Below are 57,671 nucleotides of genomic sequence, written 5' to 3' on the forward strand. Positions count from 1 at the left end.
GACAGTTCGGTCCCTATCTGCCATGGGCGTAGGAAAATTGAGAGGGTTTGCTTCTAGTACGAGAGGACCGAAGTGAACGCACCGCTGGTGTTCGGGTTGTGATGCCAATTGCATTGCCCGGTAGCTACGTGCGGAATAGATAAGTGCTGAAAGCATCTAAGTACGAAACTAGCCTCGAGATGAGTTTTCCCTGAAGAGATTCAGTAAGGTCCGTTTGAGACTAAGACGTAGATAGGTCAGGTGTGTAAGTGTAGTGATACATTGAGCTAACTGATACTAATGAACCGAGAGTCTTAACCTTACAACTCGGAGTTGTTTTGGGGTTACGCGAGAGTTTTTAATATTCTAGGTTGACTGAGGTTGATTAAAGAATGATAAAGCAGTTTGTTCTGGATTGAGATATTGATGGTGAAGAGGTATAATATTTTATTATAGCATCATTGATGTAGAAGAAGAGAAGACAGGATATGTCTGGCGGTAATAGCGCGGTGGTCCCACCTGACCCCATGCCGAACTCAGAAGTGAAACGCCGTAGTGCCGATGGTAGTGTGGGTATTACCCATGTGAGAGTAGGGTGCCGCCAGACTTTTAAATATTTAAATACATACCAAATTCGGTGGAGCGGTAGTTCAGTTGGTTAGAATACCTGCCTGTCACGCAGGGGGTCGCGGGTTCGAGCCCCGTCCGTTCCGCCACCTTATTTAGGGGCGTAGTTCAATTGGTAGAGCACCGGTCTCCAAAACCGGGTGTTGGGAGTTCGAGACTCTCCGCCCCTGCCAAAAAAATGATAATTTGTTCTAATTTTAGTCATTTAGTCTTTTTCATCCATATAAATAAAAGAATTTTGTTTACAGATTAGCTTAGTTAATTATAATTCCCGCCAAAATACTTTTACAATCTAGAGGATAGAATATGGCTGAGAGTTTTGTAAGTCAACAACGTTTTTTTGATACTAAGAATTATCCAAGAGGTTTTTCCCGTCATGGGGATTTTACTATCAAGGAAGCTTTGATTTTAGAAAAGCATGGTTGTGCTTTTAAAGATCTTGATGCAGAAACCAGAAAACCTTCTACAGCAGAAGAAAAATCATTTGTAGCCGTTTGCAAAGGTAAAAAAGAACCAACTACTGATTTTGAAAAAACGTGGCTGAAATATCTTTCTCGTATAAATAAACCAAAACGATTTCATACATTATCCGGCGGAAAACCACAAGTTGATGTGACTGATGATTTTGTAGATAATGATGACTAATTTTTTTAACTGTAGTAGTTCAAAATTAATCTGATATGCAATAATTATTCATCGGATTTCATTTTAGCCAAATGAGCTTCCGATGAATATAATAAATTATCCAATTGCTTCTCCTGACAAGCTTTTTTGCCGCCATCCAAGTTTGTCACGGTGTTTTTTACATAACAGTACTTACCTGAAAGTGTACTTTCCTTATTATAAAATTTAAGCAATTGCTCAGTTTTCTCTAAATTGATATCAAGCCTATAAGCATGAACTGCTTTTCGACCATTTATTAGTATATTTTATCAATCCTTTTGATATGCTTCAAAGAATAAGTGTCTTGTGCATCTAAGTAACTAAGATGTTGGCTTTCTATCTTACGGTAAGCTTTACGGGATGATTTGATTTTTACGATTAATTTCTTGAAGTGCCAGCTGTCTGCCTTACTTATAAAGTTTTTTTAAATGATAATAACTATCACCGCTATAGCCCATTACCTTACAGGTTTGTTAAATGTTACCCAACTGTTTAACAAGTTCTCAAAGTCCTCATTTAGGTTTAATGATTTTTGCTGTTTGATTCATTTCTGACTCTCCTTTTTGTGTTATAAAATAACCCAAACGTCAGATTAAATAAAAACTATTACAATTTAACCAATGTTTTTATGTAATTGAATTAATAATCGATCCATAGAACGATAACTTAATGCTTCTGAAATGTGTATTCTTTCTATGTTTTCTGATAAGTGTAAATCAGCGATTGTGCGCGATACTTTTAATATCCGATGCCATGCTCTAGCAGAGAGTCCTAATTTAATCAATGCCTGTTCTAAATATTCATTATTTTCATTTGATAATTGACAGTAATTTTGAATTTCATTTGTACTTAACTGACTATTTAATTTCTTACTTCTCTTAAACTGAATATTTCTTGCTTGTAAAACTCGCTTTTTTACCGTTTCTGTCGATTCTGATGAAGTAGTTTTTTGGCTTAGTGTACCTTTTGGTAATAAAGGAACTTCAATAGAAATATCAAATCTATCAAGAAATGGTCCTGAAAGCCGATTTAAATAACGTATAGTTTGTTGTGGAGTCGTCCTATTATGTGTTCCTTGGTAATGTCCTGTTGGACTTGGGTTCATTGCGGCTATTAACTGAAACTTAGCAGGAAACTTTATTTTTGCATTTGCCCTTGAAATGATGATTTCACCAGATTCAATGGGTTCTCTCAAAGCATCTAATACCTTTCGATTAAATTCAGGTAATTCATCTAAAAATAATACTCCATTATGTGCTAGTGAAATTTCTCCTGGTTTGGGAATCGTGCCTCCTCCAACTAGTGCTGCGATTGATGCGCTATGGTGAGGTGATCTAAAGGGTCTCTTACGCCAGTTCTTAATTGATCCATTTGAACTAACAAGGCTAGTTATTGCTGCACTTTCAAGTGCTTCATCATCAGATAATTGGGGTAATAAAGATGTTAAACGAGTCGCTAACATCGTCTTACCCGTTCCAGGCGGTCCAATTAATAATAAATTGTGGCCTCCTGCTGCCGCAATTTCTAAAGCTCTTTTGGCGTGTTCCTGCCCAATTATATCTTGTAGATTAGCTAAGTTATTATCAATATCTTGATATTCACGATATTGAACTGTTGGTAAATCAATTTCTTTATATAAATATTGACATAACTCTAGTAGATTTTTAGTGATTAATGTATTGTTTTGGTGAATCAAAGAAATTTCAGATTGGTTTTCTACTGAAATAATTAAGGTGCGATTTTTCTTTTTAGAAGAAATAGCTGCTGGGATTGCTCCTTTGACAGCTCTAATATTTCCTGAGAGCGCTAACTCACCCAAAAACTCATAATGTAATAAATTATCTGTCGGAATTTGTTCGGTAGCGGCAAGAATAGCGATAGCTATTGGTAAATCAAAGCGGCTTCCTTCTTTTGGTAGATCTGCTGGAGATAAGTTAACCGTTATTTTTTTAGCTGGAAAGTTAAAACCACTATTAATAATAGCACTTCTAACTCGATCTTTAGCTTCTTTAACAGTTGCTTCAGGTAGACCTACTAAAACAAAGCCTGGCAATCCATTGCTAATATGAACTTCAACGTTTATTAAGGGGGCTTGTATTCCAATAGATGCTCGAGTATAAATAATTGCAAGTGACATAGTTTTTAATTATCAACATGTTGAATTGTATCATTATGATATTTGAGAATATTGATCCAACCATTAAAGCTTTTTTATTAATGGATATGCCACACAATAAATGAGCCGATTTTGCAATAATTTCAATTTTTTTTATTTAGAGTTAGTTTTGAAATAAATAATGATATAAAAAATAAACAAGTATTACTTAATACTATTGATGGGCCTGTTGGCGTGTCGTAAATAAATGACAACATCAGCCCAGAACTGACTGATAACATACCAATTATTATTGCAATTAACGCCATTGCTTCGGGAGTCTTTGAATAATATTTGGCTGTTGCGGCTGGAATGATCAGCAAAGAGGTAATAATTAGTGCCCCAACAAATTTCATTGATAGGCCTATTGTTAATGCTAAAAGTAAAGTCAAAAGTAATTTTGTCATTTGTACATTAATACTGTGGCTAAAAGCTAACTCTTCACTCACAGTAATAAATAAAATGTCATTCCATCGCCAAAGCAATAAAGCGCCAATAAATGCTACACAAATAGTAATTTGATAAAGATCTGAATAAGTTACCGATAAAAGATCGCCAAATAAGTATCCCATCAGGTCGATACGAATATTATCCATACAACTAATTACTACTAAACCAAGCGATAAGGCACTATGAGCTAAAATACCAAGTAAAGTATCAATTGGAAGTTGTTTTTGAGCTTCTAACCAAAGTAATCCTAAAGCTAGTAAAAGGGTCACAAAAATGATTGCATAAAATAAATTGATATTGAGTAAAAAGCCTAATGCAATACCAAGTAAAGCTGCATGGGATAGAGTATCGCCAAAATAGGACATTTTACGCCAAACAACAAAAGCACCTAAAGGGCCAGTTATGCTGGTTAAGCATAATCCTGCTAATAAAGATGGTAATAGTAACTCAATCATTATTTTTCTCTCCATAACTAGGCAAAAAATTGTCTTATTTTACTCAATATTGTGTTTGCACCAATCATGTTGGTGATTATGATGATGTTTATAAACGGCGATTTGTGATGCTCCGTGTCGACCAAAGAGAGAAATAAACTCAGGATCATTAGACACAACAGCTGGTGTACCAGAGCAACAAATATGATGATTTAAACAGATTACTTCATCGGTTTTTGCCATGACTAAATGAAGATCATGCGAAACCATTAATATGCCACAATTAAAGTGTTTTTTTGCATTAGCAATTAAATCATATAATAGTACCTGACCATTGACATCCACTCCTTGAGTTGGTTCATCAAGAATCAATAATTGAGGCTTCTTTGCTAAGGCTTGAGCTAGTAAAACACGCTGTAATTCTCCTCCGGATAATTGATGCATCGATGTGTTGATCAAATATTCAGCTTTTACCATGGATAATATGTTAACAATATCCTCGTTATTTAAGTGCTTATTTAAGCGCATAAAACGTTTCACAGTAATAGGAAGAGTTGAATTTAAGTTGATTGATTGCGGCACATAGCCAATTGTTAAATTAGCTGAATGCTTGATTATTCCTGAAGTATGTGGAACTAAACCTAAAATGACTTTTACTAGAGTCGATTTACCTGCACCATTAGGTCCAATTAATGTAATAATTTGATTAAGATGTATTACTAACGAAACGTCATATAATATTTTTTTGTGGTCAATTTCTACCGATACATTATCAAGCGAAATGAGTGGTTTCATCTTGTTAAGAGCTCTTGCCTATAAATATGTTATGTTATATTATAACAATAAATAATTCTATTCCACCATATTTTATAAATATAGGATAATGATGTGAAAAAATATATTGTACGAAAGAGTAGACAATTAGCCTATTTTTTAATGATACTTGGTTCATTAGTGTTTATACAAAGTATCGCTAATTACGCTAATGCGAAAGTTATTTCGTCTGTAAAACCCATTGGGTTTATTACTGAAGCCATTGCTTCAGGAGTGACTGATACTGATATTTTACTTCCTGATGGTGCATCTCCCCACACCTATTATTTAAAACCATCTGATTTGACTAAACTTAAATCAGCAGAACTTGTGATTTGGGTTGGTGAAGATATGGAAGCTTTTATGCCAACAATTTTAAAGAATATTAATTCGAACAAGCAAATTGAATTAATGGCAATACCAGAGATTAAATTGTTGCTTCGAACTAGTCATGATGAGCATAAGGATGAAGATTTACATTTTCATGATGCCGCTGAGCAAGATCACCATGGTGAATATGATGAGCATATTTGGCTTTCATCTAAAATTGCTAAGATTATTGCTCAATCAATCCATGATAGGCTTATTATCCTGTATCCCGATAAAAGTGCATTAATTGACGAAAATCTAGACGAATTCAACATTAAGCTTGCAGAAACAGAACAAAACATTGCAAAAAAACTAATTACCGTACAAAATAGAGGGTATTTTGTGTTTCATGACGCTTATGGGTATTTTGAAGCGCAGTTTGGATTAAAAAAGCTAGGCAGTTTTACTATAAATCCAGCAGTTCAGCCTGGCGCTCAAAAAGTTTATGCTATTCAACAGCAGCTCAAAGAACACCAAGCAGTATGTGTATTTCGTGAGCCACAGTTTAGCCCTGCAGTTATTGAAAAATTAGTGAATGGAACAGATGTTCGAATTGGAGAATTGAATCCATTAGGAACGAGTATAGCTCTTTCAAAAGATGCATATTCACAATTTTTATCAAATTTAACACAGCAACTGTTGGATTGTTTAGATAAAAATTAGTTTTAGTAATAAATAGTAAGGTTAATTTTGGCAAGGAAAAAAAAATCCCCTGTTATTGAAAAAAATAATTTTAAAATTCCCTATTTTTCAATATTGGGAGTTCTTTTTATTGTTATTTTATTTACCGCTTTGTGGTTTCCACTCAATTTGGAACGAACGCTGTATGTTCCATTAACGCCTCAAGTTGAAACTACTGTAAATGATAATGCTCATTCTTCTGTTGTTGGTGATGGAATAGTTGAGATAGTAAATGGGAAATCTGCTACTGTTACTGAATCATCTGATGTTCCTGAAGATGAGATTGTTAAAGATGAATTAGATGACATCGTTGATGATAAAGATAACACTGTACAATATACTATTGTGCGCGGTGATACTCTGCATGATATTTTAATTCGCTATAATGTTAATCGAAATGATATCTATCAATTAACGACAAAATTTAAGCAACTAGCAAATTTAAGGATAGGTCAACAAATTAGTTGGACGACTGATGATAATCATAATTTGCTAACTTTTAGTTGGGCAATATCAAGTAATAATATTCGAATCTATGAAAAATCGGGCGATAATTTTGTAGAAAGTTCCGAAACAATTGAAGTTGTGCCACAAGATATTGTTATAAAAGGTGACATAAAAACTAGTTTTGTTGCTGATGCTCGCAAAAGTGGGTTAACCAGTAATGAAATTGGAATTATTACTCGCGCTTTACAGTGGCGTTTAGATTTTCGTCGATTACAAGTTGGTGATAAATTTTCAGTCATTTTAACACGAGAAATGCATGGTAAAAGTTTATCTAATAGTCAGTTGTTAGGTGTTCGTATTAAAAATGGAACCAAAGATTATTATGCTATTTTAGCTGATGATGGTAAATATTATGATATTAATGGTAGCAGCTTATCGCAAAGTTTTTTTCGTTACCCTTTAGCTAAGCAAGCCAGGGTTTCGTCAGGTTTCAATCCACGCCGTTTACATCCCGTTACCGGTGTTGTCACGCCTCATAATGGTGTTGATTTTGCGGTATCGCGTGGCACGCCTGTATTATCCGTTGGTAATGGTGAAGTAGTCATTGCTAAGTATAGTGGTTCAGCTGGTAACTATATTGCTATTCGGCATGGTCGGCAGTATATGACAACTTATATGCATTTGGATAAAATTTTAGTCAAACCAGGTCAGCAAATTAAGCAAGGCGATAAAATTGGACTATCAGGAAACACAGGTCGTTCCACAGGCCCGCATTTGCACTTTGAATTACATATTAATAATAAACCTGTTAATCCATTAACGGCAAGCTTACCTATTTCGGAAGGACTAACAGGTAAGTCGAAAAAGGCGTTCTTGTCAAAAGTTAAAAGTATTAGCTCACAGCTAAATTTTTAAATTTATATATTTATTTTATATTTAAACATCCCATTACCTGAAATTTTTTTACAAAAAGAAGGGCAAGGTATCCTTAAAAAATTATGTTATCATAAGCTAATTATTATTGAATAATAAATGTTAGGTGCAGTTTGAACACATCAACTAAAACAACAAAAAAGCGATCTGCTAAAAAGTCTAAAAAAAATAAAAAGACTACACTTTGGCGAAGATTTTTAACATTATTATTTAAGTTATTTCTCGTTTTTGCTTCAGTAGCTATTATTTATGGTGTCTATCTCGATCAACAAATCAAAGAGCGGATTGATGGTAATGTGTGGGAGTTGCCGGCTGCAGTTTATGGTCAAATTATTGATCTTGAGCCTGATAGTGAATATAGTTTAAATGATGTGGTTACAATTTTAGTTGGTGCTCAATATCGTCAGCAAGATACTAAAGCGACTCGCCCAGGTGAGTTTATTGTAAGTAATGATGCGGTTGAAGTTTACCGTCGACCTTTTACTTTTCCTGATGGTGAGGAGCAAGCGTTTAGAGTTAGAATCACTTTCTATGAAAATCGTATTGATCGTATCACAAATCTAGAAACAGGACGTGATTTTGGATTGCTTAAAATTGATCCTAAATTAATTACTATGATGCATTCTCCAAATGGCGAGCAACGGTTATTTGTTCCATTAAAGGAGTTTCCTGATTCTTTGTTACAAACATTAGTTGCAACGGAAGATAAACGTTTTTATGATCATCATGGTGTAAGTCTATATTCTATAGGTCGTGCTATTTTTGTTAATTTAACAACAGGCCGTACCGAAGGTGGTAGTACATTAACTCAGCAAACCGTCAAAAATCTTTTTTTAACTAATGAGCGTAGTTTAAACCGTAAAATACGCGAAGCTTATATGGCACTGATTTTGGATGGCCGTTATAGTAAAGCGCGTATTTTAGAACTTTATTTAAACGAAGTTTATTTTGGACAAGCGGGTAGTGAGGAGATTCATGGCTTCCCATTAGCAAGTCTTTACTATTTTGGTCGTCCAGTTAATGAGCTTACATTGGATCAGCAAGCAGTACTAGTTGGTATGGTAAAAGGTGCTTCGTTATATAATCCTTGGACACAACCTCAACAAGTTATCGAACGTCGTAATGTGGTTTTAAAACTTGCTGAGCAGCAAGGTATTATTGATGATGAGTTGTATACTTTATTAAGTCAGCGCCCACTATCTGTTTTACCCAAAGGTGGTGTGATTTCGCCACAACCAGCATTTATGCAAGTTGTGCGTAGTGAGCTTCGGAAACAATTAGGTGATAAAGCAGATCATTTGTCTGGTATGAAGATTTTTACCACCTTTGATCCTGTGGCTCAATCCGCTGCAGAGCAAGCGGTCACTAACGAAATTGAGAAACTGCGTACATTAACCAATAAAGAATTACAAACAGCAATGGTGATTGTGAGTCGTGAGACTGGGGAAATTCGCTCAATTATTGGTAGCGCAGAACCTCGTTATCCGGGTTATAACCGTGCTTGGTTAACTCAGCGAGCAATAGGTTCATTAGCTAAACCGTCAACTTATCTAACCGCACTTGGACAACCCGATCATTACCAACTTAATACTTGGCTTAACGATAATCCTTTATCGATTAAGCTTGATGGTGGGGGGTATTGGGAACCGAAAAATTATGATCGTAAATTCCGCGGTCGTGTTATGTTGGTTGATGCCCTAGCGCTTTCACTCAATGTACCGACTGTTAATTTAGGTATGGCATTGGGGCTTGATGCAACAAAGAATACTTTACAAGCGTTGGGCGTACCAGCAGAGCGTATACCTAATTTACCATCAAGGTTACTTGGTGCTTTAGAATTAACACCGTTAGAAACAGCACAGATGTTTCAAACGATAGCTAATAATGGTCAACGTTCTCCACTTTCTATTTTAAGATATGTATTGACGGATAAAGGTGAGCTTGTTTATCAAAGCTATCCACAACAGCTTCAGGCAGTATCTCAACAATCGGCTTATTTAACGACTTATGCTATGCAACAAGTGGTTAATTCGGGGACATCTCGTTCATTAAAAGCTAAATATGGTTCGTTTAATTTAGCGGCTAAGACAGGAACAAGTAATGATTCTCGTGATAGCTGGTTTACAGGGATTGACGGTAAAAATGTTGCTGTTATTTGGATTGGTTTAGATGATCATTCCCCAATGAAATTGACAGGGGCAACTGGCGCCTTAAAAATTTATAGTGCATATTTACAAAATAACCTACCAAAGAAATTAGTACCGCCACAACCTCAAAATATTTTTATGGTACCTATTGATAGTGATGGACAGTGGCAATGTAATGGAAGTGGCATTCGCTCTTTACCGGTATGGACGATTAATCCTCAGAGCTTATGTACTAGCAATAACCAGTCAGTTCCTGCTCAGCAAGCGCCAACTTGGGTTACAGACCTATTAAATAACTAGGGGGAAAATATGCCTGAATTACCAGAAGTTGAAACAAGTCGCCGAGGCATCTTACCGTATTTAAAGGGACAAACTATAGATAAAATTATTATTCGACAATCTAAATTACGCTGGCCAGTGGATAGGGCTATAAGTAATGCTCATGGACAAGTTATTTTAGATATAAAACGGCGTGCAAAATATTTATTATTACAGCTATCTAACAATTGGATTGTGATTCATCTGGGAATGTCAGGCAGTTTACGTATTTTACAAAACTGCCAAAAAGCAGAAAAGCACGATCATATCGATTTAATTTTAGAAAATGGCGTCATATTACGTTATACCGATCCTAGGCGTTTTGGATCTTGGCTTTGGGCAAATTCATTAGGCGAAATATCTCAATTACAACATTTGGGACCAGAGCCTTTAAGTAATGAATTTACGGTGGAATATCTATTCGAAAAAGCCCGAAATCGTCAAGTACCCATTAAAAGCTGGATTATGGATAATCATATTGTGGTTGGAGTCGGTAATATTTACGCTTCTGAATCGTTATTTATGGCTAAAATTAATCCTAATCGCAAAGTCAACACTTTACAATTTAATGAATTTGAAAGATTGGTTGCTTCCATTAAACAAGTTCTTACCAAATCAATTGAACAAGGCGGAACAACACTAAAGGATTTTCTTCAGTCTGATGGCAAACCTGGATATTTTGCACAGGAGTTACTCGTTTATGGACGGGATGGCAAGCCATGCCTAATTTGTGGTACAGAAATAAAATCACAAAAAATAGGACAGCGTAATACTTTTTATTGTGAGAATTGCCAAAAATAATGGCATCTTTTTAACCAAAATTCTCATTTCCTTATGGTTGAGATCACAATTATAAACTTTTTGATATATCCGCTCTTTTTCATGTATAAAAATATCTTTTCAAACTCTTTAAACCTTATTTAAATAGGATTAGTATAGACAACCATAATTAAAATAATTATTTTTATTGCTACTTTGTTTAGTTTATGAAGTAAAACCATTAATCTTACAGAAATTTTTTATTTTAAAGGCTATGGAATTGTTATCCTATATTGTTTATCTTTTTGGCTGTAATTTTGTTGATGTTTGTAAAATTTAATATATGGAGTTAATTATCGGCAGTATATTAATTTTCAAAGGAGTTTATTTTGTGTTTTTTATGGGTTTATGTTTAATTTAATTCAATATCTCTTGTTTTTATTAAGGAATTTAAGATGATCAAATTTGCTTATCGCTTTTTGACAACTTGTTTTATTTTATTTTTTACCACGATGGCGAATTCTGAAGTCAGAATTATTATTACTGATGGTGTGAGCTCTGCTAAACCAATAGCTATTGCCCCTTTTAAATGGACTGGCGGTGGAGAGTCTCCACAAATCATTGAAGATATTATTGCTTCTGATTTGCGTAATAGTGGGAAGTTCAATCCAGTTGAAATTAATCAAATGCCTCAAAAACCAACAACTGCTTCAGAGGTTACCCCTACGGTATGGAATAATCTTGGTGTTTCAGCTGTTGTTGTTGGCTCGATTCAACCCGATGCTTCGGGGAAATATCTTATAACTTATCAATTAGTGGATACGGTTAATCGTCCTGGCACAGTTCTGGCACAAAACCAATTTTCTATTGAGAAACGCTGGGTTCGTTATGCGGCGCATACAGCTAGTGATGAAATCTTTGAAACACTAACTGGTATTAAGGGAGCATTTAGAACACGAATTGCTTATGTTGTTAAAACAACTAAGGGACCTTTTTCACATGAATTAAGAGTATCGGATTATGACGGTTATGATCAAATGACTGTTCATCGCTCTAAAGAACCATTAATGTCTCCTACTTGGTCACCAGATGGCAAAAAATTAGCCTATGTAACTTTTGAAGGAGGCCATTCTGCATTGGTGTTAAAAACTTTGGATAGTGGCGCCGTTCAAACCATTGCATCTTTTCCTCAACATAATGGCGCTCCAGCATTTTCTCCAGATGGTAGTAAATTAGCTTTTGCTTTATCTAAAGGAGGAAGTTTAAATTTATATATGATGGATTTAAGTAGCAAAAAAATCACGCAAATCACTTCTAGTCGTAGCAATGATACAGAACCATCTTGGATGCCAGATAATCAAACTATTGTCTACACTTCTGACCAAGCCGGACGTCCTCAATTATATAGTATCAATATCAATAGTGGTGCATCTCAAAGAATAACTTGGGATAATACGCAGAATCAGAATGCTCGAGTGTCTCCTGATGGCTCCTTTATTGCTATGATATCAACCAATAATGGTGAGCAACATGTTACTCGCTATGATATGGACACAAAAACTTATCAACGTTTAACCGATACTTTTTTAGATGAAACGCCAAGCATTGCGCCAAACGGTACTATGATTATTTATAGTTCATCTCAAGGGTTAGGTACAATTTTGAATATTGTTTCTACCGATGGCAATTTTAAAGCAAGGTTGCCGGCAACTGATGGGCAAGTAAAATTCCCAGCATGGTCGCCATATTTATAAGAAAAGATTGAAATTTATGCAACATTGTAATTATTAAAATTGTGTAAAGCATAAGGTCGTTATAATATATACTTCTAATCTTTCGGTGCGGTAACGGGTGTTACTTTGAGGATGGTTAGATATATAGGTTATAATTTATTAAAAAAGGAGTTAATACAATGCAATTTTCTAAATTTCTTAAAGTAGCCGTGGTTGCTTTACCATTAATCGCTGTAACTGCATGTTCATCTAATAGTAGCAGCAATGCTGGTGGTAATTTTAACGGTTCTTTATCAAAAGAAGCTTTAGAGCAACTTCAAAAATTACAACAAATCAACACGGTATATTTTGATTTTGATAAATATAATGTTAAATCTGAGTATGCAACATTATTAAATGCGCATGCTGTATTTATTCGTACAAATAATGTAAAAGTTGTTATTGAAGGTCATGCCGATGAACGAGGTACTCCAGAATATAATATTGCATTAGGCGAGCGTCGTGCAGCTGCTGTTAAATCATATCTACAAGGTAATGGAGCTTCTGCAAGCCAAATGGAAATTGTTTCTTATGGTAAGGAAAAACCAGCAGTGTTAGGTCATGATGAAGAAGCTTATGCTAAAAACCGTCGTGCTGTAGTAACCTATGCTGGTTATTAATAGCGTCTTATAACGGCTGATTATTCAGCCGTTATGTTTTTTAAGTTCACATCGAGTTTAATAATATGCATAAAAAAACACTCACATTGTTCTTATTTTTATTATTCACTGGTTATGGCTGTGCCGCAAGTAGTTCTGACGTAGAGCGAACGATTCAAGCTCAAGGGCAATTATTGATAGAAAACCAACAAAAAATTAGCGATTTACAAGCCGATGTAGATACCCTTCGTGGTCAGTTAGAAGAAACGAAATACCAACTTAATCAAATAATTGAACGCCAAAAAATGATTTTTCAGCAAATGAATAATGGTTCTGGATTTTCATCAAATACCCGTTTTGATTCACAACAAGATAGTTCCGTCCAACCTGTTGACACTATTCCATCAACATCTCCATCAAATTTGTCTGGATGGAGAACTTCAGGTGATGATAAAGCCGATTATAATTTTATAATTCAGTTTGTTAATGATGGCAAACAAAATAGTGAGACGATTGCTGCATTCCAAAAGTATTTACAAACTTATCCAAAATCTAAGTACCGAGCTAATGTTAATTATTGGCTTGGACAACTTTCATATAAACAAAGCAAAAGAGACGATGCTTCATTTTATTATGCAACCGTAGTAAAGGATTTTCCATCTTCTCCGAAAGCTGCTGATAGCCTTTATAAAGTAGGATTAATTTTACTTGATAAAGGGGAGACTAAAAAAGCTAAAACTGTTTTCCAACAAGTGGTAAATAAATACCCCAAAGATAAAAATGTAGTTGATCGTGCCAATAAAAAATTAGCATCACTAAAGTAAAATGTACAAATAACCAGCTATTGGGTGAAAATAGCAATAAAAGGGTTGCGTAGTATTATAATTATAAGTATTATACCAACCCGAAATCGCTTGTAGCTTTAAGCATTAAAGGTAAAGTGGTTTTTGTCAAATGGGTCGTTAGCTCAGTCGGTAGAGCAGCGGACTTTTAATCCGTTGGTCGAGCGTTCGAATCGCTCACGACCCACCATTTATCTCATCAATCTTCAATTACTTCATTTTTAGTTAACACTATTTCAATGTTTGAACCTTGAACAGAATAAATCCCTAAATTTATTAGTATGCTTAAAAGGGAGAAAAAGGGAGATATCCCCCTTTTTTATATTATTTAGCTTTGGCGGCTAATTCGATAATTTTCATCGTTACCTCAAAAGATTTAAGAAATGATGATAATGGTAAAAACTCAAAGCACGAATGAAAGTTATGTGCACCAGTAAAGTAATTTGGTGTTGTAAGACCTCTAGCAGAAAGTGCTGAGCCATCCGTTCCCCCCCGCATAGCGATCGTATTTGGCTGAATATTGAGTTGCTCAAATGATTGATAAATCAAATCAATACAGCGACGGTCATTACCCAAATAGTTAGCTATATTGCTATAAGTATCGGTAATTTTACACTCAATTTTAGCCCTTGGATATTTTCGGCTAATAAAGCCCACCACTTCTTGGATATAAGCTTTACGTGCTTCATATTTAGCTAAATCAAAGTCACGAATACTCATTTTTAATGTTGTGGTACTTTGATTACCAACAATATCATTAAACCAAAAATAACCTTCTTTACCTGCGGTATGTTCAGGTGTTTCGAAACTATCAAAACAGTTAATAATATCATTAGCTACACGGATAGGGTTGATTAAAACATTTTTTGCTGACATTGGATGCGCAGATACACCAGTAATTTCAATAGTTGCAGAGCCAGCATTGAAAGTTTCATAAACAACTTCACCTAGTTCACAACAATCGATTGTATAAGCAAAATCAGGTTTGAAGCGATTTAAATCAAGTTTCTTAGCACCCTTTAAGCCTACTTCTTCATCAGGTACAAATGCCACATAAATATCGCCATGTGTAAGGTTTTGTTGTTGTAATTGATCTAACATTGTCATCACAACGGCAATGGCGGCTTTATTATCAGCACCAAGTACACTTGTTCCATCAGTGACAATCAATTCATCATTAAGATACTTATTCAATTCAGGATGTTCATCAACTTTAAACCAGATATTTTTATCTTTATTTAACAGGATATCTTGACCGGTAAAGGTCACTCTCTGTGGGTTGATTTTATCTGATAAGGCAACATCGACCGTATCAAGATGGGCAACATAACCAATTTTGGGTGCATTTGGATTATTGCCTAGTAGTTTAGCCGTTACAATACTATGCTCATCAAGGTGAACATCTTGTAAATTAAGCTTGATCAACTCTTGTTTGAGTAATTTGGCTAATTCTGTTTGTCCTGGGGTTGAGGGTACATGCGCACATCCAAGAGCACTTTGACTTGGAACGTTGACATAACGTAAAAAACGCTCAACTAATTGTTCGGTAATATTATTCATCTTAGGTTGACTCCTTATGGCAACTAATTATTTACGGGTGGATAGGCATAACCACTGTCAAAACCAATGGGTAGACCTAAGAACCAAAAGAGCAATAAGTTTACCGTTAATGCAATAAGTAGCGCGGCGGTATAAGGAATCATCATCGAACTTAATGTGCCTACTCCGGTGTTTTTGCAGTATTGCTGGCAATAAGCAATAATCAAAGGATAAAAAGCAAACATAGGTGTACTAACATTAACTGCCGAGCTGATACGATAAGCCGCTTGCGTTAGTTCTGGTGAGATGCCAACTGACATAAGCATTGGTACAAAAATCGGTGCTAATATGGCCCATTTTGACGATGCAGAAGTAATTAACACATTTAACATGCTTGTTAGAATTATCACGCCAAAGATTGTGACCACTGAAGGTAGATGCAACGCTTTTAAAAACTCAGCACCGCTAATCGCAATTAATGTTCCAATTTGTGAATGAGAAAAGACATATAAAAATTGCGCACAAAAGAACGCAAAAACAATAAATGGAATAAGAGATTTTGTGATGTTCTCCATCGCTTTTACAATATCGCGCGACGATTTAAATGCTCCGGTTATAAAACCGTGTATTAAACCTGGAATGGCGAAAAATATAAACAATAGTGGCACAATAATTTGCATAATTGGTGCTTTATTACTTGTCATACTTCCATCAGGAGCACGTAATAAAGAGTTTTCTGGTAATAATAATAAAACCAAACCAATAGCAATCACTAAAAAGACAATTGAAGCGACTTTAAATGCTCGATTTTCAACTGGCGTGATCGCTGGCGAATTGGCAATATTATCTAACTTTAAATCATTATTTAAAGGCATGGTTGCATTTAAACGAGGTTCAACGATTTTATCGGTAACAAACCAGCAAGCTAATAATACAAAAAAGGTACCGCCAAAGCTCAAGAAGTAGTTACAAAGGACATTAACTTGATAAGAGGGGTCGATAATTTGTGCGGCACTTTGGGTAAAGCCTTGCATAATTGGATCGATAATTGACGGTGTATAACTTGAGCTAAAACCACCAGCTAAGCCTGCAAATGAAGCTGCAATACCCGCCAGTGGATGACGCCCGATTGCATAAAACATCATTGCTGATACAGGCATTAAAATCACATAAGCCGAATCAGCAGCAATATGGCAAACCATACTGACAAAAATAACTGATGGTGTCACTAATTTTTTAGGGGTAATAGCCAATAATTTTTTAAGTAGCACATGGATATAACCACTACTTTCAGCAATACCAATACCTAATGTTGCCACAATTGTAATGCCAAGTGGTGGGAACGAGACAAAATTAGGCACCATCTTGGTAAAAAAAGTGACCAAATGATCGGGAGCCAGCATATTGACAACAACAAGTTTATTTTGCGTAACAGGATTAATGTAATTAAAGTTTACAAAAGAGAGTAATAAAGAAGCTACAAAACAGATAATTAAGGCATAAAAAAACAGTGTTGTTACATCGGGAATTTTGTTGCCAATTCGTTCAATAGTATTTAGAAAGCCACCCGTTCTTATCGGCGACGGATTAGTTGTTTGATTCATGATAAAATTAGTGTAAATATTATTCGGAATGATAATTTAACACAGATTTATTATGCTGGTAAATAACACAAATCGCTATATTTTTATACTTAAACACGCTTTTATCTGAAGCTTTTTTACACTACAATTCTTGTAGATAAGTTTATCTTTAAACTAACGTTAATACGCATGTAGCTAAGTATTGTACTCATTGATCTTTAATATCGTTTAAACGGTATTAGGGTTAATTTGCGAGCTATTATTCACTTTTGTTACATTTTTTTGTTAATTGTAAGTACGATCATAAAATTACATATTGACTACTTGGTTTTAATAATAGAATGTAGTTTTTGAGTAAAATAATAAACATCAGAGTTTAATATATTAATTAACATATTCCCATTTATTAAGGCTACCTATAATATGCCCTCATTTTGGTGAAAATTCATTATTAGCTCTAAATGGTGGTTAGATACCTAAGTTTATCAAGGTAATACAACGCATTACTTTTGCAAAAAATAGGGTTAAATTTATCAGCTATAAGTTTGATTTGTAAAAAGCTAAGTTTATTGAAAAAAGCATGGTGATTTAAAGTAATAGTTTGTAGACTATGTTCAATTATCGGTTTTAGGCTGTATACTTTGTATATAAATTGAATATGAATCTTTTAAAATCTTTAGCCACAGTTAGTTCAATGACGATGGTCTCTCGCGTATTAGGTTTTGTACGTGATGCCATTATTGCACGTTTTTTTGGTGCTGGTATGGCGACCGATGCTTTTTTTGTTGCCTTTAAACTTCCTAATTTACTGCGTCGTATTTTTGCAGAGGGGGCTTTTTCACAAGCCTTTGTGCCTATTTTAGCTGAATATAAAAATCAGCAAGGTATTGAAGCAACGCGTACTTTTGTTGCTTATATTGCAGGATTATTAACGCTAGTATTAGCTATTGTTACCTTAATTGGTGTTGTCACAGCACCTTTTATTATTATGCTAACAGCACCAGGATTTATGCAAGAGTCAACTGAAAAATTTGAACTTGCAACGACCATGTTGCGTATAACCTTTCCTTATATCTTTTTTATATCACTGGCTTCACTTGTTGGCGCTATACTCAACACATGGAATCGTTTCTCGGTTCCCGCTTTTGTGCCAACACTACTCAATGTGAGTATGATTATATTCACGTTATTTTTAACACCTTACTTTAACCCTCCCGTATTAGCACTTGCCGTGTCGGTTGGAGTTGGCGGAATTTTGCAATTACTCTATCAGCTACCTTATTTAAAAAAGATTGGCATGCTAGTATTGCCCCGTATTAGTTTTAAAGATAGCGGTGTTTGGCGCGTTTTAAAACAGATGGCGCCGGCAATTTTAGGCGTATCTGTTGGGCAAATATCATTAATTATTAATACGATTTTTGCATCATTTCTCGTTTCTGGCTCGGTTTCGTGGATGTATTATGCGGATCGATTAATGGAATTCCCTGCCGGTGTACTTGGTGTGGCATTAGGTACCATATTATTGCCATCGTTAGCCAAGAGCTTTGCTAAAGGCGATCATAATCAATATTCGGAGCTGTTAGATTGGGGCCTACGCCTCTGTTTTTTATTAGCTTTACCTAGCACGATTGCATTAGGTGTTATTTCTCTACCGCTTATATCAACTTTATTTGAATATGGTCAATTTACCTTACATGATACATTGATGACACAGCGAGCCTTAGTGGCTTATTCTATTGGTCTACTTGGATTGATTTTAATTAAAGTGTTAGCACCCGCATTTTATTCGCGTCAGGACATTAAAACTCCCGTCAAAATTGCAATTGTCACGTTAATTTTAACACAGCTAATGAATCTCGTTTTTATTGGGCCATTACAGCATGCAGGCCTTTCACTATCCATTGGTTTAGCCGCTTGCTTTAATGCTGGATTATTGTATTGGCAACTGCGTAAAAAACAACTTTATCAACCCCAACCTGGTTGGTATCACTTTTTAATTAAAGTCATTATTGCGGTAATATTAATGTCCACAGTGTTATGGTTTGGTTCGCAGCTATTACCTGACTGGTCAACCGGTTCAATGTTGGTTCGTATGGGGCGATTATTTTTATTGGTTATTGTAGGGATTTTTGTCTATTTTGCCTCATTGATTGCAATGGGACTTAAGATAAAACATTTTATTAAAAGAGTTGACTAACAATGAGCATCGAATAAAAATGATTTTAAATTTTGTCAAAAAGTTTCAGAAAACAGTATGTTTAAATATAAAATTGATAGAAAATTAAAATGAATAAGGTGTCTTTCTTTCATTGGCAATTAACCGATTAGTAAATTAATGGACTTGTTAAATGTCTAGTGAATTCTCATTTAGTTTTTTATCTGTGATGATTTTTTTCTTATTTAGAGTTATTTATTGATAAGCTACATTTTATCCCTTTGAGATAATTCCTTTTTCTATTGTGAGAAGAATATTTGTTATATTATTTTGATTGCCAATAATTCAAGTGGTAATTATTAAATAATTATTAATAAGAATTTATTAAGCAAAAAATGGCAGATTTGAGAGGTAAAATGCAAAAATTATCTTTTTTTAAACTCCCTTTGATTTTTATAGCCTTGTTTGCTATTTCAAGCGTATTACTCTCAATTATAAGATTTGTTGTTCCTCTTTTTGATGAGCTTAATGATTTATTGGAGTTTATTTTTAATCAATATATTTTACATCAATTATTGAATTTAATTCCTCTATGTTTGCTGTTTTTTGTCGTTTCATCTATTGTTTTTTATCGAATGAATATTCATATCATCACACTGAAAAATCTCGGATTATTAATAATTGAGATAGTCCTTATTCATATCGTGAGTTTTTTATTAGAACAATGTCAAATAGTGTATCAGATCCTATTTGTCAATATTATTTACCTTGATTCATGGTTTTATCTAATAATAATTATTTCCAGCTTGTTATCTTGTGGTTTGTATAGTTTATTGATTTATTATTATATTAAAATATTTAGTGACTGGTTTGATAAAGAAAAATACCCTTTTGAACTTACTCCCAAAAATAGCCCTAAAATTCATTTTATATTGTTTTTAGCATTTTTCTTTTTTCTTTTCATTACCCTTTCTTCATTTTTGTTAGACATGCTACTCCAACAATTTCAGCACGACACCTCATGTTGGATAAATGTATTTTTACTATTAGTGAGTTACGTGATCAATTTTTTAATGATTGTGTTGTTAACGAAAGATTTTTTTAAACGAACCTTTGTTGTCTTGCAATCAGATAGAATTATTAAAAGTGCAATTGTAACTAATATTTTGATATTAACTACGGGTATTATATTTTTATTAGTAATATATAACATAGCTTATTTTATTAGTCGGATAAATAGCCTAGGCCTTTATGTATTAATTTTGTTACCACTTGCGATATGGTTGTGGTCATCTATTTTATCTTGTATGATTGTTCGATGTATAACTAAATATTACTTTGCTATGCCGTCAAAAGGCCAAATAGGCTTTAATTGAAATTATTTACTACTGATTCTTAAAAAATCACCGATATCTTGCTGTGATTTGAGTGTTCTAATATTTTGTAGGACGTCTGCTGCTTGAGCATAGTGCTGTTTTAAGTAAGCAAGCCACTGTTTGATGCGTGCAGAATGATAAAGCGGTTTAACGTCATCAATGGAGGATGTCGCATAGTGGATTAAAATTGCCATCACTTGTTGCCAACTGAATGCTGATTGTTCAGTCCGAATCATATTGGCCAAGTTAGGAATTGTTAAAATACCACGGCCTAGCATAATATCGTTAGTTTGGCTTTGGTTTATGCAATTTTTTGCATCCTCAATAGAAAAAATTTCACCATTTGCAATAACGGGAATATTTAGCTGTTGCTTAATTTGACCTATTGTTTGCCAATCTATTTTTTCGGCTTTATAACCGTCTTCTTTGGTTCTGCCATGAATAGCAATTTCATTGGCACCGGCAAGTTCAATGGCACTGGCGATGTCGTGACAATGTGATTTATTATTCCACCCTAAGCGAATTTTGACTGATAATCTATGCGTTGCCCCAATTGCTTGCCTTACTTGGCTAACAATATTAAATATCTGCTCGGGATATTGTAATAAATAAGCGCCTCCGTGACTGCCAACGACCGTTTTGGCTGGGCAACCAAAATTGATATCGATACCATAAGAGCCTAATTCAATAGCTTTAACGGCATTTTCAGCCATCCATTCTGGCGACTGGCCAAGAATTTGCACCCGGACAGGCGTGCCAGATTTAGTTTTTCCGTTATGGTAAAGCTCAGGACATAGGCGATAAAAGGTTCGATTAGATAATTTATGATGGGTTACTCTAATAAATTCAGTCACACAATAATCAAATTGGTTAATTGAAGTTAAAAGTTGTCTGACTTGATAATCAAGCACACCCTCCATAGGCGCTAAAATAATGCGATTAATTTTCATTGCGAAACCTGATTAGTAGTATGACTATTTCCACAAATGCGACAGTTAAGTTGTTTGGTAAATTTAACTTGGTTAAATTCCATTGTCATTGTATCAATCATTAATACACGACCAATTAATGGTTTTCCATATTGGGTTAGCACTTTGATGGCTTCTAAGGCTTGCATGGTGCCAAACATGCCAACAAGTGGCGCCATGACACCCGCTTCAACACATGTGAGTTGATCTTGACCAAATAAGCGGCTCAAACAGTGATAACAAGGTTCATCAGGTTGATAAGTAAATACGCTTAATAACCCCTCCATACGGATAGCTGCTCCAGAAACTAGCGGTTTTTTTACATGAAAACAACAACGGTTAATTTGCTCTCGTGTCACTAAGTTATCAGTACAGTCGATGACAATATTATGCTGTTTGATAAGCGCAATGAGCTTGTCATCGTCAAGTTGCTGATGCATTGTTTCAATTAACGTATTGGCATTGATATTGGTTAAGGCTTCTTTTGCAACCTCGACTTTGTATTGATTGATAGCCTTTTCGGTATATAAAATTTGTCGATTTAAGTTGGATTTTGATATGGTATCAAAATCAACTAACGTTAATTTACCTAAACCTGATGCAGCCAAATAGAGCGATGCCGCACAGCCGAGTCCACCTAAACCGATGATCAGTGCTGAACTGTTTTTTAATATTTGTTGTTTATCAATATCAAAACCACGCAATGTGATTTGTCTATCATAACGAAACAGTTCTTGATCAGTCAGTTCTTGCATAGTGGGTGTTTATTGTGGTTAATGATGAAAAAGCATTATAACAGAAACTTGGCACAATGATGTGCCAAGCTATTAAGATTATTTGTCAAAGCCAGATAGGAATGTTAAATATTCTTCTTTGGTCATGAGTGGTTTATATCCTGACATCAGTGTTTGTGCTGGTTTGGCGTCGTCATAAAGTAAATCGATAATTGTACAGGCCATCATTTGCGCAGGACGGATGTAAGCCATCTCTTCATCAAATACGGTATAATCTTTACCGTGTAAAACACCGCGAACCGAACCAATCCATGGATGGCTAACTGGCATAATGTGGGATAGATCACCAGTATCTGTGCTTCCTGTCATATGAGGGGCAACCGAAACATTTTCTTTACCAATTAACGCTTCGGCATTACGTTTTAACAGCTCGTTAAGTGTTGGATTGTTATTTAATGGTAGATAGCCAGGCAAGTCTTTAATTTCACAGGTTGCCCCAACCGCCATAGCGCCTGCTTTTAGTGCTTGATTAATTCGTTCATTGGCATCAATCATGGCGGGCACATTACCAGCTCGTACATAGCTTTCCATTCTGACATCGCTTGGAACCACATTCACTAAATCACCACCTTGGGTAATAATTGGGTGGAATCTAATATAGTCTTTTTCTTGAAAAGTTTCGCGAATCGCGTGCACACCCATCATTCCCATCATTGCTGCGTTTAAGGCATTGACACCCGCATGTGGTGCAGCCGCCGCGTGTGACGCTTCGCCTTTATATTGAATCAGTTTACCGATAAAACCATTACTGGTGGTTGATATTTCGATAAAACCATTTTGGCGGTCATGGGGTACGCTAGTTAAGTGTATTTGCAGTGCCATATCAACATCATCAAATTCCCCCCGCGAAATTAGCTCTGGTTTGCCTCCAATATATTTGATTTTACCTTCTTCAATTAAGCGATTACGATAAGTAATTTCGACATATTCTTCAGCAGGTACCGCAAAGGGTACAACATCACCCGCTAAAAATTGCATAGCCCCTGCATCAATTAATCCCATCGTGACTGCCATCATATTGGCAATTTGCGCATTATGCCCACAGCAGTGTGCAGCGCCAGATGTTTCATCAGCAGCGGGGTGATCAGCACAAATAATGGCATCAAGCTCGCCAATAACAGCAATGCTGTACTTACTACCTTTTCCACCTTTTAAGCGACCTTTTACGCCAGTTATAGCTAATTTATTTTTAAATGGTACACCCAATTTTTCAAAGGCTTCTTCGACTTTTTTAGCGGTTTTGTGTTCTTTATAACCAAGTTCAGGTTCTGCCCAAATTGACTGAGCAATCGCTTTGATATCAGCTTTTCGGCTTGCTATTGCGTTACAAACCTTTTTTTTAAGTTCTTCTTTTGTCATACGTTAAAATCCTAATTCAAATTAGATAACACCTTCCCAATGCAAGGTGATTTGTGCAATGATTGCCGCAAAAATAAAGGTACCTGAAAACACGGCTAACGAAACAGGGATGATTCGCCAAGAAATATTTTTAAATAATGCTAAATCTTTGCCAATAGCTAGACCTGCATAAGCAAGAACTGGGGTACAAACAGCCAATAAAGAAACCTGATCAGTCATTGAAACGACTTGTTCGTGATAAGGAAATATTGGTGATGAAGCTGCTGCGGCTACGACTGATACCCATAAAATAACTGGGAATTTGTTTAATAGTGGAATTTTACCAACAAAATAGCCGACTATTGATATAGCAACTAAGATTGATAATGCTTGTAATGACAGCATAAAATCGATTTTGTAGCCCACTGTATTGCCGGCAGCCATAATAATGGCAACTAAAATCAGTAAAAATATTGTTTCTAGGCATTTCATGATAGCGCTCCTTCCTTGTTACGTCGTAAGCGGGCAAAAAGATTATATAAGAAAGAGGCAAAAGGTAATGAAAATAGCGTATAAATATAAATGCCAACAATACTCGACATTAAGTTTGCGGTTGTTGCATAGGCTTTGATTTCACTAGCCATTTCAGGATAAAGGTCACTTATTGGTGCAAGTGATGCCGCCATCATACTACCACTTCCAACTCCAGCCCCCATCGCTAATGCATAAGGATGGAGGATATCTAATTTTGCCATTACACTAGCAAGTATGCTCATCCAAATAGCACCATAAAGTGTGCCACAAACATACATCGCCATAACGCCTCGACCTTCAGCAGAATCTAATCCATATTTATCGGCAACGATCGCGATATTGGGTTCGCGAGCGACAGAATACGTTGCGCCCACCGCCTCACGTTTCATGCCTAATATCATTGCGAGAGGTAAACCTAATAAAATCGTACCAGCAAAATGACCTAATTCTTGAAAAATTAAGGCTAACTTAGCATCTTCCAAAATCATATCAATTTTAGGACCAACCGAGACACCAAGCTTAGCAATAAGTAGCATTAACGTGACAATCATGATGGCACTGGCATGGTTCATATTTTTTAGTTTTAATATTTTTAATTTAGGAAGGCTGATTATTCCGCCAACAATCATGGCGTATAACATCGGATACATTGTGATAATCCAGATAGATTGTCTACCGATGAACTCACATACTAAAACAACGACTAGTGCAAGTACATGCACTCTATAGTCTTTTAAAATTTCCATCCTTATGGGCCTCATAGAATATATTATTATTAATAAGAACTAGCCATGATAACTAAAATCATAATCTAACATTGTGTAGTTAATATACATAACCGCAATTGCTTACGTCAACAAACAAGTACCATCAATTACTCTTTAGTCAACAATATGGAAATGACAATTCAAAATAAGTAAACAATTAAAGAATAAATCTAAATAAATGCCTTTATAAGGGCTCTATTTGATTTATAATATTTGCAATTTTTATAGATTGATATTTAAACAGGATATTTTATGCGTTCGATTTATTGTGGTCAGTTAACAGCATCTCATATTAATCAAGAAGTAACATTGTGTGGATGGGTCAATAAACGTCGAGATTTAGGCGGTATGATTTTTATTGATATGCGCGATCGTGAAGGCATTGTTCAGGTGTTTTTCGACCCTGATTATCAACAAGCGTATCAACTTGCAGGTGAGTTACGTAATGAATTTTGTATTCAGATCAAAGGGAAAGTGAGAGCCCGACCTGAAGGTCAAATCAACAAAGAGATGGCAACTGGCGAGGTCGAAATTTTGGCCACTGAGCTGACTGTATTTAACCGTAGCGATGTTTTACCTCTTGATTTTAATCAAAATAATAGTGAAGAACAGCGTTTAAAATATCGTTATATAGATCTTCGTCGCCCTGAAATGGCAACGATTTTTAAAACTCGAGCCAAAATTACTGCGTTTGTTCGTTCATTTATGAATGAGCATGGTTTTTTAGATATTGAAACTCCAATGTTAACCAAAGCAACCCCAGAGGGGGCTCGAGACTATTTAGTGCCAAGCCGAATTCATAAAGGTGAATTTTATGCGCTTCCACAATCGCCACAATTATTTAAGCAATTGCTGATGATGTCAGGATTTGATCGCTATTATCAAATTGTAAAATGTTTTCGAGATGAAGATTTACGTGCCGATCGTCAACCTGAATTTACTCAAATCGATGTTGAAACGTCATTTATGACAGCCGAACAAGTGCGTGAGGTTATGGAACAAATGATTCGTGAACTTTGGCTGCATGTTAAAAATGTCGATTTAGGCAAGTTTCCTATCCTGACTTTTGCTGAGGCAATGCGTCGTTTTGGTAGCGATAAACCCGATTTACGTAATCCGCTCGAAATTATTGATGTGGCTGATATTGTTAAAGATGTTGATTTTAAAGTGTTTTCAACTCCAGCCAATGATCCTAAAGGTCGCGTAGCTTTACTTTGTGTACCAAATGGCGCCCAATTAACGCGCAAGCAGTTAGATGAATATACACAATTCATTTCGGTTTATGGTGCTAAAGGTATGGCATGGATTAAGGTTAATGAACGTCATAAAGGGCTAGAAGGCGTACAAAGTCCTGTGGCAAAATTCTTTAATGAATCACAAATGGAAGCCCTACTTAATCGAGCCAACGCTAAAGATGGCGATATTCTATTGTTTGGTGCTGATAGTTATAAAGTTGTGAGTGATGCACTCGGCGCATTACGTTTAAAAGTTGGTAAGGATTTAGGTTTAACTGATGAAGGTAAATGGGCAGTACTTTGGGTTGTGGATTTCCCTATGTTTGAAGAAACCGACGAAGGATTAAGTGCAATGCATCATCCATTTACGTCACCAAAAGACTATACGCCAGAAGAACTTATCAAAAACCCGGAAAATGCTGTTGCGAATGCTTATGATATGGTCATAAATGGTTATGAAGTGGGTGGTGGATCGGTTCGTATTCATCGCAGTGAAATGCAGCAAGCGGTTTTTTCCATTTTAGGTATTGATGAGCATGATCAACGTGAAAAATTTGGCTTTTTGCTCGATGCATTAAAATACGGCACCCCTCCACATGCAGGATTAGCATTTGGATTAGATAGGTTAAGTATGTTATTAAGTGGAACCGATAATATTCGCGATGTGATAGCATTTCCTAAAACAACAGCAGCAGCATGTTTATTAACCGATGCTCCAAGTCCAGCAAATGCGGCCGCATTAAATGAACTAGGTATTGAAATAAGTAAAAAATAGTGATATTTGATGCAAAATTTCAAAAATCCTGAATCTGTTCTGGTGGTGATTTTCTGCCAGACAACAAATCATTGTCTTATGTTACAACGTCAAGATGATCCTTATTTTTGGCAATCAGTAACAGGTAGTATGGAAGCTAACGAATTGCCTAGAGAAACCGCGATTCGTGAAGTTTTTGAAGAAACAGGCATTGATATTATAGGGCAACATCTTGAATTAATTGATGCAAAGCATACCGTTGAGTTTGAGATTTTTCCACAATTTAGACATAGATATGCGCCAGAAGTTAAGATAAATAAAGAACATTGGTTTTATCTGCCTCTTCTTAATGAGATAACACCCGTACTTACTGAACATTTAGCTTATCAATGGCTAACGATTGATGAGGCTACCAATCTTACTTTATCGCCAAATAACAGTGAGGCTATTGGTAAAATTCGTAGTTTAATTAAATCTAGTTAAAAGGTTTGAATGAAAATGAAATTGAATCTATATACTATTGTACTGTTTTGTTTATGCTTTTTTGTATCAACCAGTAACGCTGAAATAAGTATAAAAAAGTGCCAATCTAACCAAAATAATTATATTATTTTTGATGAATATGACGCTAACATAGCTGAAAAGATCATTGATTATAAATTACGAGATCAACCAGAAGTGCGCGAAAATAGTATTATTAAGATATTTACTAATGAAAATAGCGAAGATAGAAATGATTGGTTAGCTTCTTTTTTATTTGATGATCAAACTGAGCAATATTTATTTTATCAAGTTGATCAGGATGAATTTATTGAAATCGACAAAAAACAGTTTGAAACCCTATTACCTAAAATTGTTGAGTGTAATCAAAATAAACAAACACCTATATACAGTGAAAACTTTGATGCTGACTAATTAATTTGAACGATAGGTTTCCATCAAGGATTAAAAAAGACTTTTAGATGTGGTTAACTCAAGATGAGTCAGGAACAGGGAGTAATAATAAATGCATTTTTCAAATTTTAGAGAATTTTTAGATTATCTTGAGCAGCAAGGTGAATTAAAACGAATTACTTTTCCTGTTAATCCTTATCTTGAAATGACCGAAATTGCTGATCGTGTATTACGTAGTGGAGGTCCTGCCTTATTATTCGAAAACCCAATTGGTTATGATATGCCTGTTTTATGTAATCTGTTTGGTACCGCCAAACGTGTTGCGATGGGGATGGGGCGGGAAGATACTTCCGCTTTGCGTGAAATCGGTGAGTTATTGGCATTTTTGCGTGAACCTGAACCACCCAAAGGCATACGGCAATTTTTTAATGTCTTACCTAAATATAAACAAGTGTTTAATATGTCTGTCAAACATCGTTCATCAGCTCCCTGCCAAGAGGTGATTTTTAAGGATGATGAAGTGGATTTGACACGTTTACCTATTATGCATTGCTGGCCCGATGATGTGGCACCGCTGTTATCTTGGGGACTGACTATTACTAAAGGTCCTTATAAAGATCGGCAAAATTTGGGTATTTATCGCTTGCAGCTTTTAGGCAAAAATAAATTAATTATGCGCTGGCTTTCGCATCGTGGCGGGGCACTTGATTTTGCAGAGTGGCAACAAGCAAATCCTAATCAAAAATTCCCTGTTAGCGTTGTGATTGGTGCTGATCCTGCAACCATTTTAGGTGCAGTGACACCGGTTCCAGACACTTTATCCGAATACGCTTTTTCTGGATTATTACGCGGTAGTCGAACCGAAGTGGTGAAATCGTTATCAAACGATTTAGACGTTCCAGCTAGTGCAGAAATCGTGCTTGAAGGTTATATCGACCCTAATGAGTTAGCATCAGAAGGTCCGTATGGTGATCACACCGGTTATTATAATGAAGTTGAGCAATTTGCCGTATTTACCGTGACACATTTAACTCGTCGTAAAGATGCGATTTATCATTCAACCTATACCGGTAGGCCGCCAGATGAACCCGCGGTAATGGGTCTTGCATTGAATGAAGTCTTTATACCGATTTTACAAAAACAATTTCCTGAAATTGTCGATTTTTATTTACCCCCCGAAGGATGTTCATACCGTATTGCGATTGTGACAATTAAAAAACAATATTCAGGACATGCTAAACGCGTCATGATGGGAGTTTGGTCTTATTTGCGGCAATTTATGTATACAAAATTTGTGATTGTCTGTGACGATGATATTAATGCTCGTGATTGGAAAGATGTTATGTGGGCTATTTCCACGCGTATGGATCCTCATCGAGATACCACTTTTATTGATAATACGCCTATCGATTATTTAGACTTTGCTTCGCCGATATCTGGATTGGGCTCTAAAATGGGCTTGGATGCGACCAATAAATGGCCGGGTGAAACCAATCGTGAATGGGGAAAAATTATCAAGAAAGATCCTAAAGTTGTTGCTCGCATTGATGAAATTTGGGATGAACTTGGTTTATAGTATATGTGGAGCATATTGTTTATTAAAGGAAAAATCAATAAATTGACGGTGCGTAGTACAGAAAAAATGAAGGTAATAATATAGATATAGTGGTTCAATACTAACCAAATTATTACTATCTATCTATATTGTACAATAGAATTACATAATACATTGATTAATAAAATTATATATATATGATTTCTAATTTTCATTATATAAATAGCTTAACCCAAATAAGTATTAAACAAAAACTATTCCCTTGAGCTTCATTTATGTATAATTATTGGCAATGTTATAATGATTTAAAAAATATGAAAAAAATTAAAATACTATTAATAATATTGTTATCCATTTCTTATAGTGCAATGGCTGCAATTTATAAGACCCAATCTGACGATACTCAATTAAAGCTTAAAGATTCAGATTCATTACTTCCTTCTTTGCGTTTGTCAGCAGAAAAAGGAAATGCAGAAGCTCAATACTCATTAGGAAATATTTATAAACAAGGATTGGGTGTTGAAGTAAGTGACGTTCGAGCTTTTTTCTGGTATAAAAAAGCTGCAGAGCAAGGGCTTGCCAAAGCACAAAACAATTTAGCGTTTATGTATCAAAGCGGATTAGGAACCAAGCGTGATTTAAACGAAGCAGTTAAATATTTTAAATTAGCAGCTGATCAAAATTATGCCTTGGCTAAATATAATTTAGCTTTAATGTATCAAGAAGGTGAAGGCGTAGAAAAAAACACATTAATTGCAATTGACTATTTTACACAAGCAGGTGATGAAGATATTTATGACGCTTATTTAAACCTGGGTATGATCTATTTTTTTGGTGATGGCGTACCCGAAGATCGCATGACAGCGGCTGATTGGTTTAGTAAAGCTGCAAAAGATAATATTCCCGAAGCGCAATATTATTTGGGGCTAATGTCAGAAAATGGTGAGGGTCTGACACAAGATTATATGGCGGCTAGCTATTTTTATACACAAGCGGCAGAACGAGGGCATGTGCTGGCTATGTATAATTTAGCCATTATGTATGCAACAGGCACAGGAACCAAACCTGACAATACGCAAGCTGCCTATTGGTTTACTAAAGCTGCTGAAGCAGGCAATGCTGATGCTCAATATAATATTGGCGTGATGTATGATGTAGGTGGTGGTGTTGCTAAAGACGAGAAAAAAGCTGTTGAATGGTATCTAAAAGCGGCAGAGCAAGGCAGTGTTGATGCCCAATATAATTTGGGGGTGAAATATTTAGAAGGTGTAGCTGTTGATAAAGATCAAGAGCGTGCTATCTATTGGTTTACTAAAGCTAGCGAGCAAGAGGACCCAGACGCTAAAGCTTATTTAGAACGACTATTACCTAAAAAATAAGAAAGCATTGCTTTTTTAGATGGTTGACAGACCTCGATATCATTCAGGGGATTATTTTTTATTGGGATGCTATCAAAAAAGAATTAAAAATACGCTATCGTCTACCATACCTTTTTGTTCATTGTGATAATAATGTGCTGTGTTTGATTAGTCATAACGGCGATATTTTTGGATAGTTGTTTTATCAATTCATACCTGTCTGGTAGTAAAAATATCGGTGCTTTTGGAGCTATTATAAATATACTTCCTTTTGATTTCCCTCTTGATATATCAATCTATTATCAGCACTTGTTTTTTGCCCCATATTACATCAATAAATGATCTTTGTTAAAAAACAAAAAAAATAAAAACTCAAATAAAATCAATGCGTTTCCTGACGATTTTTTATTGGCAATAAGATCGCTTTTTGTTCGGTGGAGCGAATTTATATTTGATACAGTTGGATTTAGAATATTTGAGTATTTTCGACATTGAGCAATAGCTTTGGCTATTTTATACATCAATGAGATCAAAGAACTCGTTAAAAAGCGAGTTCTTTGTTAACAACAGAAAAAGCATTGAACTTTTTTAACCTGAGTTTCGCATACCAGCTGCAATTCCAGAAATAGTAATCATTAATCCCTGTTCTACTATGATATTTCCGTTATCGCTGTATTTTCGTGAACGACTTAATAACTCAGCTTGTAATAAATTTAATGGTTCAATATAAGTATTACGCAAAGCCACCGACTGTGCTATCCACGGTAAATCAGCCATTAAGCTAATATCATCTGTAATGGTTAGCACGGTATTGATATCTTGAGTTAACAAATTTCTTAACTCTTCGCCTAATGGCCATAAAGCAGGATCAACTAAACGTTGTTCATAATATTCGTGGATGTTTGGTGCCGCTTTGGCATAGACCATTTCAAGCATACCTAATCGGGAATTAAAAAAAGGCCAATTGTGATACATCTCTTTAAGAAGATTTTGTTTACCATCTGCAATTGCTGCTCTAAGTGCACTACCAGCACCAAGCCAAGACGGTACCATTAAACGGTTTTGTGTCCAAGCAAAAATCCATGGGATAGCACGTAAACTTTCAATACCACCGCCCGTACGGCGTTTTTGTGGTCTAGAACCAAGTGGTAATCTACCTAATTCAGCCTCTGGCGTTACTGCTCTAAAATAATCAACAAACTCAGCACGTTCTCGTACATAACTGCGATAGCAATTGCATGAAAGTTCTGACATTTTATCCATGATATCGCGCCATTCTTGTTTGGGTGCTGGCGGTGGCAATAAGTTGGCTTGTAAAATCGCTGATGTATACAGCATTAAACTGCTGAGCGCCACTTCTGGTAGACCAAGTTTGAAACGAATCATTTCGCCTTGTTCGGTAACTCTAAGCCCGCCTTTTAATGATCCTGGGGGTTGTGAAAGTAGTGCGGCATGCGCTGGTGCTCCACCTCGACCTATTGAACCGCCTCGCCCGTGGAATAGCACTAAATTAGTATTATATTTTTTAAATAAGCTAACTAATTCTTCTTGCGATCGATATTGTGCCCAAGAGGCTGCGAGTGTTCCTGCATCTTTAGCCGAGTCAGAGTAGCCTATCATCACCATCTGCTTACCTTGAATTTTATTGCGATACCAAGGAATATCCAGCAGTTTTTGCATCACCGATTTTGCGTTATTTAAGTCTTCTAATGTTTCAAATAACGGTGCAACTGGAATATATTTTTGGCAATCAACAATTTTTAATAATAAGTAAACGGCTAATATATCAGAAGGGGCTTTAGCCATTGATATGACATATGAAGCAATCGACTCTTCGCCAGCTTTTTTTATTACACGACAAGTATCTAGTACTTCTTGGACCATTTGATCTGGTTGCCAGTTATAAGGTAATAATGGTCGATTGGATTGTAACTCTGTTAATAAAAATGCTTGTTTTTCTTCCTCTGACCATTTTGCATAACTACCTAAATTAAGTTCTTTAGTTAATGCGTCAAGTGCCTCGGTGTGTACAGAGCTGTCTTGGCGAATATCTAATCTGACTAATTGTAAACCAAAAATGTTTATGCGTCGTAAAGTATCAAGTAATGGACCATGGGCTATGGTTGACATGCCATTATCAATTAATGATTCATAGCAGGTATAAAGCGGTATCCATAATTGTTCATTTTTAATTAAAATATCACTAGGCGGTAATACTCGTTCATTATTCAGCAAAGCTTCAATATAATTATGAGTGTTAATTAAACGTGTTCGTAACTGTTTCATTACAGCTCGATAGGGTTCGGAAAAGGTTTTGTTTTTTTCATCTAACAGATCAATAACTGAATCACTACATTCCGTCATTGAAAGTTCACGAACAAGTATTTGAATATCGGCTAAAAATAACTCTATGGCTTTTAATCTAGCTTGTAGCATGACCTTTTCGGTCACTTTTGCTGTCACATTTGGATTACCATCACGATCTCCGCCCATCCATGAGGTGAATTTAATAGGCACATGCTCAACAGGTAATTGCTCATCAAAGGCATCTACTAACTGGTCATTAAGCTCACGCAAAAATAGAGGCACGCCTTCCCATAAGCTATCTTCAATGACCGAAAATCCCCATTTGGCTTCATCAATGGGAGTAGGGCGTTTTTTGCGGATTTCATCGGTATACCATGCCTGACAAACTAACTGTTTTAAGCGGCGCATAATTCGTTCTACTTCATAGTCGGCTAAATCATCATGATCCAGTTGAGATAAACAGTTATTAATAGCCGTATAGGTATTTATCATGGTTCGGCGATTAATTTCGGTCGGGTGTGCAGTTAGCACTAATTCAATCGATAACTCATTAATCGCTTCTGTAATAGTTTGATTTGAAAAATTGAGATTTTTAAGTGTACTAAATAATTCAGTCATTTTTTTGGGGCTACTAGAAGCTTCCCCATGGGGTGAAATACCATAATATTCAGCAGCCGTATTAACTAAGTTTAAAAACTGATTAAATGCACGTGCAACATGTAATAAATCATCATCATTAAGGTTTTCAATTAATTTGAGTAGCTCATTATGTGCTTGGGTGTTTCCTTGTTGAGCTGATTTTGATAATTGTCTTATTTTTTCAACTAAATCAAATGTTTCATTACCGGTGGCGCGTTTTATCGCATTACCCAGTAAGGTACCTAACATATTGACATTGCTTCGCATTGAGGAGTATTGGTTATTCATTATTTTCTCGTCTTAGTTTTTATTATGCCTAGGCGCCTTTAAGCTGTATGACTCAAATGTCAATTTTATAGGACAGGTATAATTATTGGTTAGTGTGCTTAAGTTATGTACTTTATAATAATTTTCATTTGAATTTAAATAATAAAATTTTATGGTTTTTATTTTTTTTAATCGTTTTAATTATATTTACCATGAAATATCAACCAATAAAAATATTTATTTCATGTTGAAATGTTTACCACATCACTGTTTGAAAGGTTTAATTTTAGATGAACTGAGTATTTGTAAACTGTATATTAAAATCATTTGGGTATATACTAACAGCATTATGCATACATATTGGATTATTTAATGATCGCTGTTTTTTATATCGCGTCGATTATTGCTGTCGTTGCTAGTGTAAAAGTGATTAGTAGCTTACGAGTTGATAAAGCAATTTTATATCTTGTTATTTCACTTTTTGCTTCTGCGTTGATATTTATTCTGCTTAATGCATCTTTTTCTGCTGTTTTATATATTCTATTATTTATTGGTGGTTCGGTGACTCTTTTTTTACTTGTCGCATCAATTTTGAGAATCAGCGTGGATAAGGTGGAAAACAATAAGCAAGGAATTAGTCCTAAAATTTGCTTAGAACCATTAATCTTGGCCTTTATTCTACTCGTAGCGCTTATTTATGGAGTAGTAAATGCCAACTATTCAGAAATGAAGGAAACTCATGAATTAATGCATGAAATGTCCATATATGCCTACATTTTGATGGCTGAATTAGCCCTGTTTTTATTATTTGGCGCAGCGGTCATTGCTTATCATTTCATGCATCGACTGTTGTCGGAGAAATAATATGATTCCACTTATGTATTGTCTTATTCTTGCCTCTATATTATTTGTGATTGGTCTTTTAGGGGTAATGATTCGCCGTAATTTTTATTTTTTATTACTTAGCCTTATGATTATGAATAATGGTGCTATAGTTGCGCTAGTTGCGGCAAGTAGTTATTGGCAGCAATCTGATGGGCAAGTACTTGCAATATTAGCGGTAATAACAGCTTTAGCTGAAGTTTGTGTCGGTCTTGCATTAATGGTGAAACTATTCTATCGTCGAAAAATCTTTAATATTGACTCATTGAGTGAAATGAAAGGATGAATTTACTTTATTTAACTATTATTGTTCCCTTACTCTCTTTTCTAGTATTGGTTAGCCTAGGAAGACATATTCGATCGATTAATGTGATGATTATTGGGATTAGTACTATGCTAATCATTACATTAATTACTGTATTTTCTTGCATCGATTTTAATGCAAATACAGTACCAGACATGATCTTAGTTTATACTCAACCATTGTGGAATTGGTTTTCAGTGGGTGATTTTACTGTGCCTATTTCTTTAACCTTAGATGGTTTATCGCTAACCTTTTTATCATTAATCTCATTCTTCGGTTTATTAATATACTTTTTTGCAGCTTGCTATTTAACGTCAAGAGAGGATATTTATACCTTTTATGCTTATAGCAATTTATTAATTGCCAGCATATTAACCGTCGTATTAGTTGATAATCTATTTGTTATGTTAATTGGTTGGGAAGGTTTGAGCATAAGTGCTTACTTACTTATTGGTATTTACAATAAACAGCCTCGTAATGGTTATGCAGCTGTTAAAGCATTTGTGATTATGCATTTAACCGATATATTTTTAATTATTGCCATATTTTTACTATATCAAACTTTAGATACCTTAAATATTCGTGAAGTTTTGGAGCAGGCACACGAGAATTTGGCTATTGATTCAGATATCATATTTTGGATAACCTTAATGCTGTTTCTTGGTGCAATGAGTAAATCAGCCCTATTTCCTATGCATTCATGGTTTACTGAAACAACATTAGCCCCAATGCCTGCATTAGCTTTGTTGCAATCTTCAACAGTAATTTTAGCAGGGGTATATTTAGTCTTAAGACTTAGTCATTTGTTTATGATGTCGAGCGACGTTCTTGCTATGATAGCGATGATTTCATCATTGACTATATTATTTGCTAGCACTATCGCATTAGTACAGTATGATATTAAACGGATTATCACGTATATCAATTTAGCGCAAATTAGTTATTTATTTTATGCTTTTTCAACGCAGAGTTGGAATTTATCACTGAATTGCTTAATTAATTATACCGTAACAAGTACTTTGCTGATTTTGGCCTCATCAATTTTAATCAAAAAATGTCAAGGTGAGCGAGATATTAGCAAATTAGGCGGTTTAATTAAATCTTTTCCGCTGTTGCATGTAGTATTTTTAATAATTATGTTGTCTCTTAGTGCTATGCCTTGGATTTCAGCATCATTTTACGTTAAAGGGGATATTATTTGGGGCCTAATGGCTGAAGATAGATTGATATCTGGAACGATTGGTTTGATGGGTATTTTATTTTCTAGCTTAGGTATTTGGCGTTTAATTTCAATGGTATTTTATCACAAACAAAAACAGCATGAGTTTGCGAAAACTAAATGGATAAGTTATTGCCCGATTTTCATCTTATTGATATTTACTACAGCTTTGTTCATTTACGTTCCATTGCCGATTCAAGGTATTGTTCCTATGGGTAATATTAAAACCAATGGACAATTATCGTTCCAGCTATTGTCAGCTGCAGTGACAATATTAAGCTTTTTTATTGCCTATATTTTATACGCACATCGACGAAATAGCGAAGTGCAAGAAGTACTCAATACACCAATAATTAAATTCTGTTTACGTTTATGTCATAGTGATTGGCGTTATGATTATTTATTAAACAGTTTATTTGTCAAGCCTTATGTGTATTTAGCCAAATTGTTAAAAAAAGATCCCCTAGCTTTATGGGATAATTGGATAATGTGGGGAATCAAAAAAGTAAATTCATTCATCGTTGACCTAGAAAACGGACAAATTCGGTGGTATATGGTTTCGATGGTTATAGGTAGCATTATCATATTAATGCTACTGATTTTTATTTAATAAAGGTGTAATCATTCATGTTATTATGGTTTGTTTTTTTACCTGTAATAGGCGGATTTGTTGGTTGGTTATGCCATGTATGTTTACAAAGAAGTATTGTTTCCGTCAATGCGCAAATTCGTTGGTCAAAATTACCAATAACTATCGCATTTACCACTATTTGTCTTACTTTATTGATGGCGATAGTATTATGGATAGATGCCGTAAATTCATTAAAACAAGGAGAAAACTGGATAAAGGAAGTTAATCTAGAGTGGATCCCTTTATTAGGCATTCATTTTCATCTTGTTTTAGATGGTTTATCTATGGTTGTTATCACCTCAACATTATTTATAGTGTTATTGACTATCGTCTATTCTAGTAAAGAAAGTCTAAACAATATTGGCTTATTTTATTTGTGCCTATTATTTATGACATCAACTATTATGATGTTATTTGTAATAAATGACTTATTTTTAATGTTTTTCTTTTGGGAAGCTGTAGCGATCCCTATCTATTTTTTAATCTCTTTATGGGGACGACGAGACTCAAGCTCACAATTGTGTTTTAATGGGGCCAGCAAATTTTTGATCTATACTCAACTGAGTAGCTTACTTATGCTAATCTCAATTGTGTCGTTAGCCCTAATCAACTGGAATTTAACAGGTCATTGGACATTTGACTATCAAGACTTAACAAAAACAGCAATTTCAAGTTATACCGAATTTCTACTTATGCTAGGGTTTTTAGCTGCTTTTATCGTGCGTATTCCTTTTGTTCCCTTTCATGGTTGGTTTATTGATGCCCATATCGAATCTGCGACAACTGGTTCAATGATGATAAGTGGATTATTACTTAATACAGCAGCATTTGGTTTATTGCGTTTTGTTATACCTCTTTTTCCTAATGCCTCAAACATGATTATGCCAATTATGTTAGCTTTTGCACTGCTTACGATTGTTTATGCCGCCTTACTTGCATTCAATCAAACCGATATTAAAAAGCTAATTGCTTATATTCATATTGCTTTGATGGGATTTATAACCGCAATAATCTATAGTGGTTCTATTCTTGCTTATCAAGGCGTAGTTATTCAAATGATAGCTATCAATTTAGCAATAGTTGGCATGTTTGTCATTAGTGGATTATTGGCTGAATGTTATTCAACACGAAATATAAGCCAATTTGTGGGATTGAAAGAACGAGTGCCTTATCTATCTTCGTTTACCTTGTATTTTATATTAGCGGTATTAGGTATTCCAGGGACAGCTAATTTTGTTGGTAATTATATGATGTTACTTGGTAGTTATAATGTTTTTTCCTTTTACACTATTCTACTAGTCATTAGCTTATTGTTACTGACTATTTCATTTATTGTACGTATGCAACCAATTTTCTATGGTGTTGCTGATAAAGGAAGGGAAACAAAACGTCTGCTTAGCAAGAAAGATCTTTTGTTATTATCAAGTATCTTAAGTGCCCTTATTTTTATTGGTTTGTATCCTCAAGTGATTCTTGATATGTCTTATTCTGTCCTGAACCAAACACAACAAAACATAACAACAGAGCGAGTGGGAGATTAATAACCTATGATAGCTTTATCGCCTATTTTTGTATTAAGCTTTGCCATCATTGTTTTGTTATTTTCACTATTTGTTTTTAAAATAAGCACTACAGGATGTACTATTTTAACAGTATGTGGATTAGCTTGTGCGTTAATCTGTTCTGTAGTGATTGGCTATAAAATATCGTTTAGTACACAACATATTTCTGATATCAGCAGTGACAATATGCAAATATCGGTGTCAATTTCTGAACCCAATAAAGAACAAAATTCATCAGGTGAAGAAACAATCGCAATTGATACCGTGCCTACTCAAGTTGTAGAGTCATCTAATAAAAATATAGATATTAATTCTAATTCTAATGTTGATGATAATTTTCTCATTGATTACGGTGTAACGAACGATTGGAAAGCGCGTCATATCACAGCGCTTTTTACCTGTGATGGCTACGGATTGCTTTATACCAGTTTGATTTTAATGATATCCATTACTGTTGCGTGCTTCGCTTATCGCTGGTTTAAACAAGAGCAGATTAATCACGGATTATTTTATTTAATCCTACTTTTTATGGCTTTAGGTGGAGTCACACTTGTATACGCAAGTCATTTAATGTCATTTTTTATGGGAATAGAACTGTTATCTATTCCATTTGTAGGATTAATTGGTTATCAATATACGCAGACTCATTCATTAGAAGCCGCTGTTAAATATATGATTTTATCTGCTGTTGCCAGTGTATTTTTATTGATGGGGATCGCCTTTTATTATGCAACTACCGGCGAATTGACTTTTAGTGGTCTAAGTTATCAACTCTCAACGATGCCTTACCCAAGTATATTATTATTGATGGGTGTTTGCTTAATGTTGGTTGGTATTGGTTTTAAATTATCACTAGTCCCTTTTCAACTTTGGTTGCCTGATGTTTATCAAGGTGCGCCAACTGTTGTTGCATTATTATTATCAACAGTCGGAAAAGTTGCAGTTTTTTGTGCCATTGCAAGATTATTTTTATTAGCGCCTATTGTTAATAATGAAACTATCCGTATTATTTTAGTTATTATGGCTTTTTGTTCTATTTTGTGGGGCAATTTGTTGGCACTAATGCAAACTAGCTTGAAGCGATTACTCGCCTATTCATCAATAGCGCATTTTGGTTATTTATTAACAGCTTTAATTGCAGTGCAATATCAAGTGCTTGCATTAGAAACCATTGGTGTTTATTTGACTGGATATATTTTAGCCAACATCTGTGTTTTAGGGGCAATAAGTTTAGATTCGCATTCTGATGAGCTTCAAGATCATGAAAATGAAGTTGATCTTTCAGGTCTATTTTGGCGAAGGCCAATCCTTGCTTTAGCGATGGGTATTGGGCTTTTATCTTTGGCGGGTACACCATTAACCGCAGGCTTCATTGGGCGATTTTTGCTGGTGTTATTAGGCGTAACTGCCGAATTATGGTGGTTAGTTGCTGCTGTTGTTATTGGTAGCGCATTGGGTCTTTATTTTTATGCGCGCTTAATAATCAATCTTTATATAAAACCAAATTGCCGTGACGAGCAAATGTTCAGTGGATATTCAATTAAATTAAAATGGACTAATATTCGAATAAGCGAGTTAATTATTGTGCTATGTGCCTTATTGACTATGCTTTGTGGAATTTATCCCAAATGGTTATTGAGTTTGGTTAGCATGGCACAATATTTAACCACATAATTGACATTTATTTGCTTTCATTATTTTGTTGGGGAAGCCATATGAATTTATATAGTACAAAACACTTTATTTTATACTAAAACACATACTTTCCAGAAACTTTTTAACAAGAAATAGTTAATAATTGAGTTATTTATTGTGTTATAATTCTGAGCCTTAAAAATTTATTTGAATCAAGAGGAGCAATATGAACTTTTTAATCTCTAATGCTTATGCTGCAGATGGTAACCAACCAGGTGGCGACTATTTTCTACCAATTATGTTAGTTGTGTTTGGTTTATTTTTCTATTTTATGATTATGCGCCCACAACAAAAACGCGTTAAAGAATATCGTGAATTAATGGCATCAATTTCAAAAGGTGATGAAGTATTGACCAAAGGCGGGATTATTGGCCGCGTAGCAAAAGTTAACGAAAATGGTTACATTGCATTAGAATTAAACGAGACTAGTGAAATTGTGATCAAGCGTGACTATATCACATCAATTTTACCAAAAGGAACAATGAAATCACTATAATAGAGGTTATCTGTTATCATTCATTGTATTAATTACCTAATCCCACAAGAGAATATGTCGTGTTAAACCGCTATCCTTTGTGGAAGTACATCATGTTGGTCGTTGTCATTTGCCTCGGCCTTCTTTATGCACTTCCAAATATTTATGGTGAAGATCCTGCTATACAAATTTCAGGTACAAATACTGCTGAAATTAACGTTGCTACACAAGATAAGGTTAGAAAGCTTTTGGCTGATAATCATATCGAACCAAAATCATTGGTTTATGAAAATAAATCGATTTTAATTCGCGTTGGCGATAATGATACACAGCTTAAAGCAAAAGAGCTTATATCAGAAGCGCTAGGTGAACAGTATATTGTTGCATTGAATTTAGCACCAGCAACACCTGCGTGGCTGACAATGTTAGGTGCAGAGCCTATGAAGTTAGGTCTTGATTTGCGTGGTGGTGTTCACTTTTTAATGGAAGTCGATATGACGACCGCACTAAGTAAACTTACTGAACAATCTATCGAAAATATCAAAGCTGAATTTACTAATAGCACATTGAATTATAAAACGATCAGCAAAAATAGTAATCAGCAAATTGTATTGCAATTTGATAATACGGAAGATCGCAATAAAGCTATCACCAAGATCAATGGTTTATCGGACTACAAAGTTATTTCTCAAAGTGATAATAGTATTGTAATCAATGTCAGCGAACAACGTTTACAACAGGCTAAAAATGATGCTGTTGAGCAAAACACGACTATTTTACGTAATCGTGTTAATCAACTGGGTGTAGCTGAACCAATTGTTCAACGCCAAGGTGCAGATCGTATAGTGGTTGAATTACCAGGCATACAAGATACTGTATTAGCCAAGCGTATTTTAGGAGCAACGGCAACACTTGAATTTAGACAAGTTAACGAAGAGAGTACGCCTGATTTACCTGCTATTATCAATGGTGATATGCGTGTTCCTTATGGTTCAGAAATTCAGTATATGGAAAGCGGTCGCCCGGTTTTACTTTATAAACGTATTGTATTAACAGGGGATCATATTACTGATTCTTCATATCGCGCTAATCAATATGGTCAACCCGAAGTTGCAATTACCCTAGATGGCTCAGGCGGTAAAAAAATGTTTGATTTTACCAAAAAAAATCTGCATAAAGCGATGGCAACTTTATTTGTTGAATACAAAGACACTGGTAAGCGTGATGAAAACGACAAACCAATTCTTGAAAAACAAGAACGTGTTATTAATGTGGCGACTATTCAAGGTATTTTTAGTGATCGTTTCCAAGTGACCGGTATTGGTAATATTGATGAAGCTAAAAATTTATCACTATTACTGCGTGCAGGGGCATTAATTGCACCGATTCAAATTATTGAAGAACGAACAGTTGGGCCTTCAATGGGGCAAGAAAATATAACGCAAGGTTTAGAATCTTGCATATGGGGCTTAGTGATTTCTGTCATCTTTATGCTAGTAATGTACCGTCTGTTTGGTGTGTTTGCTAGCCTTGCATTAGTTGCAAACTTAATTTTAATTGTTGGTGCAATGTCTTTACTTCCTGGGGCAACGCTAAGCATGCCCGGTATTGCGGGTATTGTGTTAACTGTGGGTATGGCTGTTGATGCCAATGTACTAATTAATGAACGAATAAAAGAAGAACTCAGTAATGGGCGTGGCGTTCAGCATGCAATTAATGAAGGATATGCAGGTGCTTGGAGTAGTATTTTTGATGCTAACCTGACGACTTTAATTACGGCTATTATTCTTTATGCAGTTGGTACAGGATCAATTAAAGGATTTGCCATTACACTAGGCATTGGTATTGTAACATCAATGTTTACATCGATTGTCGGTACTCGTGCATTAGCCAATCTTATTTATGGCGGTCGTCGCGTTAATAAGTTATCAATTTAGAGGTTTATTGTGAGTATTACTAAAAAACAAAATCATGATGTTAGAGAATTAAATCATGGTCGCAGAGTCCTCGACTTTTTAAAATTTGGCTTTATTGCTTTTGTTATTTCAATGTTATTAGTTGTGGCGTCGTTTGTGGTTATTTTTGTTAAAGGATTTAATCTAGGACAAGATTTCACCGGCGGTACGACAGTAGAACTCACTGTAACAAAAGCCGTTAATCTTGATGACCTCCGTAACAGCTTACGCGATGCTGGCTATCACGAACCGATAGTACAATATTACGGCAGTAGTAAAGATATCATCATTAGATTACCTGCGGCTAAGCAAGAAGAAGGTAATGCCTCATCCACTATTGATAATGCATTAGGAACAAAAATTTCCAATTTAATCCATAAAGATATTGATGCAGAAGCTCAAATTAAACGGATTGAATTTGTGGGTCCAACTGTTGGTTCTGAACTTGCGCAAGATGGTGTTTTGGCAATCTGTGCCGCATTAGTGTGTATTTTAATCTATATTGCCTTTCGTTTTGAGTGGCGATTCGGTACAGGTGCAGTTGTTGCCTTAGCGCATGATGTTATCATCACCGCAGGTTATTTATCGCTATTTGAACGAGAACTTGATTTAACAATCATTGCTGCGATGTTATCGATTATTGGTTATTCTCTTAACGATACCATAGTTGTTTTCGACCGAATTCGCGAGAATTTTAGAAAGATTCGCCGAGCAGAACCTTACGATGTTATTAATATCTCGTTAACACAGACATTGCATCGTACTTTAATGACATCAGGTACAACTCTTGCAGTGGTCGTTATTCTGTATATCTTTGGCGGTTCAATGTTAAAAGGCTTCTCTGAAACATTAGGCGTTGGTATTGTGCTTGGTACAATCTCATCAATTTATGTAGCGGCTTATATGTCACTTAAATTGGGGGTAAAACGTGAACACTTTATGCCACCTAAAATTGAAGCCGAAGGTGCAGATCAACCTTCAATATTACGTTAATTATGTAAACTCTGCCATCAATGGGCAGAGTTTTATTTGGCTGTTTTTCAAACAAATAATATCAAATCGATTGACACTTATTATTTAGTTGCATATTATTAGCCACAGTTTTATCCCTTTCTATTTGGGGCCATAGCTCAGCTGGGAGAGCGCAACGCTGGCAGCGTTGAGGTCAGGGGTTCGATCCCCCTTGGCTCCACCAATTCAATAATCAGTAACATTCTTTAAAACTCACTAAAGTATATGTAAGGAGAATAATATGGCCTTTACAGAAACAGAACGACAGCAATTGATGGAGCTTAAATTTGTGGGTGCCAAAATTATTGAAAGACTTGAAGAGATGAGCTTTGATTCTTTCGATAAATTGCGTAATGCTAGTTTAGATGAAATCCTTAACAAAGGTGTATTATTAACAGGTTCAACTTGTTGGAAAAACAGTCATCAAGCAAAAACGGCAATAAGTAATATTTTGAGTTTAGTTAACAATACTTAATATTCCTTGTATAGGCGGTAAGTGCATCCAACTTTCTTTTCAATTGAATAATGATAATCAATTTTTTTGTTTCTTATCTATTTTTAAGATATTTATACTGAAACGTATAGTTACCTGAAACTTTTTACAAAAATTAATTATCTTTAGTGTTCAAGGAACAGCGGCATTTCGATGGAAGTACCATTTTCTAACTCAGTTTATTGCAACACATATAGGGAGCAGACTAATTATCGCTAATGGTTCTATAATTAATATGAAAAAGTAAAATTCCACCAATTTTTTAGTTTGATTTTTAATCATATTATTAGTAAATATATACATAATTAACTTGCATAAAATCCTATCTCTTTTGAGTAAAAAGTTGATTCTTTACCTTGTTCAATTAAGATAATAATGGCTTGAGGTCTATGTATTTGCAGTCTAATCTTTTCTAAGCTTTGCAGGTCAAGTTGTGGGATAGCCTTTTTTATTTTTTCCCATTTTGAAATGCTTAGTGGAACACGGCTTTGTTGCCACGCATATTCACTATTGGTGCAATAAGGTATTATTTTATCTTCGAGCTTATAAGCTAAATACAGATCGACGTTATCTTCTGATAGTCGGGTTGATAGCTCAATACTCTTTTCCCATCCGTCGCAAGAGGTTCGATTATACCCTCCATTAAACTTTAATAAACTCTGATTTGCGATCGAAGCTTGGCTAAGGGACTTTCCTTGTGCAGAATAAAAGGCTTCTTGTAATCCTGTTGGTGGTTCAATGTCTTGTGCATAAACTGACTCAATTAACAATCGGGCATCTTCTGGCATTTTGATAACGCGTTGAGTCAGTAATATTTTTTGGGTAAACCATAAATAAGCATGGTTAGGATAGACATAACTAGTATTGCGAAAGGTTGGATTATCAAGCCAATCTTTTTGGGGGTCGTCCTGCCAATGTGGCGCAAGTATAGTTAAAATGGGTTGTCCACGATCATCATAAGGCTGAATCTTTTTATCAAAAGGTTTAACATTACCTTGTTGATCTCGTACATGGCGCCTTAAACGGCCGGCACGTTGAATTAATAAATCTATTGGAGCAATATCACTAATCATTTCATCAAAATCAAGATCTAATGATTGTTCAATAACTTGAGTGGCAATAATAATTTTTCCGTGGCGAATATTACTGTTAGAAGTTTTGCCTGCCCATTTTAACGTTTTTTGTTCAATGTCGAGGCGATCACAAAAAGCAAAACGGCTATGAAAAAGTAATATATTATTGCTATCTATCTCTAACTTTAATTGCAATTGTTGATACAAACTAATTGCATCGTCAACACTGTTTTTGATCCAACAGATAATTTTACCTTGTGCTATTGTTTGACGAATTTTGCTTATACCGGCATCAATATCATTTATCCATTCGATTTTTACCTGACGTTTGACTTCATCTCGAGTATCTATTGCTTGTTCAATTAATCCATTATGATTCAATTGTGTCATCAGTGGAAAAGGTAATCGTTGATTTAAAGTGAGATTTGCTTGGCTAATGGTTAAACCTTTATAAAATGCATTAAGTAATTTTTCGCGTAAAAAATAGGGTAAAGTAGCAGTAAGAATAATGGCACTACCACCTTGTAAGGCATGATAATGTAATAGCGATTCTAATAATTTAACCATATAGCTGTCATAAGCATGAACTTCATCTAATATGAGTAACTTATGCCTTAGACCTAATAATCGTAATGATTGATGTTTAAATGGCATAACCGCCATTAATGCTTGATCCAAGGTACCGACACCAACCTCAGCCAATAACGCTTTTTTCCGAGTATCAACAAACCACTCCTGACACTCTGCACTAATGGTTTGTTCGCCTTTAGGATATTGCCGTTCACTATTATCTTCACTATTGATAATTGATTGATTAAATTTAGAATTCATATAGCTAGCACCATGTGCTAATACTAACGAAGGATGACTATCGGCCTGATAGAGTTGCCCATAAATTCCCGCTGTACGTTGATAAATGGCATTTGCGGTTGCTTGGGTTGGTAAGCCAATATAAATACCTTGGGCTTTTTTAGCTGTCATTAGTCTATGTGCTAAAACCATTGAGGCTTCGGTTTTTCCTGCTCCTGTCACATCTTCCATAATAAATAATTCCGGACCGGAATCAGACAATTGGCATGATAATGCTTGCTGTTGGAGTGGTGTGGGCTTTTCAATAAATGGAAATAAATTTTTGATATCAATAAAAGGGGCAATGGGCGTTGTTTTAGGTAGGGTGGATATTGCTTTTTCTGCTTGAATAAAGGCATGATTATGCCAATATTCAGAAAGCGACATCACTTGGGAACAAAATGGAAAAAACGATTCGTTAGATCCTAGCCAATCACTAATAACGGTTACACCAGCGATTAACCAACTTATTTGATTAAATTTTTTTCGCAATGATTTATCAAAAAAGAAAGACGGATAATCTGCTAATTTATACTCGCTAATAAAAAACGCATTAATGGCTTTAATATAATCTAATGCGGCTTGCTTATCTTGTCGATTAAATGATGAATTGCCATTTACCCCAAATACTGGTGGCTTGCCATGATGTCCAGTTATGATGAGTAACCATATATCCAAAAAACAGTTAATATTGCTATTATAGTTAGATAACTGAATTTCAGTTTTATCCATAAGAAAAGTATTCCATAACCAAAATCCAAGCGAATCATGTCTGGACATATATCTTTTAGCAGGATCGGCAGCAACAAGTTGCGGGTTATTGTGCTTAAATAACTGTTGAAACCCATTGGCAAATTTACCAATATCATGCCAAGCCAAAAAATAGGCAAACCAATGAGCTGCCTTTTCGTTATCTTGTGGAGCAAAACCTAATTGCATAAATAGCTCAGCTGAATTGAAATAGTTGTGTTTAACTATTTGGTATCCACAAGCGGCTACGTCTAAATTATGATAAGCCAGTAGATGATAGTTATCACTATTGGTGTTCTGGCGACATTTTCCCCAATATTGATAAAAAGATTTGCTCATTGAATTTTATTCCTTTTGTAAATAGGCGCTTTGCTTAAGGTATACAATGATTTCGTCAAAAGAATATTAACTATTTTATCTGTTTATATTGAAAAATATAAAGATAATTATTACATATAATTGATAATTGTTTTAATATAGTTTGTTTAATGTAAAAATAAAGGTATCTTTTTAGCTAATATTATCTATTATCATTTTAGATAAACTTTATTAATTAGGTTTTGCTCATTTAGTTGAAGTTTGGCAAAATAGATAGCCTAATTGGTAGATTATGATAGCCTTACATGATTTGGATATGTTAATAAAAATTAACATAAATATGCTATAGTTACGTAAAGCAGGAACGGAATTAGGATGATTAGCCGAATTAAACAACCTATAAAAACATTATTCATCTTGAGTTGCCTAAGTGGTATCGTCATTTGTTCTGCACCTGTTTTTGCCGATGAAGAACAACAAGTGATACCTCAAACTGAGGTAGAAGTTGAGGTTAATACTCAAGATTCATTACCCGCAGAGCAACAAATTGATATCGCAGGTCCTAAGCAGAAACATGAGAAATTTTATCACGAAACGGTTTTTTCGCTTTCAGGCCAACCCAAGTATCCTGATAATTTTCAGCATCTTGATTACGTCAATCCTAATGCCCCAAAAGGAGGTGTGATTAAACTGGCTGAAGTTGGTTCTTTTGACAATTTGAATCGCTTTGCTAGCCGTGGCGCTCCAGAAAGAAATTCGGCATCACTATATGATACCCTTTTTACTAATACTGCTGACGATATTACCAGTTTTTACCCACTTATTGCGACTTCAATAACTTATTCTGATAGTTACCGCTGGGCAGAAGTCTCAATTAACTCTAATGCACGTTTTCAAGATGGAAAGCCAATTACAGCGCAAGATGTTGAGTTTACCTTTCATAAATTTATGACCGAAGGCGTGCCTCAATATCGTGTTTATAATAAAGGCATTATGGTTAAGGCAATAGATGATTACCGTGTGCGTGTTGATATACCTGATTCCGATCGTGAAAAACTCCTTTCATTTGTTGGCAGTATGCGGGTTATTCCTAAACATTTTTGGCAAAACCATGATCTTTCTGAACCATTAAGCTCGCCGCCGATTGGTAGTGGACCTTACTATATTAGCGAATATAAATTAGGACAGTATGTTGTTTATCGACGTAATACGAATTATTGGGCGCGTGATTTGCCCATTAATAAAGGCTTAGATAATTTTGATGAAAAACGTATTGATTACTATATGGATGATAACGTTTCGCTAGAAGCCTTTAAAGCAGGTGAATATGATTTGCGAGCTGAAGATCAACCTAAAAACTGGTTTACTCAATATCAAGGCAAATATTTTGATTCTAATCATATTATTAAACAAGAAAAACCCGTGCAAACAGCAACAGATACTAAGTGGCTAGCGTTTAATTTACAAAAAGATCTATTTAAAGATGTTAAAGTGCGTGAAGCCATTACCTTGGCGTTTGATTTTGAATGGTTAAATCATGCCTTTTATTATGACAGTTACAAAAGACCTTATAGCTTTTTTGAAAATACGATATATGCAGCAACTGGTATGCCTAGTGAGCAAGAGCTAAAGTGGCTTAATGCTTACAAAGAGATTATTCCTAAGCGCGCTTTTGATAATGCCTATTATGTGCCAAAAAGCGATGGTCAGGGCTTTAATCGTGACAATTTGTTAAAGGCGACAGAATTATTAAAACAAGCCGGATGGGCGATCAAAGACGGTAAACTTATTAACACTAAAACACAACAACCATTTGAATTTGAACTGATCAGTTATCTTGGTAGCGATATTAAATATGCTATTCCCTTTCAAAAAAATCTGGCACGTTTGGGGATTATCATGAAAATTACCTTGTTAGATTCAGCACAACACTTACGTCGTGTTCGTGAGCGTGATTATGATATGGTTGCACGTGATTATTATGCTGTAAATTATCCAAGTTCGAGTTTGCTGGTACTGTGGGGAAGTGAGTATCTTAACTCATCATGGAATGCTTCAGGATTACATAACAAGGCTATTGATGGCATGATTGCTGAAATTACCAAGAATGTAGATAATCAAGATGAATTAGTGCCACTTGGGCGAGCACTTGATCGTATTTTAACGCATGAATATCCAATGATTCCTATGTGGTATAATAGTAAAACGTATTATGCATACTGGAACAAATTTGGGCAACCAGCTATACAACCGACTTATGCAATCGGGGTTGATAGCTGGTGGTATGATGCAAACAAAGCAGCTAGCCTGCCTAAAAATCGAGAACATTAATATGCTCAATTACCTTATTCGTCGATTGTTACTGATTGTTCCAACCTTGTTTGTGATTTTAACTATCAATTTTTTTATTGTGCAAGTGGCACCCGGTGGACCTGTCGATCAGGCGCTTGCTATAATTGAAAATGGACCGCAAACAGGGCAAGGGCTATTGCCGGGGAGTGGCGGTATATCTACATCAGTACAACAGTATAAAAATGAGTCGCACTATCGTGGATCACGAGGGCTTGATCCGCAAGTTGTTGCGATGATTGAAAAGCAGTATGGTTTTGATAAACCCCTATTTGAACGTTATATCGAAACGCTAAAGAAATACATATTATTTGATTTTGGTAACAGTTTTTTTAAAAGTGAATCGGTATTGGGCTTGATTGCCAAAAGTTTACCTGTTTCAATTTCATTGGGATTATGGAGTACGTTAATTGTTTACCTAATCTCAATTCCTTTAGGTATTCGCAAAGCAGTAAAAGATGGTACGGTATTTGATTTTTGGTCAAGTACCTTAATTATTATTGGCTATGCCATACCGCCTTTTTTATTAGCAGTGTTGTTAATTGTGCTATTTGCTGGTGGAAGTTATTGGGATGTTTTTCCACTCCGTGGACTTATTTCGAATCATTTTGATCAACTTGATTTTTTAGGCAAAGTGAAAGATTACGCATGGCATATTTGTTTACCTACTATTGCAATGGTCATTGGCGGTTTTGCATCACTTACCATGTTGACTAAGAATTCATTTTTAGATGAAATCCGTAAACAGTATGTCATAACCGCACGTGCTAAAGGATTAAGCGAAAGAAAAATTATGTATAAACATGTTTTTCGTAATGCCACGTTACTGATTGTATCGGGTTTTCCGGCTGCTTTTGTTGGTATTTTATTTACGGGTTCGTTGCTAATTGAAATTATTTTTTCGCTTAATGGGCTTGGTTTATTGGGTTATGAGGCAATTATTCAACGTGATTATCCTGTCATTTTTGGATCTCTGTACATTTTTACATTAATAGGGCTTATTACTAAACTGTTATCCGATTTATCTTATATGATGATTGATCCACGTATTGACTTTGAGGCGCACAATTAATGACCAGCAACTCTTCTATTAATCAGCAACGTTGGCAACGATTTAAACATAATCGCCGTGGATATTATTCACTCTGGTTATTTTCGATTTTTTTTGTGATTAGCCTATTTGCTGATTTTATTGTTAACGATAGGCCCATTTTTATTAAATATCAGGATAATTACTATTTACCGATTTTTCATTGTTATCCCGAAACGGAATTTGGAGGACAATTTGAAACACAAACCAATTACCTTGATCCTGCCGTACAAGAAAAAATAGAAGCGAATGGCTGGATTATATGGCCGCCGTTTCGCTATAGTTATAGTACATTAATCTATGATACGCCAAACACCTTCCCAACTCCGCCTTCGGTATCGCACTGGTTAGGTACTACGGATGCGGGTTTTGATGTACTCGCCAATATCTTATATGGTTTTCGTATTTCGATGTTTTTTGCGATTTTTTTGACATTGTTTACCTCTGTTATTGGTGTCATCATTGGTGCAATTCAAGGTTATTATGGTGGAACAGTAGACTTGATAGGGCAGCGATTTATTGAAATTTGGTGTGGTTTGCCGGGTTTATTTGTGATTATTTTATTAGCCAGCATTTTGCCACTTGATTTTTGGTGGTTGCTGGGTATTACTGTTTTATTTGGTTGGATGGGATTAGCTGGAATTGTACGTACTGAATTTTTACGTACTCGTAATTTTGATTATATCCGCGCGGCGAGAGCAATGGGGGTTAGTGATAGTAAAATTATATTTCGTCACATTTTGCCCAATGCGATGGTAGCAACATTAACTTTTTTACCTTTTATTCTTTGTGGATCAATTACCACTTTGACATCGCTAGATTTTTTGGGCTTTGGTTTACCGATTGATTCGCCCTCTTTAGGTCGCCTGTTGCTACAAGGTAAAAATAATTTACAAGCTCCTTGGCTTGGTCTCAGTTCATTTTTAATTATTGCAACTTTGCTTTCACTACTCATTTTTATTGGTGAGGCAGTGAGGGATGCATTCGATCCAAACAAAGGAGCGTATCGATGAGTTCTCCTTTATTATCCGTTCAGGATTTAAGTATTGCTTTTAAATGTAGTGCACAAAAGATATCTCAAGTTGTGAGTAATATCAGCTTTGATATTCATGAACAAGAGACTTTGGCTCTAGTTGGTGAGTCAGGTTCAGGTAAAAGTGTTACTGCTTTGTCTATCCTGCGGTTGTTACGTAAAGAGCAAGTAGTTTATCCAACTGGCGACATTTGGTTTGAAGAAAAATCTTTATTACATGCGCCAGATAAAGAACTTCGTCAGGTACGTGGCAATCAAATTAGTATGATCTTCCAAGAACCGATGGTGTCATTAAATCCTTTACATACGGTTGAAAAACAGCTTTATGAAGTTCTGGCGTTACATCGTGGTATGCGTCGAAATGTTGCTCGTAGTGAAATTTTGCAATATCTTGATCGCGTAGGCATTAAAGAACCAAAAAGTAAATTGTCGGCTTACCCTCACCAGCTATCAGGTGGTGAAAGGCAGCGTGTTATGATCGCGATGGCCATTTTAACTCATCCTAAATTATTGATAGCAGACGAACCCACCACCGCTTTAGATGTGTCAGTGCAGGCACAAATTATTCAGTTATTAAAAGAGTTGAAGAGAGAACTGAATATGAGCATGCTATTTATTTCGCATAATCTTAATATTGTGAAAAAGCTAGCCGATAAAGTGGCGGTTATGCAACAAGGCAAAATTGTTGAATATAATAATAAGCAGCGTATCTTTTTACGTCCAGAACATGAATATACTCAAACACTATTAAATTCAGAGCCCGGTGGCAATCCTGTACCATTACCTAATACATCAGGGATATTACTTAATGTTAATCACCTTGGTGTTGAAGTGGTTGCCAAAAAAGGTTTGTTTAGCAGCCACAAGAAGGTTATTGTCAATAACATTGGTTTTGCTGTGCATCAAGGTGAAACAGTCGGAATTGTGGGTGAATCAGGGTCGGGGAAAAGCACTATTGCGCTAGCTGTTTTGCGCTTGGTTAAATCACAGGGCGATATTGTATTTGATAGTTATCCAATACAAAATTTAACTGGTAAAAAGCTGTTGCCGTTTCGAAGTCGTATGCAAGTTGTGTTTCAAGATCCGTTTTCATCACTTAATCCACGTTTTAATGTTGAGCAAATTATTAGTGAAGGTTTAATGACGCACAAAAAATTTAGTAAAGCTCGACGAGAGCAAGAAGTCATTAGTATTATGCACGAAGTTGGTCTTGCTCCAGATATGCGTTATCGCTATCCAACCGAGTTTTCGGGTGGGCAACGCCAGCGAATAGCTATTGCTCGAGCCTTAATTTTACAGCCAGAATTATTAATTTTAGATGAGCCTACTTCATCATTAGATCATACTACGCAAAAACAAATTATTAATTTACTCAAGTCGTTACAAGAAAAACATAAACTTAGCTATTTGTTTATTAGCCATGATTTAGCGTTGGTTTACTCTATGTGTCATCAGGTTGTTGTTATGAAAGAAGGTAACATTATTGAACAAGGTTCGCGTGAAAAGATCTTTTATTCTCCTGAACACGAATATACTAAGGCATTGCTTTCATTTTTAGATAAACCACCTCGCAAAGCAAATAAAACATTGATACATGCAGACAAAGCTGAAAAATTTGTTCATAAAGATCATACTCAACAAGATCAGCAGCAAGCTAAGAAGGACGACAGTAAGATCAACTGGAACGATGCTCTATTAATGCGAAAAAAATGAATATACAAAACAATAGGTTAATAATAGCTTTTATTATAACCCATTGTTAATAATTCAATATACCAATCTATTTAACAGGTTCATTATGCAAAAACGAATACTCCCTTTTTTATTAACACCCTGTTTATCACTCATTTCAATAAATGCTATAGCGTTAACTTGCAGTGATAATTCTACTCAAAATATAGTTGAAGCAAATAACTATATTTTTCAAATCCTCAATTATATTGATTCACCCGTAAAAGGTATCAAGCAAGAGGTTAGAACCTCAACCACCCAATTGGGGAATGATGCTATGTCGACAGCTAAACACTCGCTAGAATATGACCCTAATGGACTTATTATACAAAGCCATTATGATCTTTACTCAAATAAAAAAAAACGAATTTATTCTGAACACTTACAAAAAAATAAATCCAGTTGGATAAATATCATTGAAGATGTAGAAGATAAAACCAATAGCATTGTCCAATTTAATACCGACGAACAAGGCAAGATTGTAATATCACAACAGACTAAAAAAGCTGTCGATTTTGTTTTTTTTGAAACCGATAATTACCTGTATGATAGGAATAATTGCCTTATCAATAAAAATGTACAATGGCAGCTTAAAGAAATTGATAAGAGTGGTAAATATACAGGAGCAGACCAAAAAGGAGCTTCAATCTATACGTTTGGGTATCAAGAACAGCAGTTGGCTAAAGTGTTGTATCAATTTAGCAATAATATGAAAAATGAGAGTGATTTTTCGTATCAATATGATAACGATCATCATCGATTAAGTACTATAGAAATTTCTTATTTATCGGCAGGCAAAGATGCGGCACATTATGTAACTAAATTTTTAACTTTTAACGAAAAAAACGATTGGATTACGGCAAGTAAAGTTAAAAATAATAAACAAACTAACATTATACGAGAACTTACTTATTATTAGTTTTCAAAGATACAAAAAGCGTTATTTTGTGAATAACGCTTTTTGTCTTTCCCAATCCAACCATGCTAGCTATGTTTGAATGAACAGTATATAAATAGCATGTATTGTCCATGCTAATGCTAAACCAACAGTCAGTAACTTTTCACGTTTTGGATGGATTTTATTTTCATGTAAAATAGCTAAAATTTGTTGTAATCCACACCAGATAGGCAATGAAATCATCAAACATAAAAATACCTTGCCGATTTCTGTATTGGCTATTTTAAGAATATAAGAGCGTGTTGCCGCATCGCCAAAAGGAATAATATAAGCCATCATTACCAGCATAACAGGTGAAAAAATAGCCACCCAAGTACCACCTAAAGTAAATAGTCCTTTTATGATTTTCCCATTAGTGCTTTTAGTTTGAATTTCTTGGTTTTTCATTGATCAAATACCACTTATTTTAAAATAAATAATAGTAAATAAGCTGATACAGACATGGTTATCAGCCACAACCCTACAATGAATAAATAGGTTAGTGATTTTTTATCTGTACGAGATGAAAATATCGTTTTAGCAACAGAATTGTACCAACTTATTGAATGGAAAAGGGTAATCAATAACGCAACGCAATTAAGCACGATAACAACAGGACTACGCAAAAAGAAGATAAAACGATAAAATTCATCTTGTCCAACGGCATTAGTGTACATACAGATCACTCCATACATTAACACTAAGCTTACCCAAATCATTGAAAAAGGGACTAATTTATGTATGATAGCAATAATAAAAGGGCGCTTTATATCGGCTTGAACAGCATTAAGGTAATTGTTGTTATTTTGTTGATTCATAAATCTCTCTAGGTTGCATTATGGTTTATGCTAGTAATGTTTGATTGGGTTAGAGCTTTCACTTCATTATTATAATGGCTAATGTGCTTTATGTCGCTATTTTATGGTAGGCATGATATAGGCTTTTGTTATTGTGATGCTTCGCACAAAGTGCGCGAAGTTAAAATTAGCTATTAAGCCTTAAATATAGCATATTTTGGGAAGTCGTTTTTTATATCTTGCAAAAGCGTAAATGCAGCGCTCATTTTTGCCAATGAATAATAGCCAAAAGTAAAAAATTTTGTTTAACTATCATCATTAGAAGGAAAACCCCACTAGGTGTGGGGAACTTGATATAATTATTACTTACGGATGGTTTATCCCTATTAAGATAAGGAACTATCATAAATAATGTTTTATTTTATCATAAAAGAAATGTTTATTTCAGTGAAATATTAAATTTTTTTATTATTACTAACGGACTTTTATTTTTTTGTTGTCTTATCCGTTTTGTTATGCTAAATTGAGAATGGCTAGAACAATTTAGCTTTTAGCATTGTATGTAATAGCCATAGGAATGAGAGCCCTCGATTATACATGCATTGCTAAAATTCTCAATTATTAATTTATAGGAGATTAACTTTGAATTTTATAAAATATCTTATTTATTTACAAAGAGCAGTGCAAAAAAGTAGACAATTCTGTAAGAAAGTCAGGGCTATTGAAATCAAACTAAAAATAGATGGGCAAGAAACTCGATCTTATTGTTTAAGTATGGAGATCAATAAACAACCCCTCGACCGTTTAAATTAATTAAGTTAAAACCGATAAGCGGAACAGCTAAAGTTCTGCTTATATTAAAAATTATAAATAAGGAGTATAGTTTGTCTTCTTTCTCGCTTTTAGACGAAAAATGGATTCCAGTTATCCATTTTGATGGTCATGTTAGTAAGATTAAACCTAGCCAAATCGCTGATGAAACTATTTCCGATTTAGCCTATTTTAGATCTGATTTTCAAGGTGCTGCTTACCAGTTTCTTATTGGTTTATTGCAAACCACTTTTTCTCCAGAAGATAATGATGAGTGGATTGACTATTGGGATGATGGCATTTCGCAATCTGATTTAGATGAAGCATTTGACCAAGTTAAATCGGCTATGCAATTTGGCGCAAATAAACCTGCCTTTATGCAGGATTTCACGAAATTAGATGGCAATGCTTTACCAATATCGGGTTTATTAGTTGAAGCACCAGGTGAAAACGCATTAAAGAAAAACACCGACCACTTTATCAAACGTGATTTTGTCAAGGCAATTTGCCCACATTGTGCAGCAATGGCACTATTTACTTTACAAACTAATGCACCCTCAGGCGGTCAAGGACATCGAGTGAGTTTACGTGGTGGTGGACCGATAACAACGTTGATTATGCCTGAACTGAATCAACCAACACCATTATGGAAAAAATTGTGGTTAAACGTAATACCATTAGATGATGATAAACCACGCCAATATGATGAATCTGTTTTTCCATGGCTCAATACTACCAAAACCAGTGAACCACCGAAGAATCTAAGTTTACTTCCTGAGCAAGCTAATTATTGCCAAGCTTTTTGGGGAATGCCACGACGAATTGAACTTGATTTTGAACAGACCCAGCAAGGGGAATGTGATCTGTGTGGCGAAACCTCGTCACAATTAATTACCCAATATCAAACAAAAAATTACGGTATTCAATATCAACATTGGCGACATCCTTTAACGCCATACCGAATTGATAACAAAACGGGCGAACCGTTAGCCATTAAAGGTCAACCTGGCGGTTTAGTTTATCGCGATTGGCTTGGTATGGTAACAAAGCATGATAATGTTGAAGCCGCAAAAGTGACCATCATCAATGAAGTACGTAGGCTAAAAGGCGACAAAAAATATCGCTTATGGTGCTTTGGTTATGATTTTGACAATATGAAAGCACGTTGCTGGTATGAACATACTTTCCCTGTATATCCTGCTTTAGCCGATCCTGACAGTGATGTAGAAGAGCTTATTGCACTGGCATTAGAATTAAGTAAGGAATCGTTACCCATACTACGTAAAGCTATGGCAACAATCAATAAACAATCAAGTGTATTAGATATTGCGTATTGGAAAGAAACTGAACCGGCATTTTATCTATTTGTAAAACAACTTATTGATCAAAAAGATAATCCAGATGGTCGATTCCATTTGTTATCAAATTGGGCAAATACTTTACTAAATTATATCATTCAAATCTATGATAAAGCAGCGTTTGCTAACCCTGATGACCAGTTGGTTGCATCCCAAAAAATCAGTGCTAGAGAAAAGTTACTTATTGATTTTAATAAACTTAAGTATGTCAAAAAGATAAAAAATACCAAATAGCCTTGTTTGTGGATAGGGAGAACAGTATGTCAAACAATCTTATGAAAAAGACAATTATATTAAA

Annotated in this window: 45 protein-coding genes, 4 tRNA genes, 2 rRNA genes and 1 pseudogene (1 of these 52 running past the window's edge); 37 read left to right on the forward strand and 15 right to left on the reverse strand. The window is 35.1% G+C overall.

The features are described from left to right. From A9G23_RS00005 to A9G23_RS00025, 5 genes are all read left to right on the forward strand, one after another. Positions 1-301 (forward strand): 23S ribosomal RNA (locus A9G23_RS00005); the annotation flags it as partial. A 169-nt stretch (positions 302-470) separates the two neighbouring features. After that, positions 471-586: ribosomal RNA gene (rrf, locus tag A9G23_RS00010) — 5S ribosomal RNA — on the forward strand. Between the two features lie 32 nt (positions 587-618). Next, positions 619-695, forward strand: a tRNA-Asp gene (locus A9G23_RS00015). Between the two features lie 8 nt (positions 696-703). Beyond that, positions 704-779: transfer RNA gene (locus tag A9G23_RS00020), tRNA-Trp, on the forward strand. 133 nt (positions 780-912) lie between these two features. Further along, entirely contained in the window at positions 913-1,251 is a 339-nt protein-coding gene (locus tag A9G23_RS00025) for a DUF413 domain-containing protein (RefSeq protein WP_065585671.1), read from the forward strand. Positions 1,252-1,679: 428 nt separating this feature from the next. Here A9G23_RS00025 and A9G23_RS11690 read toward each other — a convergent pair. The 4 genes and pseudogenes from A9G23_RS11690 to znuC all read right to left on the reverse strand — a co-directional run. Continuing rightward, positions 1,680-1,817, reverse strand: a pseudogene (locus A9G23_RS11690) (IS481 family transposase); the annotation flags it as partial. Positions 1,818-1,882: 65 nt separating this feature from the next. Continuing rightward, positions 1,883-3,406 carry a YifB family Mg chelatase-like AAA ATPase gene (locus A9G23_RS00030; protein ID WP_065585672.1) on the reverse strand — a complete coding sequence of 508 codons (1,524 nt, stop codon included), beginning with the start codon at positions 3,404-3,406 and terminating at the stop codon, positions 1,883-1,885. A 122-nt stretch (positions 3,407-3,528) separates the two neighbouring features. Then, complete coding sequence (gene znuB, locus A9G23_RS00035) at positions 3,529-4,329, reverse strand: zinc ABC transporter permease subunit ZnuB (RefSeq protein ID WP_065585673.1); 801 nt, start codon at positions 4,327-4,329, stop codon at positions 3,529-3,531. Positions 4,330-4,368: 39 nt separating this feature from the next. Beyond that, positions 4,369-5,103 (reverse strand): zinc ABC transporter ATP-binding protein ZnuC, encoded by a 735-nt coding sequence (gene znuC, locus A9G23_RS00040; protein ID WP_065585674.1) that lies wholly within the window; start codon positions 5,101-5,103, stop codon positions 4,369-4,371. A 141-nt stretch (positions 5,104-5,244) separates the two neighbouring features. Between znuC and znuA the strand changes: the two genes are divergently transcribed. From znuA to A9G23_RS00080, 8 genes are all read left to right on the forward strand, one after another. Further along, positions 5,245-6,153 carry a zinc ABC transporter substrate-binding protein ZnuA gene (znuA, locus tag A9G23_RS00045; protein ID WP_141669969.1) on the forward strand — a complete coding sequence of 303 codons (909 nt, stop codon included), beginning with the start codon at positions 5,245-5,247 and terminating at the stop codon, positions 6,151-6,153. 27 nt (positions 6,154-6,180) lie between these two features. Continuing rightward, positions 6,181-7,533: a murein DD-endopeptidase MepM gene (gene mepM / locus A9G23_RS00050; RefSeq protein ID WP_065585675.1), complete on the forward strand. Its 1,353-nt coding sequence runs from the start codon at positions 6,181-6,183 to the stop codon at positions 7,531-7,533. Positions 7,534-7,664: 131 nt separating this feature from the next. After that, a complete protein-coding gene (gene mrcB / locus A9G23_RS00055; RefSeq protein ID WP_065585676.1) occupies positions 7,665-9,998 on the forward strand; it encodes a bifunctional glycosyl transferase/transpeptidase in 2,334 nt (777 codons plus the stop codon). 9 nt (positions 9,999-10,007) lie between these two features. Next, positions 10,008-10,817 carry a bifunctional DNA-formamidopyrimidine glycosylase/DNA-(apurinic or apyrimidinic site) lyase gene (gene mutM / locus A9G23_RS00060; protein WP_065585677.1) on the forward strand — a complete coding sequence of 270 codons (810 nt, stop codon included), beginning with the start codon at positions 10,008-10,010 and terminating at the stop codon, positions 10,815-10,817. A 416-nt stretch (positions 10,818-11,233) separates the two neighbouring features. Beyond that, a complete protein-coding gene (gene tolB, locus A9G23_RS00065; RefSeq protein ID WP_065585767.1) occupies positions 11,234-12,529 on the forward strand; it encodes a Tol-Pal system beta propeller repeat protein TolB in 1,296 nt (431 codons plus the stop codon). 158 nt (positions 12,530-12,687) lie between these two features. Then, positions 12,688-13,167 (forward strand): peptidoglycan-associated lipoprotein Pal, encoded by a 480-nt coding sequence (gene pal, locus A9G23_RS00070; protein ID WP_065585678.1) that lies wholly within the window; start codon positions 12,688-12,690, stop codon positions 13,165-13,167. 65 nt (positions 13,168-13,232) lie between these two features. Beyond that, on the forward strand, positions 13,233-13,970 hold the full coding sequence (ybgF, locus tag A9G23_RS00075) for a tol-pal system protein YbgF (RefSeq protein WP_065585679.1): 738 nt from the start codon (positions 13,233-13,235) through the stop codon (positions 13,968-13,970). A gap of 132 nt (positions 13,971-14,102) precedes the next feature. Next, positions 14,103-14,178 (forward strand) — tRNA-Lys (locus A9G23_RS00080). A 134-nt stretch (positions 14,179-14,312) separates the two neighbouring features. Here A9G23_RS00080 and pepT read toward each other — a convergent pair. Continuing rightward, complete coding sequence (pepT, locus tag A9G23_RS00085) at positions 14,313-15,548, reverse strand: peptidase T (protein WP_065585680.1); 1,236 nt, start codon at positions 15,546-15,548, stop codon at positions 14,313-14,315. A gap of 23 nt (positions 15,549-15,571) precedes the next feature. After that, positions 15,572-17,131, reverse strand: a complete 1,560-nt coding sequence (locus A9G23_RS00090; protein ID WP_065585681.1) for an AbgT family transporter — start codon at positions 17,129-17,131, stop codon at positions 15,572-15,574. Positions 17,132-17,768: 637 nt separating this feature from the next. Here A9G23_RS00090 and murJ point away from each other — a divergent pair. After that, entirely contained in the window at positions 17,769-19,307 is a 1,539-nt protein-coding gene (gene murJ, locus A9G23_RS00095) for a murein biosynthesis integral membrane protein MurJ (RefSeq protein ID WP_065585682.1), read from the forward strand. Between the two features lie 353 nt (positions 19,308-19,660). Next, a complete protein-coding gene (locus A9G23_RS00100; RefSeq protein ID WP_065585683.1) occupies positions 19,661-20,641 on the forward strand; it encodes a hypothetical protein in 981 nt (326 codons plus the stop codon). Between the two features lie 2 nt (positions 20,642-20,643). Here A9G23_RS00100 and dusC read toward each other — a convergent pair whose 3' ends face one another. The 5 genes from dusC to A9G23_RS00125 all read right to left on the reverse strand — a co-directional run bounded on the left by dusC (position 20,644) and on the right by A9G23_RS00125 (position 25,021). Then, a complete protein-coding gene (gene dusC, locus A9G23_RS00105) occupies positions 20,644-21,591 on the reverse strand; it encodes a tRNA dihydrouridine(16) synthase DusC (protein ID WP_065585684.1) in 948 nt (315 codons plus the stop codon). After that, entirely contained in the window at positions 21,588-22,364 is a 777-nt protein-coding gene (locus A9G23_RS00110; RefSeq protein ID WP_065585685.1) for a molybdopterin-synthase adenylyltransferase MoeB, read from the reverse strand. The genes dusC and A9G23_RS00110 overlap by 4 nt, the downstream gene beginning before the upstream one ends. Before the next feature lie 78 nt (positions 22,365-22,442). Beyond that, positions 22,443-23,762, reverse strand: coding sequence for an amidohydrolase (locus A9G23_RS00115; RefSeq protein WP_065585686.1), 1,320 nt, complete (start codon positions 23,760-23,762; stop codon positions 22,443-22,445). Between the two features lie 21 nt (positions 23,763-23,783). Continuing rightward, positions 23,784-24,233: a hypothetical protein gene (locus A9G23_RS00120; RefSeq protein WP_065585687.1), complete on the reverse strand. Its 450-nt coding sequence runs from the start codon at positions 24,231-24,233 to the stop codon at positions 23,784-23,786. Next, positions 24,230-25,021 carry a DUF3100 domain-containing protein gene (locus tag A9G23_RS00125; RefSeq protein ID WP_065585688.1) on the reverse strand — a complete coding sequence of 264 codons (792 nt, stop codon included), beginning with the start codon at positions 25,019-25,021 and terminating at the stop codon, positions 24,230-24,232. Before A9G23_RS00125 ends, A9G23_RS00120 begins: the two co-directional genes overlap by 4 nt. 273 nt (positions 25,022-25,294) lie before the next feature. Here A9G23_RS00125 and aspS point away from each other — a divergent pair, with 273 nt between their 5' ends. From aspS to A9G23_RS00150, 5 genes are all read left to right on the forward strand, one after another. Further along, entirely contained in the window at positions 25,295-27,052 is a 1,758-nt protein-coding gene (gene aspS, locus A9G23_RS00130; RefSeq protein WP_065585689.1) for an aspartate--tRNA ligase, read from the forward strand. 9 nt (positions 27,053-27,061) lie between these two features. Then, positions 27,062-27,514 carry a dihydroneopterin triphosphate diphosphatase gene (gene nudB / locus A9G23_RS00135; RefSeq protein ID WP_065585690.1) on the forward strand — a complete coding sequence of 151 codons (453 nt, stop codon included), beginning with the start codon at positions 27,062-27,064 and terminating at the stop codon, positions 27,512-27,514. Positions 27,515-27,529: 15 nt separating this feature from the next. After that, positions 27,530-27,946, forward strand: coding sequence for a hypothetical protein (locus tag A9G23_RS00140; protein ID WP_065585691.1), 417 nt, complete (start codon positions 27,530-27,532; stop codon positions 27,944-27,946). Between the two features lie 91 nt (positions 27,947-28,037). After that, positions 28,038-29,501, forward strand: a complete 1,464-nt coding sequence (ubiD, locus tag A9G23_RS00145; protein WP_065585692.1) for a 4-hydroxy-3-polyprenylbenzoate decarboxylase — start codon at positions 28,038-28,040, stop codon at positions 29,499-29,501. A gap of 293 nt (positions 29,502-29,794) precedes the next feature. Continuing rightward, positions 29,795-30,859, forward strand: coding sequence for an SEL1-like repeat protein (locus A9G23_RS00150; RefSeq protein WP_176700577.1), 1,065 nt, complete (start codon positions 29,795-29,797; stop codon positions 30,857-30,859). Between the two features lie 567 nt (positions 30,860-31,426). Here A9G23_RS00150 and ppc read toward each other — a convergent pair. Continuing rightward, positions 31,427-34,072 (reverse strand): phosphoenolpyruvate carboxylase, encoded by a 2,646-nt coding sequence (gene ppc / locus A9G23_RS00160; protein WP_065585695.1) that lies wholly within the window; start codon positions 34,070-34,072, stop codon positions 31,427-31,429. Between the two features lie 351 nt (positions 34,073-34,423). Between ppc and A9G23_RS00165 the strand changes: the two genes are divergently transcribed. From A9G23_RS00165 to A9G23_RS00210, 10 genes are all read left to right on the forward strand, one after another. Beyond that, complete coding sequence (locus tag A9G23_RS00165; RefSeq protein WP_065585696.1) at positions 34,424-34,915, forward strand: NADH-quinone oxidoreductase subunit J; 492 nt, start codon at positions 34,424-34,426, stop codon at positions 34,913-34,915. 1 nt (position 34,916) lies between these two features. Beyond that, positions 34,917-35,219, forward strand: a complete 303-nt coding sequence (gene nuoK, locus A9G23_RS00170) for an NADH-quinone oxidoreductase subunit NuoK (RefSeq protein WP_065585697.1) — start codon at positions 34,917-34,919, stop codon at positions 35,217-35,219. Between the two features lie 107 nt (positions 35,220-35,326). Continuing rightward, positions 35,327-37,066 carry an NADH-quinone oxidoreductase subunit 5 family protein gene (locus A9G23_RS00175; protein ID WP_176700578.1) on the forward strand — a complete coding sequence of 580 codons (1,740 nt, stop codon included), beginning with the start codon at positions 35,327-35,329 and terminating at the stop codon, positions 37,064-37,066. A gap of 17 nt (positions 37,067-37,083) precedes the next feature. Continuing rightward, positions 37,084-38,628, forward strand: a complete 1,545-nt coding sequence (locus tag A9G23_RS00180; RefSeq protein WP_065585699.1) for a complex I subunit 4 family protein — start codon at positions 37,084-37,086, stop codon at positions 38,626-38,628. Positions 38,629-38,634: 6 nt separating this feature from the next. Continuing rightward, entirely contained in the window at positions 38,635-40,323 is a 1,689-nt protein-coding gene (locus A9G23_RS00185) for an NADH-quinone oxidoreductase subunit N (protein WP_065585700.1), read from the forward strand. Positions 40,324-40,510: 187 nt separating this feature from the next. Next, positions 40,511-40,840, forward strand: a complete 330-nt coding sequence (yajC, locus tag A9G23_RS00190; RefSeq protein WP_065585701.1) for a preprotein translocase subunit YajC — start codon at positions 40,511-40,513, stop codon at positions 40,838-40,840. A gap of 59 nt (positions 40,841-40,899) precedes the next feature. Beyond that, entirely contained in the window at positions 40,900-42,756 is a 1,857-nt protein-coding gene (secD, locus tag A9G23_RS00195) for a protein translocase subunit SecD (protein WP_081296868.1), read from the forward strand. 15 nt (positions 42,757-42,771) lie between these two features. Then, a complete protein-coding gene (gene secF, locus A9G23_RS00200) occupies positions 42,772-43,767 on the forward strand; it encodes a protein translocase subunit SecF (protein WP_065585768.1) in 996 nt (331 codons plus the stop codon). A 126-nt stretch (positions 43,768-43,893) separates the two neighbouring features. Beyond that, positions 43,894-43,969: transfer RNA gene (locus tag A9G23_RS00205), tRNA-Ala, on the forward strand. 57 nt (positions 43,970-44,026) lie between these two features. Then, positions 44,027-44,260: a hypothetical protein gene (locus A9G23_RS00210; RefSeq protein WP_065585703.1), complete on the forward strand. Its 234-nt coding sequence runs from the start codon at positions 44,027-44,029 to the stop codon at positions 44,258-44,260. A gap of 323 nt (positions 44,261-44,583) precedes the next feature. Here A9G23_RS00210 and A9G23_RS00215 read toward each other — a convergent pair whose 3' ends face one another. Continuing rightward, positions 44,584-47,289 (reverse strand): CRISPR-associated helicase/endonuclease Cas3, encoded by a 2,706-nt coding sequence (locus A9G23_RS00215; RefSeq protein ID WP_065585704.1) that lies wholly within the window; start codon positions 47,287-47,289, stop codon positions 44,584-44,586. A gap of 354 nt (positions 47,290-47,643) precedes the next feature. Here A9G23_RS00215 and A9G23_RS00220 point away from each other — a divergent pair, with 354 nt between their 5' ends. The 5 genes from A9G23_RS00220 to A9G23_RS00240 all read left to right on the forward strand — a co-directional run bounded on the left by A9G23_RS00220 (position 47,644) and on the right by A9G23_RS00240 (position 54,390). Further along, positions 47,644-49,599, forward strand: coding sequence for an extracellular solute-binding protein (locus tag A9G23_RS00220; RefSeq protein WP_081296869.1), 1,956 nt, complete (start codon positions 47,644-47,646; stop codon positions 49,597-49,599). A 1-nt stretch (position 49,600) separates the two neighbouring features. Beyond that, entirely contained in the window at positions 49,601-50,689 is a 1,089-nt protein-coding gene (locus A9G23_RS00225) for a microcin C ABC transporter permease YejB (RefSeq protein WP_065585705.1), read from the forward strand. Further along, entirely contained in the window at positions 50,689-51,720 is a 1,032-nt protein-coding gene (locus tag A9G23_RS00230; RefSeq protein WP_065585706.1) for an ABC transporter permease, read from the forward strand. Before A9G23_RS00225 ends, A9G23_RS00230 begins: the two co-directional genes overlap by 1 nt. After that, a complete protein-coding gene (gene yejF / locus A9G23_RS00235) occupies positions 51,717-53,453 on the forward strand; it encodes a microcin C ABC transporter ATP-binding protein YejF (protein ID WP_065585707.1) in 1,737 nt (578 codons plus the stop codon). Before A9G23_RS00230 ends, yejF begins: the two co-directional genes overlap by 4 nt. Positions 53,454-53,538: 85 nt before the next feature. After that, positions 53,539-54,390 carry a hypothetical protein gene (locus tag A9G23_RS00240; RefSeq protein ID WP_065585708.1) on the forward strand — a complete coding sequence of 284 codons (852 nt, stop codon included), beginning with the start codon at positions 53,539-53,541 and terminating at the stop codon, positions 54,388-54,390. Positions 54,391-54,459: 69 nt separating this feature from the next. Here the strand turns inward: A9G23_RS00240 and frdD are convergent, their stop codons facing one another. Together frdD and A9G23_RS00250 are read right to left on the reverse strand one after the other, a co-directional pair. Further along, the gene (gene frdD, locus A9G23_RS00245) at positions 54,460-54,816 is read right to left on the reverse strand and encodes a fumarate reductase subunit FrdD (RefSeq protein WP_065585709.1); all 357 of its coding nucleotides are present in this window, start codon (positions 54,814-54,816) and stop codon (positions 54,460-54,462) included. Between the two features lie 14 nt (positions 54,817-54,830). Continuing rightward, complete coding sequence (locus A9G23_RS00250) at positions 54,831-55,226, reverse strand: hypothetical protein (protein ID WP_065585710.1); 396 nt, start codon at positions 55,224-55,226, stop codon at positions 54,831-54,833. 863 nt (positions 55,227-56,089) lie between these two features. On the opposite strand from A9G23_RS00250, the gene casA reads away from it, so the two are divergent. Together casA and casB are read left to right on the forward strand one after the other, a co-directional pair. Beyond that, entirely contained in the window at positions 56,090-57,607 is a 1,518-nt protein-coding gene (casA, locus tag A9G23_RS00255) for a type I-E CRISPR-associated protein Cse1/CasA (RefSeq protein WP_065585711.1), read from the forward strand. 26 nt (positions 57,608-57,633) lie between these two features. Beyond that, positions 57,634-57,671, forward strand: the 5' end (the start) of a protein-coding gene (gene casB, locus A9G23_RS00260; RefSeq protein ID WP_065585712.1) for a type I-E CRISPR-associated protein Cse2/CasB. The gene runs 580 nt beyond the window's last position; the window shows 38 of its 618 coding nt (coding positions 1-38); the start codon lies at positions 57,634-57,636; its stop codon lies off the right edge, out of view.

It is taken from the genome of Gilliamella sp. App4-10 (genome assembly GCF_001690495.1).
GTDB lineage: Bacteria > Pseudomonadota > Gammaproteobacteria > Enterobacterales > Orbaceae > Gilliamella > Gilliamella apicola_G.

Excerpts from the sequence above, each read along its gene's own strand:
- nudB (WP_065585690.1), top strand. The coding sequence starts at position 27,062 with ATGCAAAATTTCAAAAATCCTGAATCTGTTCTGGTGGTGATTTTCTGC.
- murJ (WP_065585682.1), top strand. The coding sequence starts at position 17,769 with ATGAATCTTTTAAAATCTTTAGCCACAGTTAGTTCAATGACGATGGTC.
- nuoK (WP_065585697.1), top strand. The coding sequence starts at position 34,917 with ATGATTCCACTTATGTATTGTCTTATTCTTGCCTCTATATTATTTGTG.
- mutM (WP_065585677.1), top strand. The coding sequence starts at position 10,008 with ATGCCTGAATTACCAGAAGTTGAAACAAGTCGCCGAGGCATCTTACCG.
- ppc (WP_065585695.1), bottom strand. The coding sequence starts at position 34,072 with ATGAATAACCAATACTCCTCAATGCGAAGCAATGTCAATATGTTAGGT.
- A9G23_RS00185 (WP_065585700.1), top strand. The coding sequence starts at position 38,635 with ATGATAGCTTTATCGCCTATTTTTGTATTAAGCTTTGCCATCATTGTT.
- znuA (WP_141669969.1), top strand. The coding sequence starts at position 5,245 with ATGATACTTGGTTCATTAGTGTTTATACAAAGTATCGCTAATTACGCT.
- A9G23_RS00110 (WP_065585685.1), bottom strand. The coding sequence starts at position 22,364 with ATGCAAGAACTGACTGATCAAGAACTGTTTCGTTATGATAGACAAATC.
- A9G23_RS00100 (WP_065585683.1), top strand. The coding sequence starts at position 19,661 with ATGGCAGATTTGAGAGGTAAAATGCAAAAATTATCTTTTTTTAAACTC.
- pepT (WP_065585680.1), bottom strand. The coding sequence starts at position 15,548 with ATGAATAATATTACCGAACAATTAGTTGAGCGTTTTTTACGTTATGTC.
- yejF (WP_065585707.1), top strand. The coding sequence starts at position 51,717 with ATGAGTTCTCCTTTATTATCCGTTCAGGATTTAAGTATTGCTTTTAAA.
- A9G23_RS00220 (WP_081296869.1), top strand. The coding sequence starts at position 47,644 with ATGATTAGCCGAATTAAACAACCTATAAAAACATTATTCATCTTGAGT.
- ybgF (WP_065585679.1), top strand. The coding sequence starts at position 13,233 with ATGCATAAAAAAACACTCACATTGTTCTTATTTTTATTATTCACTGGT.
- A9G23_RS00230 (WP_065585706.1), top strand. The coding sequence starts at position 50,689 with ATGACCAGCAACTCTTCTATTAATCAGCAACGTTGGCAACGATTTAAA.
- frdD (WP_065585709.1), bottom strand. The coding sequence starts at position 54,816 with ATGAAAAACCAAGAAATTCAAACTAAAAGCACTAATGGGAAAATCATA.
- A9G23_RS00175 (WP_176700578.1), top strand. The coding sequence starts at position 35,327 with ATGCTAATCATTACATTAATTACTGTATTTTCTTGCATCGATTTTAAT.
- ubiD (WP_065585692.1), top strand. The coding sequence starts at position 28,038 with ATGCATTTTTCAAATTTTAGAGAATTTTTAGATTATCTTGAGCAGCAA.
- dusC (WP_065585684.1), bottom strand. The coding sequence starts at position 21,591 with ATGAAAATTAATCGCATTATTTTAGCGCCTATGGAGGGTGTGCTTGAT.
- aspS (WP_065585689.1), top strand. The coding sequence starts at position 25,295 with ATGCGTTCGATTTATTGTGGTCAGTTAACAGCATCTCATATTAATCAA.
- znuB (WP_065585673.1), bottom strand. The coding sequence starts at position 4,329 with ATGATTGAGTTACTATTACCATCTTTATTAGCAGGATTATGCTTAACC.
- A9G23_RS00180 (WP_065585699.1), top strand. The coding sequence starts at position 37,084 with ATGTTATTATGGTTTGTTTTTTTACCTGTAATAGGCGGATTTGTTGGT.
- A9G23_RS00215 (WP_065585704.1), bottom strand. The coding sequence starts at position 47,289 with ATGAGCAAATCTTTTTATCAATATTGGGGAAAATGTCGCCAGAACACC.
- A9G23_RS00150 (WP_176700577.1), top strand. The coding sequence starts at position 29,795 with ATGAAAAAAATTAAAATACTATTAATAATATTGTTATCCATTTCTTAT.
- A9G23_RS00140 (WP_065585691.1), top strand. The coding sequence starts at position 27,530 with ATGAAATTGAATCTATATACTATTGTACTGTTTTGTTTATGCTTTTTT.
- znuC (WP_065585674.1), bottom strand. The coding sequence starts at position 5,103 with ATGAAACCACTCATTTCGCTTGATAATGTATCGGTAGAAATTGACCAC.
- A9G23_RS00210 (WP_065585703.1), top strand. The coding sequence starts at position 44,027 with ATGGCCTTTACAGAAACAGAACGACAGCAATTGATGGAGCTTAAATTT.
- A9G23_RS00030 (WP_065585672.1), bottom strand. The coding sequence starts at position 3,406 with ATGTCACTTGCAATTATTTATACTCGAGCATCTATTGGAATACAAGCC.
- A9G23_RS00125 (WP_065585688.1), bottom strand. The coding sequence starts at position 25,021 with ATGGAAATTTTAAAAGACTATAGAGTGCATGTACTTGCACTAGTCGTT.
- A9G23_RS00165 (WP_065585696.1), top strand. The coding sequence starts at position 34,424 with ATGATCGCTGTTTTTTATATCGCGTCGATTATTGCTGTCGTTGCTAGT.
- A9G23_RS00240 (WP_065585708.1), top strand. The coding sequence starts at position 53,539 with ATGCAAAAACGAATACTCCCTTTTTTATTAACACCCTGTTTATCACTC.
- yajC (WP_065585701.1), top strand. The coding sequence starts at position 40,511 with ATGAACTTTTTAATCTCTAATGCTTATGCTGCAGATGGTAACCAACCA.
- A9G23_RS00250 (WP_065585710.1), bottom strand. The coding sequence starts at position 55,226 with ATGAATCAACAAAATAACAACAATTACCTTAATGCTGTTCAAGCCGAT.
- A9G23_RS00115 (WP_065585686.1), bottom strand. The coding sequence starts at position 23,762 with ATGACAAAAGAAGAACTTAAAAAAAAGGTTTGTAACGCAATAGCAAGC.
- A9G23_RS00120 (WP_065585687.1), bottom strand. The coding sequence starts at position 24,233 with ATGAAATGCCTAGAAACAATATTTTTACTGATTTTAGTTGCCATTATT.
- A9G23_RS00025 (WP_065585671.1), top strand. The coding sequence starts at position 913 with ATGGCTGAGAGTTTTGTAAGTCAACAACGTTTTTTTGATACTAAGAAT.
- A9G23_RS00090 (WP_065585681.1), bottom strand. The coding sequence starts at position 17,131 with ATGAATCAAACAACTAATCCGTCGCCGATAAGAACGGGTGGCTTTCTA.
- pal (WP_065585678.1), top strand. The coding sequence starts at position 12,688 with ATGCAATTTTCTAAATTTCTTAAAGTAGCCGTGGTTGCTTTACCATTA.
- A9G23_RS00225 (WP_065585705.1), top strand. The coding sequence starts at position 49,601 with ATGCTCAATTACCTTATTCGTCGATTGTTACTGATTGTTCCAACCTTG.